This window comes from Vibrio sp. 10N.222.47.A9 (assembly GCF_963872585.1).
Classification (GTDB): Bacteria; Pseudomonadota; Gammaproteobacteria; order Enterobacterales; family Vibrionaceae; genus Vibrio; species Vibrio splendidus.
The window spans coordinates 113,965-171,635 of the sequence record NZ_CAWNBB010000047.1; the positions used below are offsets into that span (position 1 = coordinate 113,965).

General features: G+C 44.0%; 50 protein-coding genes (2 of these 50 only partly in view). 21 read left to right on the top strand and 29 right to left on the bottom strand.

Going from position 1 to position 57,671, the window contains the following annotated elements:
* The 8 genes from AACT19_RS15235 to AACT19_RS15270 form a co-directional block, all read right to left on the bottom strand.
* Window positions 1-24 carry the start of an Hpt domain-containing protein gene (locus AACT19_RS15235; protein ID WP_076647096.1) on the bottom strand. 387 nt of this gene lie to the left of the window's left edge, so the window shows 24 of its 411 coding nt (coding positions 1-24); its start codon is at window positions 22-24; its stop codon lies off the left edge, out of view.
* 670 nt (window positions 25-694) lie between these two features.
* Window positions 695-1,927 carry a quaternary amine ABC transporter ATP-binding protein gene (locus tag AACT19_RS15240; RefSeq protein WP_017080492.1) on the bottom strand — a complete coding sequence of 411 codons (1,233 nt, stop codon included), beginning with the start codon at window positions 1,925-1,927 and terminating at the stop codon, window positions 695-697.
* The gene (locus AACT19_RS15245; RefSeq protein ID WP_004733798.1) at window positions 1,920-2,819 is read right to left on the bottom strand and encodes an ABC transporter permease; all 900 of its coding nucleotides are present in this window, start codon (window positions 2,817-2,819) and stop codon (window positions 1,920-1,922) included. The genes AACT19_RS15240 and AACT19_RS15245 overlap by 8 nt, the downstream gene beginning before the upstream one ends.
* Window positions 2,820-3,007: 188 nt before the next feature.
* Complete coding sequence (locus AACT19_RS15250) at window positions 3,008-4,000, bottom strand: ABC transporter substrate-binding protein (RefSeq protein ID WP_076647098.1); 993 nt, start codon at window positions 3,998-4,000, stop codon at window positions 3,008-3,010.
* Window positions 4,001-4,593: 593 nt separating this feature from the next.
* Complete coding sequence (locus AACT19_RS15255) at window positions 4,594-5,283, bottom strand: tyrosine-protein kinase family protein (protein ID WP_061024153.1); 690 nt, start codon at window positions 5,281-5,283, stop codon at window positions 4,594-4,596.
* Complete coding sequence (locus AACT19_RS15260) at window positions 5,283-7,382, bottom strand: SLBB domain-containing protein (protein WP_076647100.1); 2,100 nt, start codon at window positions 7,380-7,382, stop codon at window positions 5,283-5,285. The genes AACT19_RS15255 and AACT19_RS15260 overlap by 1 nt, the downstream gene beginning before the upstream one ends.
* Window positions 7,379-8,215: an OmpA family protein gene (locus AACT19_RS15265; protein WP_017077265.1), complete on the bottom strand. Its 837-nt coding sequence runs from the start codon at window positions 8,213-8,215 to the stop codon at window positions 7,379-7,381. Before AACT19_RS15265 ends, AACT19_RS15260 begins: the two co-directional genes overlap by 4 nt.
* A gap of 62 nt (window positions 8,216-8,277) precedes the next feature.
* Window positions 8,278-8,607, bottom strand: coding sequence for an STAS domain-containing protein (locus AACT19_RS15270; protein ID WP_017094038.1), 330 nt, complete (start codon window positions 8,605-8,607; stop codon window positions 8,278-8,280).
* Between the two features lie 311 nt (window positions 8,608-8,918).
* Between AACT19_RS15270 and AACT19_RS15275 the strand changes: the two genes are divergently transcribed.
* Complete coding sequence (locus tag AACT19_RS15275) at window positions 8,919-9,761, top strand: DNA ligase (protein ID WP_076647102.1); 843 nt, start codon at window positions 8,919-8,921, stop codon at window positions 9,759-9,761.
* 118 nt (window positions 9,762-9,879) lie between these two features.
* On the opposite strand, the gene AACT19_RS15280 is transcribed toward AACT19_RS15275, so the two are convergent.
* A complete protein-coding gene (locus tag AACT19_RS15280) occupies window positions 9,880-11,250 on the bottom strand; it encodes an MATE family efflux transporter (RefSeq protein WP_017077263.1) in 1,371 nt (456 codons plus the stop codon).
* A 426-nt stretch (window positions 11,251-11,676) separates the two neighbouring features.
* Between AACT19_RS15280 and AACT19_RS15285 the strand changes: the two genes are divergently transcribed.
* The gene (locus tag AACT19_RS15285; protein ID WP_029224555.1) at window positions 11,677-12,288 is read left to right on the top strand and encodes a riboflavin synthase; all 612 of its coding nucleotides are present in this window, start codon (window positions 11,677-11,679) and stop codon (window positions 12,286-12,288) included.
* A gap of 180 nt (window positions 12,289-12,468) precedes the next feature.
* Here the strand turns inward: AACT19_RS15285 and AACT19_RS15290 are convergent, their stop codons facing one another.
* A complete protein-coding gene (locus tag AACT19_RS15290) occupies window positions 12,469-12,672 on the bottom strand; it encodes a CPXCG motif-containing cysteine-rich protein (protein WP_004733789.1) in 204 nt (67 codons plus the stop codon).
* A gap of 114 nt (window positions 12,673-12,786) precedes the next feature.
* On the bottom strand, window positions 12,787-13,653 hold the full coding sequence (locus AACT19_RS15295; RefSeq protein WP_076647104.1) for a fructosamine kinase family protein: 867 nt from the start codon (window positions 13,651-13,653) through the stop codon (window positions 12,787-12,789).
* A 616-nt stretch (window positions 13,654-14,269) separates the two neighbouring features.
* Here AACT19_RS15295 and AACT19_RS15300 point away from each other — a divergent pair.
* Window positions 14,270-14,614, top strand: coding sequence for a DUF3802 family protein (locus AACT19_RS15300; RefSeq protein WP_004733787.1), 345 nt, complete (start codon window positions 14,270-14,272; stop codon window positions 14,612-14,614).
* A 114-nt stretch (window positions 14,615-14,728) separates the two neighbouring features.
* On the opposite strand, the gene AACT19_RS15305 is transcribed toward AACT19_RS15300, so the two are convergent.
* Window positions 14,729-15,214, bottom strand: a complete 486-nt coding sequence (locus AACT19_RS15305; protein WP_017083653.1) for a C40 family peptidase — start codon at window positions 15,212-15,214, stop codon at window positions 14,729-14,731.
* 104 nt (window positions 15,215-15,318) lie between these two features.
* Between AACT19_RS15305 and AACT19_RS15310 the strand changes: the two genes are divergently transcribed.
* On the top strand, window positions 15,319-17,364 hold the full coding sequence (locus tag AACT19_RS15310; protein WP_076647106.1) for a methyl-accepting chemotaxis protein: 2,046 nt from the start codon (window positions 15,319-15,321) through the stop codon (window positions 17,362-17,364).
* Between the two features lie 240 nt (window positions 17,365-17,604).
* Here AACT19_RS15310 and AACT19_RS15315 read toward each other — a convergent pair whose 3' ends face one another.
* Window positions 17,605-18,408 carry a sterol desaturase family protein gene (locus tag AACT19_RS15315; RefSeq protein WP_076647108.1) on the bottom strand — a complete coding sequence of 268 codons (804 nt, stop codon included), beginning with the start codon at window positions 18,406-18,408 and terminating at the stop codon, window positions 17,605-17,607.
* Window positions 18,409-18,476: 68 nt separating this feature from the next.
* Between AACT19_RS15315 and AACT19_RS15320 the strand changes: the two genes are divergently transcribed.
* Together AACT19_RS15320 and nagK are read left to right on the top strand one after the other, a co-directional pair.
* A complete protein-coding gene (locus tag AACT19_RS15320; protein ID WP_076647110.1) occupies window positions 18,477-19,223 on the top strand; it encodes a tRNA-uridine aminocarboxypropyltransferase in 747 nt (248 codons plus the stop codon).
* Between the two features lie 162 nt (window positions 19,224-19,385).
* A complete protein-coding gene (gene nagK, locus AACT19_RS15325) occupies window positions 19,386-20,294 on the top strand; it encodes an N-acetylglucosamine kinase (protein ID WP_004733781.1) in 909 nt (302 codons plus the stop codon).
* Between the two features lie 201 nt (window positions 20,295-20,495).
* On the opposite strand, the gene AACT19_RS15330 is transcribed toward nagK, so the two are convergent.
* From AACT19_RS15330 to AACT19_RS15355, 6 genes are all read right to left on the bottom strand, one after another.
* Window positions 20,496-20,762: a DUF2960 family protein gene (locus AACT19_RS15330; RefSeq protein ID WP_004733780.1), complete on the bottom strand. Its 267-nt coding sequence runs from the start codon at window positions 20,760-20,762 to the stop codon at window positions 20,496-20,498.
* Between the two features lie 282 nt (window positions 20,763-21,044).
* The gene (locus AACT19_RS15335; protein ID WP_076647112.1) at window positions 21,045-22,862 is read right to left on the bottom strand and encodes a bifunctional molybdopterin-guanine dinucleotide biosynthesis adaptor protein MobB/molybdopterin molybdotransferase MoeA; all 1,818 of its coding nucleotides are present in this window, start codon (window positions 22,860-22,862) and stop codon (window positions 21,045-21,047) included.
* Window positions 22,862-23,446 carry a molybdenum cofactor guanylyltransferase MobA gene (gene mobA, locus AACT19_RS15340; RefSeq protein WP_004733776.1) on the bottom strand — a complete coding sequence of 195 codons (585 nt, stop codon included), beginning with the start codon at window positions 23,444-23,446 and terminating at the stop codon, window positions 22,862-22,864. The genes AACT19_RS15335 and mobA overlap by 1 nt, the downstream gene beginning before the upstream one ends.
* Entirely contained in the window at window positions 23,424-24,143 is a 720-nt protein-coding gene (locus AACT19_RS15345; protein ID WP_004733775.1) for an energy-coupling factor ABC transporter ATP-binding protein, read from the bottom strand. Before AACT19_RS15345 ends, mobA begins: the two co-directional genes overlap by 23 nt.
* 10 nt (window positions 24,144-24,153) lie before the next feature.
* Entirely contained in the window at window positions 24,154-24,852 is a 699-nt protein-coding gene (locus AACT19_RS15350) for an ABC transporter permease (protein ID WP_076647114.1), read from the bottom strand.
* Between the two features lie 231 nt (window positions 24,853-25,083).
* Window positions 25,084-25,890, bottom strand: coding sequence for a substrate-binding domain-containing protein (locus AACT19_RS15355; RefSeq protein WP_017077255.1), 807 nt, complete (start codon window positions 25,888-25,890; stop codon window positions 25,084-25,086).
* Window positions 25,891-26,192: 302 nt separating this feature from the next.
* On the opposite strand from AACT19_RS15355, the gene AACT19_RS15360 reads away from it, so the two are divergent.
* From AACT19_RS15360 to AACT19_RS15370, 3 genes are all read left to right on the top strand, one after another.
* Window positions 26,193-27,656, top strand: a complete 1,464-nt coding sequence (locus tag AACT19_RS15360) for a sigma-54-dependent transcriptional regulator (protein ID WP_076647116.1) — start codon at window positions 26,193-26,195, stop codon at window positions 27,654-27,656.
* Entirely contained in the window at window positions 27,646-29,673 is a 2,028-nt protein-coding gene (locus AACT19_RS15365; RefSeq protein WP_017083659.1) for a sensor histidine kinase, read from the top strand. The genes AACT19_RS15360 and AACT19_RS15365 overlap by 11 nt, the downstream gene beginning before the upstream one ends.
* Window positions 29,674-29,959: 286 nt before the next feature.
* A complete protein-coding gene (locus AACT19_RS15370; protein WP_076647118.1) occupies window positions 29,960-31,579 on the top strand; it encodes a methyl-accepting chemotaxis protein in 1,620 nt (539 codons plus the stop codon).
* A gap of 133 nt (window positions 31,580-31,712) precedes the next feature.
* Here AACT19_RS15370 and AACT19_RS15375 read toward each other — a convergent pair whose 3' ends face one another.
* Window positions 31,713-32,600, bottom strand: coding sequence for a mechanosensitive ion channel family protein (locus AACT19_RS15375; protein ID WP_004733762.1), 888 nt, complete (start codon window positions 32,598-32,600; stop codon window positions 31,713-31,715).
* Between the two features lies 1 nt (window position 32,601).
* Window positions 32,602-34,947: an ATP-binding protein gene (locus AACT19_RS15380; RefSeq protein WP_076647120.1), complete on the bottom strand. Its 2,346-nt coding sequence runs from the start codon at window positions 34,945-34,947 to the stop codon at window positions 32,602-32,604.
* A gap of 451 nt (window positions 34,948-35,398) precedes the next feature.
* Here AACT19_RS15380 and AACT19_RS15385 point away from each other — a divergent pair, with 451 nt between their 5' ends.
* Window positions 35,399-36,982 (top strand): ABC-F family ATPase, encoded by a 1,584-nt coding sequence (locus tag AACT19_RS15385; RefSeq protein WP_017077249.1) that lies wholly within the window; start codon window positions 35,399-35,401, stop codon window positions 36,980-36,982.
* 187 nt (window positions 36,983-37,169) lie between these two features.
* Here AACT19_RS15385 and AACT19_RS15390 read toward each other — a convergent pair whose 3' ends face one another.
* Both AACT19_RS15390 and fdhD read right to left on the bottom strand, forming a co-directional pair.
* Entirely contained in the window at window positions 37,170-39,059 is a 1,890-nt protein-coding gene (locus tag AACT19_RS15390; protein ID WP_076647122.1) for a methyl-accepting chemotaxis protein, read from the bottom strand.
* 336 nt (window positions 39,060-39,395) lie between these two features.
* Window positions 39,396-40,235: a formate dehydrogenase accessory sulfurtransferase FdhD gene (fdhD, locus tag AACT19_RS15395; protein WP_017094052.1), complete on the bottom strand. Its 840-nt coding sequence runs from the start codon at window positions 40,233-40,235 to the stop codon at window positions 39,396-39,398.
* A 370-nt stretch (window positions 40,236-40,605) separates the two neighbouring features.
* On the opposite strand from fdhD, the gene AACT19_RS15400 reads away from it, so the two are divergent.
* The 11 genes from AACT19_RS15400 to cobB all read left to right on the top strand — a co-directional run bounded on the left by AACT19_RS15400 (window position 40,606) and on the right by cobB (window position 52,245).
* Window positions 40,606-41,070 (top strand): DUF3305 domain-containing protein, encoded by a 465-nt coding sequence (locus AACT19_RS15400; protein ID WP_076647124.1) that lies wholly within the window; start codon window positions 40,606-40,608, stop codon window positions 41,068-41,070.
* Window positions 41,060-41,743, top strand: a complete 684-nt coding sequence (locus AACT19_RS15405) for a DUF3306 domain-containing protein (RefSeq protein ID WP_076647126.1) — start codon at window positions 41,060-41,062, stop codon at window positions 41,741-41,743. The genes AACT19_RS15400 and AACT19_RS15405 overlap by 11 nt, the downstream gene beginning before the upstream one ends.
* A gap of 299 nt (window positions 41,744-42,042) precedes the next feature.
* On the top strand, window positions 42,043-43,704 hold the full coding sequence (locus AACT19_RS15410) for a 4Fe-4S dicluster domain-containing protein (protein ID WP_076647128.1): 1,662 nt from the start codon (window positions 42,043-42,045) through the stop codon (window positions 43,702-43,704).
* Window positions 43,705-43,713: 9 nt separating this feature from the next.
* On the top strand, window positions 43,714-44,382 hold the full coding sequence (locus AACT19_RS15415; protein WP_004733730.1) for a TorD/DmsD family molecular chaperone: 669 nt from the start codon (window positions 43,714-43,716) through the stop codon (window positions 44,380-44,382).
* Between the two features lie 76 nt (window positions 44,383-44,458).
* Entirely contained in the window at window positions 44,459-44,659 is a 201-nt protein-coding gene (locus AACT19_RS15420) for a twin-arginine translocation signal domain-containing protein (protein ID WP_004733728.1), read from the top strand.
* 10 nt (window positions 44,660-44,669) lie between these two features.
* A complete protein-coding gene (locus AACT19_RS15425) occupies window positions 44,670-47,525 on the top strand; it encodes a formate dehydrogenase subunit alpha (protein ID WP_076647130.1) in 2,856 nt (951 codons plus the stop codon).
* Window positions 47,526-47,536: 11 nt separating this feature from the next.
* The gene (gene fdh3B, locus AACT19_RS15430) at window positions 47,537-48,145 is read left to right on the top strand and encodes a formate dehydrogenase FDH3 subunit beta (RefSeq protein ID WP_004733723.1); all 609 of its coding nucleotides are present in this window, start codon (window positions 47,537-47,539) and stop codon (window positions 48,143-48,145) included.
* Window positions 48,146-48,158: 13 nt separating this feature from the next.
* Complete coding sequence (locus tag AACT19_RS15435) at window positions 48,159-49,232, top strand: formate dehydrogenase subunit gamma (RefSeq protein ID WP_076647132.1); 1,074 nt, start codon at window positions 48,159-48,161, stop codon at window positions 49,230-49,232.
* Window positions 49,216-49,632, top strand: a complete 417-nt coding sequence (locus AACT19_RS15440) for a hypothetical protein (protein ID WP_017077240.1) — start codon at window positions 49,216-49,218, stop codon at window positions 49,630-49,632. The genes AACT19_RS15435 and AACT19_RS15440 overlap by 17 nt, the downstream gene beginning before the upstream one ends.
* Before the next feature lie 454 nt (window positions 49,633-50,086).
* Complete coding sequence (locus AACT19_RS15445) at window positions 50,087-51,307, top strand: ammonium transporter (RefSeq protein WP_004733716.1); 1,221 nt, start codon at window positions 50,087-50,089, stop codon at window positions 51,305-51,307.
* Between the two features lie 203 nt (window positions 51,308-51,510).
* A complete protein-coding gene (cobB, locus tag AACT19_RS15450) occupies window positions 51,511-52,245 on the top strand; it encodes a Sir2 family NAD+-dependent deacetylase (protein ID WP_017087790.1) in 735 nt (244 codons plus the stop codon).
* Between the two features lie 132 nt (window positions 52,246-52,377).
* Here cobB and AACT19_RS15455 read toward each other — a convergent pair whose 3' ends face one another.
* The 6 genes from AACT19_RS15455 to potA all read right to left on the bottom strand — a co-directional run.
* Window positions 52,378-53,175 (bottom strand): GGDEF domain-containing protein, encoded by a 798-nt coding sequence (locus AACT19_RS15455; RefSeq protein WP_076647133.1) that lies wholly within the window; start codon window positions 53,173-53,175, stop codon window positions 52,378-52,380.
* An 84-nt stretch (window positions 53,176-53,259) separates the two neighbouring features.
* Window positions 53,260-54,297, bottom strand: coding sequence for an extracellular solute-binding protein (locus AACT19_RS15460; RefSeq protein WP_004733709.1), 1,038 nt, complete (start codon window positions 54,295-54,297; stop codon window positions 53,260-53,262).
* A 227-nt stretch (window positions 54,298-54,524) separates the two neighbouring features.
* Window positions 54,525-55,559, bottom strand: coding sequence for an extracellular solute-binding protein (locus AACT19_RS15465; RefSeq protein ID WP_076647134.1), 1,035 nt, complete (start codon window positions 55,557-55,559; stop codon window positions 54,525-54,527).
* A gap of 148 nt (window positions 55,560-55,707) precedes the next feature.
* Window positions 55,708-56,478 carry a spermidine/putrescine ABC transporter permease PotC gene (gene potC / locus AACT19_RS15470; RefSeq protein WP_076647135.1) on the bottom strand — a complete coding sequence of 257 codons (771 nt, stop codon included), beginning with the start codon at window positions 56,476-56,478 and terminating at the stop codon, window positions 55,708-55,710.
* Window positions 56,478-57,335 carry a spermidine/putrescine ABC transporter permease PotB gene (potB, locus tag AACT19_RS15475; protein WP_004733704.1) on the bottom strand — a complete coding sequence of 286 codons (858 nt, stop codon included), beginning with the start codon at window positions 57,333-57,335 and terminating at the stop codon, window positions 56,478-56,480. Before potB ends, potC begins: the two co-directional genes overlap by 1 nt.
* Window positions 57,319-57,671, bottom strand: the 3' portion of a protein-coding gene (potA, locus tag AACT19_RS15480) for a spermidine/putrescine ABC transporter ATP-binding protein PotA (protein ID WP_017077234.1). Its footprint extends 763 nt past the window's final position; the window shows 353 of its 1,116 coding nt (coding positions 764-1,116); the start codon falls outside the window, past its right edge; the stop codon is at window positions 57,319-57,321. The genes potB and potA overlap by 17 nt, the downstream gene beginning before the upstream one ends.

A 57,671-nucleotide genomic window follows, 5' to 3' on the forward strand; every position in this document is an offset into this window, starting at 1 on the left:
GTCTGACGCTAAAGTGGAATTCATCAAACTAAGTCCTTCTATTGAGCGTAATATCCATGAGTAAAGGGGCTGTTGACCTTTCGTGGTTAAGTTTTGTTCGAATGGGGACGCCTAGTCAAAATCGTTTTAGGTGCGGCGAAGAGTATGTAGCCTAGTCATTCTAAGCAAATATTCTTCAACAAAGCATAAAACTATTTTTGTGGGGGCGCCTAGCTGAACCCTTCGGGCAGCCCTTGTGGTTCATTTCTACTGCGTTAGAGACTTTTCATGTAGGCCAGCTACACGTCAAAGCCTCTTCCTTGTATTGATTTTCCACAAGATGCTGCAAAACCCAGCTCGAAAGGTCAACAGCCCCTATTAAGTTCTAGTCATTTTCTAGAATAATTTCAACTGCTTGCCGTATAAACAGGGCAATTAATTACCATCTCACTCATATTGCTACAGGGTTTGTGACAAGCCTAACGAACTGATTTAATTTTGTTTTCTCTTATGAAATATAAACTTAGGTGCTTATAAAGCCTAAGGTAGGGGTCTAGCTCAGGAGAAAACGAGGCCGATACAAATAAAAAAGACCACTGCGGTCAATTAACAACAGTGGTCTTAGAGCGGGTTAAGTAGTTTAGGCTAATCTAAATAGCTGTAACTCAAATAGCAGTAATTTAAACAGCCGTGCTTTAAATAACGAAAAGTAGAACTACGAAGCTTTATCAATCTTTGGCTTTGGGTCGGCTTCTACTTCTTCCTCGCTACTTTCAGAGAAGATATCAGCAACGGCGCTTCTCTCTAATTCACCCTTCAGATTACCTTCTTCGTCGACAACTGGGAGGGAGTAGTCACAAGACATAGTGTCTGGAAGTACTTCTTCAATTACCGCATCAGGTAAAACAGCAGGTACCTCTTCGTAAATCTCATCACTGAAGTCATGAACAGAGGCATCTTCAACGGCGTCTTGTAGGCTCTCTTGTGTGACTAGGCCTTGATAGCCTTCATCCGTTACGTGATAAGCGTAATCGTTTTTCAGCATCTTCATTTGTGCCAGAGCACCTTCAATCGTTTCTGAAGTGATTCGATAGAGAGGAGGCTGCATAACCGTTTCAACCGTCAATGCACGAGCACGGTTTACGTCTTTAACGAATGCCTCTACATAGTCATCAGCAGGATTCAGTAGAATCTCATGTGGCGTACCTTGTTGTACCAACTCGCCATCTTTCAAAATTGCGATTCGATCGCCGAGACGGAGTGCTTCATCCAAATCGTGGGTGATGAAAACAATCGTCTTATGAAGCTTCTGTTGCAGTTCAATGAGCTGATCTTGCATTTCACTTCGAATCAAAGGGTCGAGTGCCGAAAAGGCTTCATCCATTAACAAGATTTCAGCGTTAGTACACAGAGCGCGAGAAAGGCCAACACGTTGTTGCTGACCACCTGAAAGTTGCGCAGGGTACTGCTTGCCGTAACCTTTCAAACCCACTGTTTCTAACCATTCATTGGCTTTCGTTAAACGGTCTTCTTTTTTGATGCCTTGCACTTCCAACCCGTATGCAACGTTTTCTACCACGGTGCGATGGGGCATTAAGCCAAAGCGTTGGAATACCATCGACATTTTATGACGGCGGAACTCTTCTAATTGCTTGGTATTGAGGCTCATTACATCAATGCCTTCGACCATAATTTTACCCTGCGTTGGGTCAATTAAACGGTTGAAGTGGCGAATTAGAGTCGATTTACCCGAGCCGGAAAGCCCCATGATAACGAAGATTTCACCGCGGTTAATCTCGAGATTAATCTCTTTTAAACCGACGGTATGACCTGTGTCCGCAAGAATCTGATCTTTGTGTTCACCGTTCTGAACTCGGTTCATAACAGACATCGGTTTCGGTCCAAACACTTTGTATAGACCACTAATTTCAATCAATGGTTTAGTCATGCTTGAGTCCTCCTAAATGCGCATTGGTTCTTCTTGCGTATGCCTGTGAAGCGCGGTCAAAAAGAATTGCGAGGGCAACAATGGCAAAACCGTTCATCAAGCCTAATGTGAAATATTGGTTGGTGATGGATTTAAGAACTGGTTGGCCTAGGCCTTTCACACCAATCATGGATGCGATAACAACCATAGACAGTGCCATCATGATGGTTTGGTTGATACCCGCCATGATCGTTGGCATTGCTAGAGGGAGTTGAACACCCCATAAGCGTTGTTTCTTGCTCGCACCAAAAGCGGTTGCTGCTTCAAGGACTTCTTTATCGACTAAGCGTATGCCTAGGTTAGTTAAACGAATCACAGGTGGGATAGCGTAGATAACCACAGCGATTAGACCTGGAATTTTACCGATGCCGAGTAACATCACCACTGGGATCAAGTAAACGAATGCCGGCATGGTTTGCATGATATCAAGCATCGGTGTAACGATAGATTGCGCTCGATTTGAACGAGCCATCGCAATACCAATCGGAATGCCTAAGAATATCGAAACCAAGGTACAAACAGTGATGATACTGAGCGTCCGCATGGTGTCTTCCCACATTCCAAAGTAACCAATAAGAAGCAGAGAAACGACACAACCTAAAGCCAGTTTCCAAGAACGACTCGCGGCGTAGACAAGGCTTGTACAAACGGCGAGGACTATAATCCAAGGGGTTGAGATAAGAAGTTTTTCAAACCAAACAAGGAATGAAAGAAGAGGGTCAAATAGAGATTCAATCATTTCACCGTATTCTCGAGAGAATTCACGGTATGCGCCATCTAGCGTCTTTTTTATGGTTCGTAAATCAGCGCGTTCCATCTCTGGAAAGGTTGATAACCAATTGGTGTCAGCCATTTTATATCCTTATAGTTCGGAGCCACTTGTTCATGCGATGAGGTAATCGTCTATGAAAAGGGCTCCGAATCATGAATAACATCAAGTATAGCGACGTTATTTCCGTATTATTGAAGCTTAGTGCTTAGTCTTAGTGCGTTTCGAAATATAGCTATCATTGAAATATAACGGCTATCGAAATGCTGCGATTAAAGCTCGGCTTCAACTTTCTTAGCGACTTCTTGAGAAACCCATGGGTGCCATACTTCTGGGAATTCACTCAAGAAATGCAAGCTCGCTTCTTCACCATCCGCTTGATTGTCTTCCATCCAAGCAAGCAGGGAGTTCATCTTGTCGTTTGTGAAGCCACGTTTAGTGAAGTAGTCATAAGCTTCAGGTGCACGTGACGCAAAACTCTCAGTGGTGATAGTGTGAACGGGTGAAGGCGGGTACATGGTCGCTTTAGGTGAATCACAGTCTTCTTTGGTGGTACAAGTTAAGAACTCTTGTTCATTAACACCACTACCAAAGTCAACTTTAACCATGTCGTATTTACCTAGAACGGCAGTTGGCGCCCAGTAGTAACCAAACCAAGCTTCTTCGCGCTCATAAGCTTTTGCGATAGAGCCAGATAAGCCGGCACTCGAGCCTGGATCAACAATCGTGAAACCGCTGTTTTCTAGCTCAAGAGCATTAAACAAGTTTCCGGCGCTGATCTGACAGTTCCAGCCTGCTGGGCAGCTGTAGAATGCAGATGTATCTGGGTCTTCAGGGTGTTTGAATAAGCTTGCGTTTTTGCGTACGCCTTCGATGGTTGCCATTTCAGGGTACTGTTTAACTAGGTAAGCTGGAACCCAAAAGCCTTCTTCGCCGCCGTTCACAAGTGCTTTACCTGCGTAGCGAAGACGTTTTTCTTCAACACCTTTATCTAATGCGTCTTTTAAGCTGTTGCTCCAAAGTTCAGGTGCAACATCAGGCTGGCCTTTTTCGATCATAGACGTGCCTGTTGGCATAGTATCGCCAGGGATAAGTTCAGCATCACACCCATAACCATGTTCAAGGATGAATTGGTCGATATTGGCGATCAATGTTGCAGAGTTCCAGTTCATATCTGCGATTGTTACGCTGCCACATTCTCCAGCGTTAGCATTACCGCTGGCTGCTGCTACTAACAAAAATACGGAGCTTAACTTGTATTTCATATTGAGTTTCCTTTCTCTTTAATAATACAACTAAGGTAACCAAGGTAAATTGATTATCTAAATTGCTCGATGGTGATCCTTTCCGTGTATTTGAACCATTTGAGCAGAAGGAGGGATGGGTGAAGTTTGAATAGATAAACGTGCAAAATCAGTGAAGTGTGATTTGCCAATTCATCCACTGTGTTTCAACAGCCATCGGATAACTTTGTCAAACTATTACAAATTCGTCAAAAACCACCTCTATTTATAATCTTAGGGAATAATCGTACGAATTCCATCTTTGATGCGATTTACATGGCACTTTAACCGTCTGTGTCACATTACCGCTAAAGTTAGGCTTAGGGCTGTTGATTTTTGAAGGGATTTAAAGGTGGTAAGACCATGGTTGACGTGTGTGAAATGCGTTGAATGGTTTTTAAAATCTTATTTTTAACAATAATTTCGCCAAAAACACCCAATTTGGTTTTGGGCTATGTAGAGATGTCGGGGCTTGAAATTTAATAGGGTAGGCGGCTGTCATGGTATCAATGACAGCCATACAGTTGTACAAGAAAGCTATAGTTGTACAAGAGAGTTACAGTGGCGCGAAAAAGTTACATCGGCAGGTTTAAAAACTCATTTTGATACAGCTTGTTTGCCAAGCTATCGCGAAGTGTAGTTGGAAGGAATTTCATTCGATTGATTTGTCTTACCAACTCTTGTGCAAAGCTAGGTGTTTGTTTCATGTTCATCACACTGCCCATTAGATTGATACTCTGAGCATCAAGCAGCTTTTTCGCTTGTTCTAGGTGGTGAGTTGACGTTTCACCATAGGCGACAACCATCAATGTGCTGTCACAGGCACTCGCAACAGACTGTGCAGGGATATTCCCTTTGTTAATGTTGAGAAGCGGTGAGGTGTCGATGATGACTCTGTCGTATTTCTCTAGCCATTTGTTGACCACTTTTTGTAACGTTGTCGGGTCTTTATAAGCAAGCTGTGTTGATGCCACTTGAGGTGCCGGGACACCAATGAACATCCGGTGAGACTCAACATGTTCTATTAACTGCCCCTGTTGACTGTCTTCTAACATGTTCAAATCTTTGAAAGCGGGGTTGTATAAGTTGAGGTCAACATAAAGCGTAGAATGACCAGCAAGGAGAAAACGTTCTGCTAATGCAGTTGCAACAGAAGTTACCCCGTCACCTGAATGACAGGCAGTCACACAAATCGATTTCTGTCCGTTAAGTTCAGAAGCTAAATACAGTTGCTCGACTTCGGCATGGGTCGCTGAAATTGTCATTATAAAGCTCCTATTAAGACGATCATTGTTGTTAGACGTAATATGTCTTCTAGACCTACACGAGCTTTTTCCATAAAGCTCTCTCGGCGATCTGGGATGTAGATAGTGTCACCAGCGCGCAGTACTGGTAGATTGTAAATATTGGCTGTTTTGCTGAATTCAACAAGGTCGAAGGTACGAGCTTGACCTTGGCAACAAGACATATTCACAATGGTAATTTTCTCTACGTAAGCATTGTCAGTAGGGCCTGCCGCTTCTGCCAATATATCTAGAATCGTCATGTTGTCGTTGAACACATAGCGACCTGGGTTGTTAATCGCACCAAGCACACGGACGGTTTCTTCTTTCGGTGTGTCTAACCAGTTTTTACCTTTCTCTGGAATGTAAATGGTGTCACCAGTGGTTACGTTTGGCAGCAAGGATTCGTCACCGGTTTCGAAGTACAGTGATAAATTGAGTTTGCTTACTTTAGAGTAGGTTTTATCACGATGCGTGACACGAACGTTGTGTATATCAGCATCCTTGGTAGGGCCGTCAGCCGCAGACAAAATGTCTAGAAAGTGCATGTCTTTGGTGAAGCGGTAACGACCCGGCGCATTCACTTGTCCAAAAATGTAGATCGAAGCATCAGAGCTTTGACGTACCCATTGAGATTTATTGTCTGAAGGATCTTGTGGTAGGTCGTGGACACGGACGATAGAGCCGGCACGAATTTGCGGCATCAGATCTCGTGGCGCGCCATTTCTGATGAAATCATCAAGATTAAACACAACCATCTTTCTACCCGTCACAACTTCAATTTTTGATGTGTCAGCTCGTAGCGTAGGGCCGCCAACATGAGCCAGTAATCCCATGAAGTTCATTTCATCTGACCATTCAATACGACCAGGTCGGTTGACTTCACCGATAACGTTAACCGCTCTGTCTGGCGCAATCTTCAACCAAGACTTCTCGTTCATGTCGGTTTTCTCTGGAACGAAAATAGCGTCACCGGCTTTAATGCTCGGTGGATTAGAGTTAGGTAGACCTTCTGTGTAAGCCGCTAAATCGAATTTAAGTACTCTGCCATCCGCTTTGATCACACGTATTTGGCGCGATTCTGCAAATCGAGTCGGACCGCCAGCATTCGCAAGGATATCCATGAAGGTGGCGTCTCTTTTTCCTTCAAAAGCGCCGGGAGCGGCAACTTCACCCATAACGTAAACCATGTTGGCGCCGGATTTGATCTCTTCTTCTTGCTTCGGCACAAAAATGGTTGCACCTGGGCGTAAGATCGGAAGTAGACTTTCGTCACCAGAATCTAAATAACGTTTAAGGTTGAACAGCGTAGGCGTGTTGTTTGAAATTACTCGGATTTGTTCAACACTGGCATAACGAGTCACACCGCCCGAGCGCATTAGTACATCGACAAGATCGGTGCTCTCTTTATAAGTGAATGAACCCGGTGCGTTTACCTCGCCAAATACTTTAATCGAATTACGAGAGTCGGCACTGTCACCAGAGTTAGCAAGCTTTGCTGCATCGAACTCTTGTTCAATATTGCCTACTAATGGCGATGCTGGAACAAAAAGCGAATCGAGTGATTGCAGAGTAGGTAGCGTTGATTCGTCACCTGAATCAAGGAAACGTTTGTAGTTAAACTCTTTGTTGTCCGCGCCTCGCTTAAGAATCAATTTGTCCAGTTGTGCTCCCGGACGTAATCCACCAGCTGCGTAAAGCGCCATTTGGATGCTAGAACCCAATGCCAGTGTGTATTCGCCAGGCTGTTCTACATAACCTTGAACGTAAATAATGATTTGTTGTTCTTTGACGTACACCGAAGCGTTCGAAAGATCTTTATAAGCGGTTGCCAGTGATTCTAGAACGACTTTGTTAAGCTGCTCACTGTCATAACCCGCAACAAATACGGCGCCAACTTCAGGAAGGGTTATGCGGCCACGTTTATCGACTTGGAACCCCGTATTTAACGTACTTTCACCGGGTACGTTAACTTGGATAAGGTCACCGACTTGAACCGCGTCTGAAAACTCTTCGCTCGCATTCACGACACTCGTAAAGCTTAACGATAGGGTGATGATAAAAGCGATCAATAATTTCATAATCCACCTCCCATTTTCTCGGCATTTTTAGGGGAGATAATTTCGATACTCACTCGGCGGTTAGTTAAACGCGTACCGTCTGATTCGCCTTCAAAAAGAGGGACAGTTTCACCCACAGACACGGCTTTAATTCGCTGAGCACCTAAGCCAAAAATAGTTAGGTAGCGTTCGACTTGTTTAGCTCGTCCAAGTGCCAAGTCATCGTTAAATTTTTCGGTACCCGTAGCATCGGCATGACCCGTAACAACAAGGTCTAGAGATTTATGTTCTTTCAGTAGTGTGGTCGCCTCGGCAAGTCGTCCCATGTACTTGGGATTGACTTCGGTAGAGTTTTCCGCGAATTGGTTGTCAACGTTAAGCAGGTCGTACAACTGTTCGATAACCGACAATTGCATTCTAAATTGGTTTTCATTTTTTGGTGGTTCACAGCGGGCTTGTGAGGTCACATAGTCCAGTTGGACTTCAAGTTCGTTTAAGCGTTTTCTTTGAATGACTAGGTCGTTGGCCGCATCTAGAAGCAGGCCACCTTGCAGTTCACGAGCGATTCGATTTTGCTTCTCTATCGCTTGCACAACAGCAGCGGGGAAGCACCAACGGGCGCCTTCTTGAATCAAAGCATCAAGATGTAATTTAGCCAGTTGCCAATCAAAACGTAATCCGTGTTCAGGACCAAGAGGTTCGTCTGGCATGACAGGAGAAAAGTCGGAATTTTGGTAATTAATAGAGTCATAACTTTCAGCCAAACCGCCGGTGCCTTGTTCAGGGTAGCTAGTACAGCCACCTAGAACCAAAGCAGACAGAGAAAGGGCTATGTAGTTTTTCAGTATTTTCATGCCAACGTCCTATGTTTTTACTTTTTATTATTATGTTTTGTTACTTCTAGCTTAGTGGATCTTCATGAATTTGTAGGATTTTTTGAATTTACTGGGATAGCGTGGCCAATACGTAGCAAGTTCATAATTTCAAGAGGCTGGCCAGTCACATTTTCAAGTCGCATGTTGCGCTCGCGCTCAGTTAGGCGTTTGAACATGTAAACAATTGCGCCAACACCAGATGAATCTAAAAACTCAACTTGGCTAAAATCAACTTCGATTTCAGGATGGCCATCATTTGAGATTACATCGTCAATATCGCTCTGAGCATCACGGCTACCTGCAGCATCTAAATCACCGAAGATAGAAAGAGTCAGTGTCGTTGTATTTAAATCAATCTTACGTAGTTCCATAGCGATATCTCCTTTTGAGTATGTATGGACAATTGCACTGAATGTGCCAACTTTTATGTGTATATTTTTCAATAGCTTAACTTGGTCGCTAATCTCTATCTCATATTGAGAAAATCGATTTCTCAATATGAGAACTAAAAATGGGTGAACATTTGAGACCCATAAGTCATTAATTATATGAATGAAATCGAAAGTTAAATAAGGTTGATGTGTGGATCGCATCTTCTAGCAAAGGTTGTCTACCTACGTGTCAGAACGCTTAGGATTAAAGGCGTTTGTTGAGCACTACAGATATCAATACGGAGCAGATGATGAGATTAACTAAATTGGCGATAGCAACTCTATGGGCGTGTTCGCTTTCTTCTCATTCATCCTATTTACCTCCTGACCATTTGGTACTGGCCAATACATACCAACAAGGCATTGATGTTTCTGAATACTGGAAGAGTGAAAAGCTTGACGGGATTCGGGCTCTTTGGGACGGACAACACCTTTATACTCGAAACGGAAATCGCATTTACTCACCGAAGTGGTTTACAAAAAACTTGCCTAAGGTACATCTCGAAGGGGAGTTGTGGGCAGGAAGAGGTCAGTTCCACTTAGTCCAATCTACCGTCCTCGATCATACGCCTAGTGACTTAGCGTGGCGCCAAATAGATTTCATGCTGTTTGATATGCCAGGGGCTGCTGGTGATTATCAAAAGCGCTATTACAACATCTTGCATTGGGTAAGCATGATTGGAGAACCTCATGTCAGTTACATCGAACATGTACCGGTTCACAATGAAGAAGCTCTGTTCCATCAACTTGATAATGTCGATGAGAGTAATGGTGAAGGTTTGATGCTTCGTAAGATCACCAGTCGCTATCAAGCAGGCCGAAGTAATGACCTTTTAAAGCTTAAAAGGCATCACGATGCGGAAGCCACGGTTATTGGTTACAAAGGCGGAACAGGGAAGTATAAAGGGATGATGGGTTCGATTTTGGTTCACACAGAAGAGGGTGTGGAATTTTATATTGGAAGTGGGTTCAGTGACCAGATGAGGCTCGCACCGCCCGAAATAGGCAGCCGTATTACTTTTCGATACAATGGCTTTACTCAAAACGGAAAGCCCAAGTTTGCGCGCTTTGTTAGAGAGAAGAGTGAATACTAATCTCCTGAGTATAAACTAATCGCCCCTAAATCATTTACAGCCGTAAGCGAAAAGAGCCCTGAAAATCAGAGCTCTTTTTGTATGCAATAACGGCGATACCGGTTTAGCGAGTACGAATCTAACGAGAGCTAAACTCTAACTGAACATCATCGTCTTGTTTATGCATCCAATGCAAACGCATACCGAGCATAATGGCAGCTGATGTTAGGCCGACAATGAAACCAATCCAGAAGCCATGTGCGCCCATAGGTTCAACAATCCAATCTTTCATTCCTAAGATGTAGCCGATAGGAAGACCAAGTAACCAATACGCTACGAAGGTAATGTTGAAGATCGAACGCATGTCTTTGTATCCACGCAAAGCACCTGCAGCGATAACTTGGATTGCATCGGTACATTGATAAACCGCAGCGAACAACAACAATTGCATTGCAACGGTAACTACCGCCGTGTTCTCTGTGTAAAGTAACGAAACCTGCTCTCTAAATAATACTGTTAATGCGGCTGTCATAAAGGCGGTTACCAAACCGACGATGATACCCACGTGTGTTGCGATCTTCGCACCTTCAGTGTTATTTTCACCAAGCTTATGGCCAACACGAATACTCACGGCGGCACCGATACTCATTGGAATCATAAACACGAGAGAAGAGAAATTAATCGCGACTTGGTGTGCTGCAACAACCAATGAACCTAATGGGGCAACTAATAGGGAAACCACAGCGAACAGCGTGACCTCGAAGAAGATAGCGGCAGCAACTGGAAAACCAAGTCTAAACAAACGAATTTGAGCTTTAAGTTGAGGCTTGTGGAACGTCCCGAAGATGTTGATTTTAGCCAAACGCTTTGATGTTAAAACGTAAGCGAACAGCAGAGCAAACATCACCCAATAGACGATAGCCGTTGCAACGCCACAGCCAACACCACCCAAAGCAGGGGCTCCAAGTTTTCCGTATACGAACATCCAGTTAAGCGGGATGTTTAATAGCAAACCGATAAAACCAATCACCATGGCAGGCTTAGTTAAAGACATGCCATCAGTAAAACTTCTCAATGTTTGGAACAGCAAAAACGCAGGCACAGCAAACATCACCGCATTCATATAACCGATGGTCTTTTCCGCCATGAGTTGCTCAATGTCCATCCATTCCAATATCAGCTGCGTTTGGAATAGCACGCCAATAATAGGTAAGGAGATGACGAGCGCTAAAAATGCACCTTGCTGAATCTCAAATGGAATTTTGACTTGGCGGCCTGAACCGTTCAGTTGTGCAACAACAGGAACCAACGCCATCAAAAGACCGACACCAAATAATATTGATGGTAGCCAGATACTTGCTGCAATCGAAACCGCCGCCATATCGATGGCACTTACGCCACCGGCCATCACGGTATCAACAAACCCCATTCCAGTTTGTGCAACAGATGCGATCAATACTGGGGTCGCAAGTTTGATTAGATTCGAGGATTCTTCTTTGTAACGATGCACAAACAACTCCAAATAAGAGGGAAAATTAGAATAATAGTGTAGGAAAGGACATTCTGAAGGAATCAGAGACAATGATCTTAAGCTTCCACTGGACGAATCATAAAGAAATGTCACAATAACTGCTATGAAAAACTGTTATTAGGGCGTGTTGATCTTTCGAGCTGATTTTTGCAGCGAGTTGCTGGGTATTTTTACAGGGCAGAGGCTTTGATGTGTAGCTAGCCTACATGAGAAGCCGATAACGTAGTAAAAATGACCAGCAAACGCTGCCCGAAGGGTTCGGCTAAAAACGTTTTACTCTTTGTTGAGGGAGATTTGCTTAGGATGCTAGGCTACTTCCCCCTCGCCGCGATTAAAACGCTTTTATCTCGAACAAAATTTAACCGCGAAAGGTCAACACGCCCTAGAATGCTAAATAGGAATCTTATGTTTACAGGTATCGTTCAAGGCATGGCAACACTGGTTGCTATAAACAAAAAAGAGTTGTTTCAAACTCATACCATTGAGTTAAGTGACGAAATGGTTGAGGGGTTAGCAATTGGCGCTTCAGTAGCTCATAACGGTTGTTGCTTAACGGTAACGGAAATTTCGGGCAATCAGATTGCTTTTGATTTAATGCAAGCCACATTGCGATTGACGAACTTGGGCCAACTGAATGTTGGTGACAAAGTGAATGTTGAGCGTGCAGCAAAGTTTGGTGACGAAATTGGCGGACATAGCATGTCTGGCCACATTACTCTTATGGGTAACCTCGTTGATGTGATTAAGACAGAAAATAACCGTACGCTTTGGTTTGAGCTGCCGCAAGAATCAATGAAGTATGTGCTGAGCAAGGGCTACATTGGCGTTGATGGTTGTTCATTGACAATCGGTGAAGTGGAAGAGAACCGTTTCTCTGTTCACCTGATCCCAGAAACGCTGAATCGTACTCTGTTTGGCGGCCGTGAAGTAGGCGATCAAGTAAATATTGAATTCGACCCTCAAACACAGGCGATTGTTGATACTGTTGAGCGCGTATTGGCAAACCAGAAATCGTAATGACGGTTTATCAATAGCATTTGCCCCCAAAACGACACTAAGTAAAAGTCGAAGATATTAAAAAGAGCACATTAGGTGCTCTTTTCTATTTTTGTGTATTTGTGTTTTTCTAGGCTAGCCTCAAAATCGAGGTGTAGCTCTAAATCCAGGTGTAGATCCAACTCGACAAGAGAGTAGGTGTTAGAAGACTTGTTCGTCGTCTGCATCAATCGAGAGGTTAATTCTGTCTCTGACTTCATCTACCTGCATATCGAGGTGAATGGCATTGCAACACGCCGGGCAATCGTCATAAAAATCTTGGCTCCCATTAGAAGCATCGAGCGTTATGCTGATTGCATGCCCACAGTGGGGGCACGAGACATGTTTCTCTGTGTATTTATGCATGGCTAATTCTCCTCACTGAAGCTTGTCCAAATCGTATTAGCTTTAAAGATCGCAGTAGCTTGTATAGATCTATGCAGTAGCTTTATAGAACGCAATAGCTAGCTGTGATTGGTATTAAACGGCTTGTATCTTCTGAATGCATGCTTCAGTTTGTGCTAAATATTCGCCGCCAAATTGATTGCAGTGGTTAAGAAGATGGTACAAGTTGTAAATGTCTTTCCGATCAGTATAGCCAACGTCGAGTGGATTGACGCTCTGATAACCTTCATAAAACTCTTTTGGAAACCCTTCAAACAATTCCGTTAACGCTAAGTCACATTCATGGTCGCCCCAATAACAAGCGGGGTCGTAACAGATTGGCCCAAAGGCTGAATTCGCTACGTTGCCATTCCATAGATCACCATGAAGCAACGAAGGGCAAGGGTTGTGCCCAGCAAGACGCATATTCACCACATCAACGATGTCATCAATATCGCCGAATTCAATGCCTTTCTCTTTTAGCAGTTGCAGTTGGAAGCCGATGCGTTGTTCAGAGAAAAAGCGACCCCATTTCTTATGCCAAGGGTTAGGCTGAAGCGTACTACCGATATAATTATCTTGGTCACAACCAAACTCTTTTTGCTCGCCCCATTTATGAAGCTGAGCAAGCTGCACCCCGAAATCAAAGCTGTTATTACCCGTATCAAGCGGCTTAGTTGGCAAGTAATTGAGAATAATGAATGAGCATTCTTTGGTTTTACCAATCAGTACCAACTCAGGCACATAAACGGTGGAGGTTTCTCTTAACAAGCGTAAGTTCTCAGCTTCGATTTCAAACTTAGGTAAAAATTCTCGCTGATTTACTTTTACAAAGTAGCGTTCATTACCATCGCTGATCATAAAGCAATCGTTAATGTCACCACCAGAAACCTTGGTACGTTCAGTAATCTGAAAGTTAAATAGAAGAGTATCTGAAAGTTGTTGAGAAATGGCCTGCCACATAGGAAATCCTCAAAGACTGAAAGTTAAAAAATTGAAGGTTAGAAATACTGTTTGTTAGCCATAGTTTAGGATAAATTTGAGCAATTTATAGACGTACTCGTCAATGTTCTTATCTGTTCTTCACCTTATGTAGAATCAATTGGCTGATTTGTGAACTCGAACTGATTCAAGCTCTTTGAAATACAAACAGAAATTGGCAAGGCGAAGTTATAGAATTGTTTGGAACTGGCCTCACAATCGAAACGGTTTTGGTCGAAACAAACTGGAAAAGTAGTTGGAGCTTGTTATTGTCTGCGCATCAACTTAAATGTGCTATTAGAGTAGGTTGAAACGACTATAGTTAACGATAGGGCACGTGACCATCTGAGCTTGCTAGCTCTTTACTAACTCTTTAATAGCCGAGTAATGATGACGTGCTGAGTCTGCAAGTATCTTGACCAACAGACATCTAGCGACACGTATATATTCAGCTATTGGTTTAATATTTAAGCTGAAACACTAACTAGGATCATTTTAATACGGTTTTTGGTAATAAAGTGATGACAAATCGCTTCATTTACATAGTATTAAGCAAGTACGTATTAATCTGCTCTTGAGCTTAAAACGGAGATTTATTGTGGTTGTAGAAACCGATGGCTATTTGGCTCTGATCGAGCACTTATCGTTTAATCTGGATGTCTTTACAAATAGTAATGGCGATACAGGCAATGAGAGTGTTGAAGACATCATCACAGACATGATTTCAACAAACATCATGGCTATTTTTGAGCAAAATCCAGAGTTGCATTCGAGTGTTCGTTTTCAACTTTTGAAAGAAGCCGATGCTGTGGTAGCGGATTTAGGCGAAGTATTAGCGGGTGTATGGGCTAAGAAAGCGACCAACGAGCAAATTGTATTTCTAGATGAATACATCGCGCTAGTGAAGAATCTATTTGATTCTGCTGTTGCTAAATACGACTAACTATTTGTCCATTTCCTCGTTAGTCATTTTTTCACGATGATTATGTTCACGATGATAGGCGTTTACGTCGTAGCTTTAAAAGTGACTTCGTTTAGCGGTTAAGACTTTAAACCGCTATAAACGCCTAAAGTGCCAAAACTTAGAAGCCCAATAAGGGTTATCCAACCTCGATATGATGACACCTTTCGATGTCGAAGCATGTAGGAATTGATTATTTCCTAAATACACACCTACGTGTCTTACCGTCATCGACGTTTTGAAAAATACCAAATCTCCGCTTGTTGCTTGTCCATACGCTATTTCTTTTCCCTTTTTGCTCTGATCTTTTGTGGTTCTCGGTAGGGCTTGTTGTGTCGCATTTTGCACGGCAATTTGAACAAAAGCGGAGCAATCTACGCCTCGAAATGATGTCCCTCCGAAATGGTATGGCACACCTTTCCACTGTTCATACACGCTCATATAAGCGTTTGTAGTCAATTGTTCTGACTTTGATAAGGGTTTCTGTGCGGTTTGACTAAGCTGAGAAGGCGATGGTGACGAGCTACACGCAGCCAATGTTGCTAAAGTTATTGTAACTACAGCCATTTTTCTGAATTTCATATGTAACTCTTCTGACAAAAAACTGAAATAAAAACGTCATCAAGGACTTCTAGTATACGAACTAACTTAAGGATATCTCTTTTCGTAGTCAAACTGGATTTCACATGCCCGACACAAATTTATCAATAAAACCCTCACGTTATACATTCTCGCTCATTCAAACCGTCACTGCTGTATTTATTTCCATTCTTTTACTCGTTAGTTTTTTATCAATGGTTAGCATTCGGGGAGTTGAACGAGTCGGAGGACATTTTGACGCACTTTCAGAACAAGCTTTACCCCTTGCTTTACACAACGCCGAATTAACGCAAAGCGTATTAGAGCAAGTGAAACTTCTCACCTATAGCACCCAGTCAACCGACTTAGATGCGCTGAATTCGACAAGGGTTTCAATTGACCAACTCGCAACAGAGAGTAATACCACGCTTGAGGAACTCCTTTTTATCTCCCAATCTTTTCCTGATGCGATCTCTTTAGAGCAACAACAAAACCTTATTGATGATATGGCGCAACTGCAAACCATGACTAATACGGTATTGCTGGCACAGATTGATATTCAAAGTAAGCAAAATCTGATCGACAGTAAAATGGGCGAGTTCCGTTATGGCGTTGGATCTATCGGACCTGAAATGAACCGAATCAGCTCATTCTTGGTTGAAGACAACCCAGAAGCGAGCGATGCAGCGAACCGATTTACATCCAGTGCGTCTGCTATGGCGAACACCTTCCTGATGTTGATGATGCAATCTGACATTGATAAAGCACAAGACGAATACCGTCAATTGAGAAACCGAATCGCAGGCCTTAACTTGGCTTACAGCGATTTTGCCGATTGGCACCCAGACATTGCTGAGTTCGCAAGCTTGACGGCTCCGTACGAAATGGTGAAAGAAGGCTTTACCGAAGAAGGTGTAATCAAACAAATCCTCTTGAAACTCGAACTGGTTCAGCAGCAAGAGCAGAACCTAACGCAAGTCATCACTTTAGCTAACACCGTCATCAGCACACTGAATCAGTTGTCTTTTACAGCCTCCCAACTGATTGATGAAAGTGAACTCGTTGTAAATCAAACCATCACAAACATTGATCGTGTGTTGTTTATCAGCGGGCTAGTGATTGCCATAATCATCGTGCTCTCATGGTTTGTATTACGTCGCTGGATGAATAAAGGGCTTAAAAACATTACTCAACAATTGAGTTCACTCGCAGAGCATGACTTCTCTAAACAGAGTGAACTGATGGGGCCGCTAGAGTTGCAAGTTATTACTTCAAAACTCAATACGGTCGTTGATTCCACCGCGGATTCGGTTCGTTTAGTAACGCGTAACTGTGAAACGCTTTATCAAACGGCTGAAGTAAGCCATGACGCTGCCGAGCAAACCAATTCAAGCTTGAACGAGCAGAACGAATCGCTACAGAATATGATCGCCACAATTACAGAGCTCGAAGCATCCATTGGTGAGATTGCTCGTATCTCGAACGCATCGAATGACGACGCGCAGATAGCAGAAAACGAATCAGTCAATGGTAGCCAAGTGATCGGCCTTAATCAGAAGCGATTACAAGCACTCGAGCAATCTCTTAGCCTGAATCAAGAATCGATGACGGACTTGGATATTCGCGTTAAACAGATTCGTGAAATGGTCGACGTGATCAGTGGTATTGCTGAAAACACCAACTTACTCGCATTGAATGCCGCAATAGAAGCAGCGCGAGCAGGGGAGCAAGGTCGCGGGTTTGCCGTGGTTGCCGATGAAGTACGAAAACTGGCGAGTGGTACCTCTCAGCAAACCACTAATATTCGTAATATGATGAACGAATTGGTGGCTGCGGCTGATCGCTCACGTGCTTCTGTAACAGAATCGAGAAGCGAAATGGCGAATGCACTGGAAACCAGTGGCGATGTAAAACAAGCCTTCGAGAAAATCGAATTCGCGGTTAGCCAGATCAAAGGACGTGTTGAGCAAATCATGGTGGCAACCGAACAACAAGCCCGTGCGACTGTCGATGTAACGCATTCTATCACTCGCGTGTCTGAGCAGGGTGAGAATACTAAACTTCAACTTGAATCTATGATCGAGAGTTCAGAGCAAGTTGGTGAGATAGCAGGGCACCAACAAGCTATGCTTCACAAGTACGTGCTGAAATAAACAAACGTACTGAAATAAACGAGCGTGAGAGGTAAGCTAGATAACGCAAGAGTTTAAGCACTAGCAGCACTTAATCAATAACTACGCTTATAACAACTATCGACACAGAAACGCCCTTAAATTCTCGGAAGAATCTAAGGGCGTTTGCTTTCGGATTCAGATAAGTTTGTTATTAAGATAAGTTTGGCTTTAAGGTAATTTTGGCCTCAAGATAAGCTTGAGCCTCAAACGACTTCAAACCTAGTTTTTCGTCGTCGGGAATTGAGTAAATGGCTGACGTAGCATCAGATCTAACCGTTGTTCTTTACCATCTTGAATCTCTGGAACGCCAATCTGAACGTTATCGTGGCCAAGCTTAGGCTGATCGCGGTAAGTCTTAAACCAGATGTCCCACACAGATAAAAAGAAGCCAAAGTTTGAGTGGGTTTCTTTTACGATAACCGAGTGATGAACGCGGTGCATGTCTGGGGTCACAATCACTTTTCTCAATCGCTTATCCATCCATAGCGGAAGGCGTGCATTACTGTGGTTAAACATCGCACTCGCATTAAGAACAATTTCAAATATCACGATTGCGATAACAGGGACACCAAGTGCGATCACCAAACTTACTTTGATGAGCATTGAAAGAATCATCTCAATAGGGTGAAAGCGCGTTCCGGTTGTGACATCAATATCTAGGTCCGCATGGTGAACTCGATGTAGCTTCCACAACCAAGGAACACGGTGAAACACCAAGTGCTGCAGGTAAATGGCGCAATCTAACAGTAAAACGCAGATCAGAATGGTGAGTTCTTTAGGAAGTGACAGGGTATTGAACAGACCCCATTGGTTTTCTTGTGCAATGACCGCCGCTTGGAATGCTGCGATAGGAATCAGAGTGGCTAATAGAAAGCTGTTCAAAGCAACCAACGCAAAGTTATTCCCCCAACGAAACCATTTGCTTTGAGTCAGTGTTTTACGCGGAAAACGGTATTCCCAAAGCGCACACAATCCAAAAACGACAATAAAACAAACAAGGCGAAGCAGTGATGGGTCTTGCATGGGAATTCCTTCTATCATTCTAAGGACACTGTAAGTACAATCGTGCCACTTTTCTAGAGTTATCGTTATTGTCCATGAGAATCCACGCTTTTCACCGTTTATATCAACATCGTTTGTCCATTGCTACCAAACCGTTTAATGCGCGCGGGTGTAAAGTCGTGCGATGTGAATTCTGTAAAATCAAACAAGACAGCTGTATCTGTGAACATCAACCTAACGTTGATACGAACGTCGCGACTATGTTGATCTTGTCAGACAACGAAATCTTAAAGCCAAGTAACACTGGCCGTTTGATTGTTGATACGGTTAAAGACAGTTACGCCTACCTTTGGCATCGTACTGAGCCAAATCAAGAGATGTTGGATGTCATCAAAGATGACAAATACCAACCTGTGATCGTATTCCCTGAAGACTATACCGACGACAAAACGCGCGTAGTTCAAGATCTGCCACAAATGCGTGACCCAAACAAAACACTGTTGCTGATTTTCATTGATGGCAGTTGGCGCGAAGCACGACGTATCTTCCGTCGCTCAGAGTATCTGCAAGATTTACCGGTGTTGTCGATTGAACCGGAATCGGTTTCTCAATACATGATGCGTAAGTCAGACAACGAACAACATCTATCAACGGCCGAAGTAGCGAGCTTAGTTTTGAAACAAGCCGGTGAAGAGCAGGGCGCTAAGACTTTACAGCTATGGTTTGAAGCATTTCGTGAAAGCTACATGTTGAGTAAGACACGTTATAAATCGGATCCAACCAAGCCAAGCCTGAATGCTTTCATAGAGCATACTAAAAGTGAGACGTCACTCTAACCTTTAACCGCTTTGTGCTGACTTGTTGTTCAAACAGATTCGAACACGAGATAAGTTTGTTATCTATCACGGTTTGTAGGGGGAGTGTTATGGATAATGCTTCCTAGTTGTTTAATTTAAAATTTTATTTGCCCGAATTTAGGGAAAAATTGGAGAGATTTCATGTATTACGGCTTTGATGTTGGCGGCACAAAAATTGAGTTTGGTGCGTTCAATGAAAAACTTGAGCGAGTAGCAACCGAACGCGTACCAACGCCTACTGAAGATTATCAACTGCTACTTGATACGATTGCCGGTTTGGTAAAAAAATACGATAGCGAATTCTCTTGCGAAGGCAAAATTGGCCTTGGTCTTCCTGGTATGGAAGATGCGGACGACGGTACTATGCTTGTTGTTAACGTACCGGCTTCAACAGGTAAGCCATTACGCAAAGACTTAGAAGCACTGATTGGTCGTAGTGTTAAAATCGAGAACGATGCTAACTGTTTTGCGCTGTCTGAAGCGTGGGATGATGAATTGAAAGATGAACCATCAGTAGCGGGCCTAATTTTAGGTACTGGTTTTGGTGGTGGTTTGGTTTTTGATGGCAAAGTATTCTCAGGACGCAACCACGTTGCTGGCGAGCTCGGTCATATGCGTCTTCCTATTGATGCATGGTTCCACCTTGGCGACAACGCACCGTTACTAGGCTGTGGTTGTGGCAAGAAAGGTTGTTTAGACAGCTACCTATCTGGTCGCGGCTTTGAACTGATTTATGAGCACTACTTCGGTGAGAAAAAGAAAGCGATTGAAATCATCCAAGCGTACAACGAAGGCGAAGCAAAAGCAGCTGAGCACGTTGACCGTTTCATGGAGCTATTGGCTATCTGTTTCGCAAACCTATTTACTGCACTTGACCCGCATGTTGTAGCACTGGGTGGTGGACTTTCAAACTTTGAACTTATCTACGAAGAGATGCCAAAGCGTGTTCCTAAATACCTATTGTCTGTAGCGAAATGTCCAAAAATCATCAAAGCGAAGCACGGTGATTCAGGTGGCGTTCGCGGAGCTGCATTCCTTAACATTAAGTAATCGTTACTTACCGTTAAGCTAATTAAGGTTAGATAGTTAAAAGCACAAATAAAAATGCCGCAATCTCGAAAGAGGTTGCGGCATTTTTTATTGTTCGGTGTTTTCGTTTCTTTAGATCTTAATTCTTAGCTCTTAGCTCTTAGCTCTCAAGTATAAACGAAAAGCTAGAAGCTACAGATCGAGAAAAAGAAGCCAGAGGGCCTACTTCTTCTTTTTACCAACACCAAGGTTGTCTTTTTGCTTCAACGTAAGCTTAGTAAAGCCTAGCTTACGGAAATAGTTGTCTTGGTAGTTACGAACCGCTTTAGTATCAGAAATAAACTCAAGCTGTTGCTCAGTTTTTAGGTACTCAGTGATGTCGATACCTTCGGCTGCAGCTACAGCTTCTTGGATCGTGCGGTGTTCTTGTTTCGAAAACAGTAACTCTTTGTCTTCATCTTTGTAAGTGTACAGAATGGTACGAGCCATGATGCTCTCCAATAGAATTATTACTTTGCGCGCACTCTACATAAAAACAGTACGTGGCTCAAGGTTATGATAAAAAATCTTAAGATTATCGTTCTTCAGGCTTATCGCTATTTAAGCTTTTCGTCTTTTAAGGAACGAACAGGTTGTCTTTTATAAAACGAACAGAAAAGAAAGCCCCATAACATCGAAAGCTCGATAGAAGGGGCTTCATCTATGTTTTGGCAAAGAGCTTCTAAGTCAATTAAAAAGCGGCCAAGTCAATTTAGGTGTTTGAGCTTTGAATCAAACGCGACCTTGTAGCGGAATGATCGTCACTGTTTCGCCAACCTTCACGGTATCAACCGCCGGCGAGATTTCGATTAAGCAGTTCGCTTCGCTCATTGAACGCAGAATACCTGAACCTTGCTTACCCGTCGTTTTCACTTCAAGCACACCCGATTCATTCATCGAGAACACACCACGGCTGAACTCGGTACGACCTTGGCGTGAACGCAATTGTTCAGTCGCTACGGCATTTGCTTTCACTGGCGTCCAGTTGGTTTGACCTTGAAGCTTGCGGATCGCGGGTTCTACAAAGTTAATAAACGACACCATCACAGCAACTGGGTTACCCGGTAAACCGAAGAAAGGTTTGTTTTCAATTTTGCCGTAAGCCAGTGGGCGACCCGGACGCATATTGATACGCCAGAAGTTGATTTCACCTAGCTTATCTAACGCAAGCTTGATGTAATCCGCATCACCGACAGACACGCCACCAGAAGTCAGAACCATGTCGGTCTCTAACGACGCAGAGTGCAGCACGTCCATCATTTTCTGCTCATCATCTTCAATGATGCCGTAATCTACGATGTCACAGCCAAGCTTTTGAAGCATGCCGATAATAGTAAAACGATTTGAGTCATAGATAGAGTTTGGTTTTTGCTCGCTGCCCGGTGCTTGAACTTCATCACCCGTGGAGAACACACCCACTTTAACTTTACGCAGGACAGGGCAGGTACCAAAACCTAACGACGCCATCATGCCCATTTCAGGTGCTTCGATGCGTGTACCACGAGTAAAGACAGGTTGGCCGATTTCTAAATCTTCACCCGCCATACGGACATTTTGTCCAACCGAGATTTTAGCATCAGGGAAGCTAACCTTATCGCCATCTTGAACGGCTTGTTCGCGCATCACAACAACATCAACGCCTTCAGGTATTGGTGCACCCGTCATGATCTTAACGGCTTCACCTTGTTGAACAGTTTGCTCGTAGCTGTGACCAGCCATAACTTCAGCAACCAGTTGGTAACTATCCAGTTCTAAATCATCACTACGAATTGCGTAGCCGTCCATTGCTGAGTTGGTGTTTTGAGGCACATTGATTGGCGAGATTACATCTTCAGCCAAAACACGACCGTAGCCCTGCAGTAGTTCAACACTCTCTGTGAGATCGAGCGCGTCAATGCTATCAACAATCTTTTGTTGGCCTTGAGTAACGGTTAAACCTGCAGGAGAGAACGAATCACAACACACTGCGGGCGCAGCGTCTTTTGAAGATGAGCATGACACGGCTTTGCCTGCTGTTGAGGAAAGGTCAAAGGACTGTGCGTAATTGATGATGAAATCACGAATCGCTTCTAAGTCGCTGATCGCCATTTGTGGCAGCTCTGATTCAACTTGGATGTCTGCCGCGATAGCAATAATGTTGTTATCGTTCGGGTACAACCAAGGTTTACCGACTTCATCTCTGTGCAATTCAATTTTAGGGAAGGCGATGTTTTTACAGCCTTCAACCAGAATCAAGTCCAGCGTGTTGGTATCGAAACGTGTCAGAAGGTAATCAAAATTAGCTTCGGCTTCTGGCGTTTCTGTCATCATCACGTGACGATTACGCGATGCAATCAGCATTTGGTTTGCGCCCGCTTTACGTAAACGGTAGCTGTCTTTACCCGGCTTATCGACATCAAAATCGTGGTGAGCATGTTTTAACACACCCACTTTTAAACCCGCATTAGTCAGCAGAGGCAGTAACGCTTCAAGTACCGTTGTTTTACCTGTCCCGCTATAAGCAGCAAAGCCCAATAGAGGAAGGTTAGGGCGTTGTTTTGAATCTTTCATTATTGAAGCGTTCCGAATTGGGTGAGTTCTTCTGGCGTGTTCAGATTAACAAAGCAGTTAGGAGAATCGCTGAAATCAACGTATTCGGTAACACATTCTTTGTATAGCAAGATGATTTTACGATCACCACGTTCCAAAAACGCTTCTAGCTTTGGCAGAACACGTTTGTGGAATAGGGTGAATACAGGTTGCTTAAATTCGCCATCATGCGCGACAAGAATGTCACTGTCTTCTTTAACTGCAGAACAAAAACGCTCAACAAGGTCGTCACTGATTTGTGGGCTGTCGCAAGGGACAAAGCCGACCCAGTCTGTACTCGCGTTTTTAAGGCCAGCATGAATGCCGCCCAATGGACCTGGATAGTCAGGGAAGGAATCGGAAACAACCGGAGCAAATGCTTGGTAACTGTCTAAGTTACGGTTGGCATTGATGGTGATGCTGACATCTTGTTGTGACAGCTTGTTTATAACGTATTGAATAAGCGGAGAACCGTTGAGCTCAACAAGTCCTTTATCTTTTCCGCCCATGCGGCTGGCCTGTCCGCCAGCCAAAATAACCCAACTAGTTTGCGTTGGAAGCAGCATAAATATTCTCTTGTGCTTTATCTTTCTGAATAACTTGCAGAAGCGGCGATTCGGTCAAAGTATTGTCTTTGATCCACCATTGCTTCTTACATAAGTCGGTTAACGCGTTAGTTTGGTGACTAGTGATGACTAAACTCGCGCCTCTTTGAAGAAGATCTTCGGCCATTATCACCAATCTTTCAATAGATTCTTTGTCTAAAGAGGCACTTGGTTCATCCATAAGCAAGATTGACGGCTTAAGAATCCAGGCTCGTGCCATTGCAACGCGTTGACGCTCACCACCAGACAACACAGAAATGTGTTCATCTGCCAAGGTTTCTAAACCTACCATTCTCAGCGCATTAATTATTTGAGCTCGCTTATCTTTTTGGCTCTCTTTGTTAAAGCGAATGCCATAAGCGACATTTTGGTACACCGAACCATCAAAAAGATAGGGGGTTTGATGCAGGTAGATAATGTCTTTGAACTTGAGCCTAGGGAATAAGATCTGCTGCCAGCTTTGTGTCGGAGATTGAATGCGGCCAGAGCTTGGCTGAATCAATCCAGACAATATTTTAAGTAGGGTCGTTTTACCCACACCATTATCTCCTTTGAGATAAATGGCATCGTTGGGGCCGATCGACAATTCGGGAATATGGAACAAAACACGCTCTTTGTAGCGCATTGAAATTTGCTGCGTTGTTATTTTTATACTCATGACAGCGTTCCTAAGTTCTTAGATAGCCTTTTCCTCTCACACTGGAAAGGAAAAAGTTAAGGGCTAATGCCAATGCTAATAACACCATACCGAGGGCGACGCCTTGAGCGAATGCGCCTTTGTGGCTTTCCATAGCGATAGCTGTTGGGATGTTTCTTGTCATCCCCATAATGTTGCCACCGACCATCATTGAACAACCAACCTCAGTGACGATACGAGAAAAGGCAGCGATAGTTGCAGCTAAAAGAGGGAAGCGCGTTTCCCAAATTAACGTACACGCCACACGAGTCGTTGATACGCCAAGCGTGCGCGCCGTTTCAACCGCTCGGCGGTCACTGGCTTGGAGAGCGCCGTGCATCATCGCGACTAGGATTGGGAAACAGATCAGCATCTGACCTAGAACCATCGCCTTTTGGGTGAACAGTAATTCCCAATCACCGAGTGGGCCAGAACGAGAGAGCATCATGTACATCAACAAACCGATAACCACGGTTGGGATAGCTTGCAGGGTGTTGATCACCGATAACAATGCCCACTTCCCGGGGAACTCGGTATAAGCCAATAAGAAAGCCATAAGGATTGCAGGAACAATCACTAATGAGATGGCGGACAAAGATACGCTGAAAGATACCGCGACGATTTTCCACAATTCGTGGTCAAAACTCACTAGTAGGTTCATTGCATCAATCGTTGTTTGCCATAGGGTCATGAAGTATCTCGTGTGAATCGATAATAGGTCTTTATCGGTAATGACTGATGTTAATCATAGCTGACACAAACTATTTGAGCTTGAATTGGCCAGCTATTGTTTTTAAGAGTGCTTCGTTAACTGTTTAGCTAAGTGTAGTGCTTGTTGGTTTTGACTACACCTTCAACGCTACGCTTTACTTACAAGCAACGACTCATTTCTTACAACCAACTACTCTGCGCTTACAACCAACTATTCTGCGCTCGCAACAAACAGCTGTTTGCCGTGCAGTTTAAAGTCGTTAATCAGTTTCTGACCTTTAGGGTTAACCAGCCAATCACTGAATACTTTCGCAGCTTGATAGTTGATGCTCGGGTAGCGTTCTGGGTTAACAAGAATCACTTGGTAAGGGTTAAACAGGTTCTTGTCACCTTGGAAAAGGATTTTAAGATCCAATTTGTTTTGGTAAGCCAACCAAGTACCACGGTCTGTCATGGTGTAGCCTTGCATCTCTGACGCCATGTTCAGAGTAGGGCCCATGCCTTGACCAACACTGCGATAACCACCGAAGTTTGGTTCCATTTTAGTTTGTGCCCAAATACCCATCTCTTTCTTATGAGTACCAGAGTCGTCACCACGAGAAACGAAGGTCACGTTATTGTTCGCGATTGCTTTGAACACATCAGTTACTGCTTTTTGAGATTCGATCTTCGCTGGATCGCTTTGTGGCCCAACAATGACGAAGTCGTTGTACATCAGCTTACGAGGTAGAACCCCGTAACCTTGTTCAACGAAATTCGCTTCAGCCTTTGGTGCGTGAGTCATCACTAGGTCTACATCGCCATTCTCACCCATGCGAAGTGATTTACCTGTACCCGCCGCTAAAACATCAACTTTGATACCAGAATCTTTTTCGAACTCAGGTAATAAGTAGTCAAGTAGACCTGAGTGGTAGGTACTTGTGGTTGTCGCCAATTTGATATGGGTGGTGTCTTCCGCGCTGCTAGCCGTGTAACTGACGATAGATAGAGCTGCAATAGTTAGGGGAATTGCTTTCATTATTATTATGTCCATTCTGTTATAAATGAATGACATGCCTTCAGTTTTAAAGGGCTCAAAAAGTGCATGTGCATAAGACGCTAATTGTTGTAATTAGAAATCTACACCTTATAAGCAATCTTAATGCCAATAAATCATGCATCAGATCTCATTAAATTGCTGTTATTTCGGACAAAACTGCGTCATTTAGCCCTCTAAAATGAATCAAAACATGAGCTAGGACAAAATGTCGCACATTGTCCCTGTTGCACAAAAGGTTAATTGGTACACTCTGTCCCAACTTTCCCCACCGGCTAATCATTATGTCTTTACCTAGTTCATCTGCACCGAACCTCAACCCGAACACATTGACTCAATATCAAGCGTTTTCCGTCTTGGTTGTGGATGATGAAATGGGTATGCAGGCTATTTTAAAGAAAGCACTGGGTAAGTTCTTTGGCAAGGTATCGAGTGCGGGGTCGGTTGAAGAAGCCGAAATACTGCGTTCGAGCGAGCATTTTGATCTCATTGTTCTTGATATCAACCTGCCAGGTCGGTCTGGTATTGAGTGGGAAGAGGCGTTTAACGACAACGACAAACGTGCCGATGTGATTTTCATGACAGGTTATGCTGATTTAGAGATGACGATATCTGCGCTTAAGCTTGGTGCTTCAGATTTTATTCTTAAGCCATTCAACCTCGAACAAATGATACAAGCGGTTCTGCGTTGTATGGACAAGCGCCTTGACCAAAGAATGCAGTATGCGTTGAAGCGTGATGTTAGCCGTCATATCAAGACCGAATTGATCGGCAATTCAGACAAGACTAAACAGCTTAAATTACTGATCAGTCAATTTGCACCGTCAAGAGCATCAGTTCTTATAGAAGGTGAGTCGGGTACGGGTAAAGAGTTAGTTGCTCGTGGTGTACATGAAGCTAGCAAACGAACAGGGCCATTCGTGCCAATTAACTGTGGTGCAATTGCGCCTGAGCTTTTAGAAAGCGAATTGTTTGGCCACACGTCTGGTGCCTTTACTGGTGCGAAGAAAAACCGTGAAGGTCTATTCAGAGTCGCAAGTGGTGGCACCTTGTTCCTTGATGAGATCGGTGAAATGCCACTGCCAATGCAAGCTGCGCTGTTACGTGTGTTAGAGCAACGTACTATTCGTCCAGTTGGCAGTGAGAAAGAGATCGCTGTCGATGTACGTGTCGTCGCAGCAACAAACCGAAACCTTCAAGAAGAGGTCGATAAAGGCCACTTCCGTCGCGATCTGTTCTACCGACTCAATGTACTTAAGATTGATGTTGTGCCATTGAGAGAACGACCGTCTGATCTGATAGAGCTTGTTCCATACTTCACTCGTCTTTTATCTAGTGAACTGGGTATGCCGGTTCCAAACTGGGCACATGAAGATATCTTGGCTATGAATGAATACGAATGGCCGGGCAATATCCGCGAACTTAAGAACTTAGTCGAAAGATGCATTCTTTTAGACAAGCCACCAGCACACTATTGGCGAGAAGTGAATGGTGATCCAGCCCCAACCAGCATTTCAGTGACGGTGTCACATGGGGCGGAAATACCAAACTTGAATAATGTAGACGCAGCTGAGGGTTACCCGAACACTTGGACACTCAAAGAAGTCGAGAAATCTCACATAGAACAACTGGTGAGTTTTCATGATGGCAATAAATCTGCAGCAGCGAGAGATCTCGGTGTGGCGCGTAAAACACTAGAGCGTAAGTACAAAGAATGGAACACAGAAGGCTCTGAATATGCCGATTAGACGTCATTGGTGGACAAAGTGGGCGTTCCGGTTCAAAACCATGGTGCGTTATCGCCTGCTATTTCTAACATCCGCTCCCATCATTCTTACTTTGTGTGCGCTTGTCGCTATAACACTGTATTGGTCAGTACATTACACGTGGCAGGGTGCTCTGATTGATGTCGATGAGCGTTTGGATGTTGCCGACAACAGTATCCATCTAATTCAGAACCAACAGGCCTATAACGTTCAAGCATTTGCTGAGTCTTACAACTTCCGAATCAAACTCACGAGCGATATTTCGAAAGAAGAGCTCACACGTTGGGTTTCTGAAAACAAATCTCGCTATGAACTCGATTTTCTACGCTGGCGCAGCGTCGAGAGTATGGAGAAAAAACTTGAATACCTAAACCTGACACACAAAGAATCGTTCTTTAGTGTATTGAGCCAAAACGAACTCAACGATTTAGACCAAAACCTTGCCAGGCAAGCCGAAGTCCCAATGCTCAATAGTCAAAATGTTGAAACTCGAGGTTTAGTTAGCCGCACCGTTGTGTCGATTCGTGACAAGAATGATCACGTGATTGGTTTTCTTGATGGCGGGATCCTCCTTAATAACAGCACACAGTTGGTTGATCAGATCAGCAATCTCATTTATCCGCAACGCGAGGGGTTCAATCGTCGTATTGGCACCGTTACTGTGTTTCTTGATGACCTACGTGTCAGCACTAATGTACCGTTGAGCAGCGAAGAAAGTGCAGGGCGCGCAATTGGTACTCGTGTTTCTCACGAGGTTCATTCTAAAGTATTGAATGAAGGTAAAGAGTGGCTAGATAGGGCGTATGTTTACGACGCTTGGTACATCACTGCGTATCAACCGATTCATGACCAATTCGATAACGTCATCGGCATGCTCTATACCGGTTATCTGATTTGGCCATTGGTGGAAACGTACTTAACCAACCTTGGTGAAATCAGTATTACGATTGTGTTGTTGTTACTGGCTTCTGGTTTGATCGTTCACCGTGGTGCTCGTGATCTTTTCAATCCCATTGAACGCATTCATAAAGTGGTGAAGCTAGTGCAGATGGGGCAAGACAAGCGAATTGGTACTCTTGGTTTGAACGATCAACACGAACTCACCTTACTCGCTAAGCAATTCGACAAGATGTTAGATTTGCTGCACGAACGTAATCAAGAGATCCAACAAGCCGCTTCAGAACTCGAATGTAAGGTTCATTCACGTACTGCTAGCTTGAAAGAGAAAACCGAAGAACTCGAACTGCATATCAAACTATTAAACCAAGCTCGAGACAAGCTGGTGGTCAATGAAAAGTTAGCCGCGCTAGGCGAATTAACCGCGGGCATCGCCCATGAGATTAACAACCCGACAGCGGTGATTCTTGGCAACGTCGAATTGATGAAGTTTGAACTCGGTGACGAAGTCGCTCGTGTAGACGAAGAAGTCCACGCCATCATGGAACAGATTGACCGAATCCGAAACATCACACGAAGCTTGCTTCAATATAGCCGTCATGGCGGTGTACAAGACGAAATTACGTGGCAACATATCAATCCAATAGTGGATGAAAGTATTACGCTCGTAAAAACAGGCGCGAAAAAGAAAGGCATTGTCTACGTATCGCAACTGCATGCGAAAACGTCTGTGGAAGTTAACCGAAACCAACTTTTGCAGATTTTGGTTAACCTACAGATGAACGCGATTCATGCCATGGACGGACAGGGCACATTAACTATCTCAAGTGAAGACTGGGTGGAGAATGGCGTGTCTCATGGTGCAATCGTTCATGTCGAAGACGAAGGCTGCGGTATAAAAGAAGAACAATTGAAACGCATCTTTTCGCCTTTCTACACCACCAAACGTGATGGTACAGGCTTAGGCTTGTCAGTATCTCAAAGTATCTTGAGCCAAACGGGCGGCGAGATCCGTGTCGAATCAGAAGTAGGCAAGGGAAGCCGCTTTAGTATCTACCTTCAGCAAAAAGCGACACCACAGTTATTGGTCTCAAACCTATAATTTTTTTAGCTTTAAGCTCGAATCGAATCCAACCATATTATCACCCGATAATATCTCTACTGCGCTTGGGCTGTTACATGAACGTTTCAGCCCAAGCACGAAAATCCTGCACTACTAAACTATCGCCAACTAAATCTCAACCTCTGACTGTTTGACGAGCACCTCTTTTTGAATATGTAACACAGTGTATATCTTTTGATCTTGATGCATATCATCTGAACTGTACGGATTTTTGATACATTGACCCCAAATTCATAATCAAAAAATATAATAAAGTCAGTCAGCTATGAAATTAAGTAATCTATCTATTAAATCAAAACTTATCTCCATCGTCATTTTATCGGTTGTTCTATTGGTAATGGCGTCATCTTTCAACCTAATGCAACAACGTGAAAGCTCAATGCAAGAGCGCCAAGATAAACTCAGTGCTCAAGTCGAAACCGCGGTCAGCTTAGCGAGTTACTATTACAGCCAACGTAACGTGCTCGGTGAAGAGGTAGCAAAGAAACAAGCACTGCAAGCGATTGAAACGCTTCGTTACGACACCACCAATTATTTCTGGATCTTAAACCAACAACTCAACGTTGTTATCCATCCATTAAAACCTGAACTCAATGGCAAGAACGCAGGTAACTTTAAAGATGGTGCAGGTAAACACCACTGGCGTGAGATGGTCAACATTTCACGTACCCCAGAGGAGAAAGGGTTTCTTGATTATCAATGGATGAGCCCGCAAGGTGAACTCAAAGACAAGATCTCATATGTACAGCTATTCCCTGAGTGGAATTGGATTGTTGGCTCGGGAATCTTAGTTGCGGATATTCAAGACGCTTTCTATGCATTAGCGCTCAAAGAAGGACTGGTCGCGGTTGTATTATCAGGCCTGTTGTTTGCTATGGGCTACGCGATTTCTAACAATATCCTTGTGCCACTTAACAAGCTTATCGACAACACCCATAAGATTGCCGATGGGGATCTTCGTGTACGCATGAACATGACACGCAAAGATGAACTGGGCGATATGAGTAATCAAATTGATACCATGCTCAACAAGTTACAAAGTACGCTTCGTACAGCGAATGAATCAGCAGGTTTATCCAGCAACATGGCGAGTCACATTGCACAAGCCAGTGAAGAGGCTGCGACCAGTGTTAACTCACAGCATGCACAGCTTGAGTTGCTATCGACAGCGATGACAGAAATGAGTGCCACCATTTCTGATGTCGCTGTTAATGCTGAAAATACTGCCGCAAGCACCAATAAGGTTGTCGAGCACGCAAATCAGAACGACCAGAACATGCAAGTAACGTCTAAAACCATATCTCAAGTTTCAGAAAACATTTCGACCGCGAATGATCTCGTCAGAGACTTACAATCTGGTGTCACAGAGATAAGCCAAGTGGTGAGCGTGATACGTGATGTATCTGAGCAAACGAACTTGTTAGCGCTTAATGCGGCAATAGAAGCAGCCCGAGCAGGTGAGCAAGGAAGAGGGTTCGCGGTAGTCGCAGATGAAGTACGTAACCTCGCAAGCCGCACTCAAAACTCAACCAATGAAGTTCAATCGACGATTGAAAAACTGACTCAGCAAGCTGAGCGTACCTTTAAAGCAATGCAAAGCAGCAATGAGAAAGTCGATCACAGTGTTGTCGCGTCTAACGAAACTCGCCAACAACTCGATGTGATTGTGAATGAACTGCACAACGCCAACGACATGGTCGCGCAGATCGCCGCCGCCTCGGAGCAACAAAGCACGGTAGCAACCGAAATGAGTGAAAGTGTCACTGGGATTCATCTGGCGGCTAACGAAGTATTGCAAGCTTCACAGTCGTTAGCTGAGGATAGCCAGAAAATGGCCAACACTACAGAACACCTTACTGATCAGTTAAAGTACTTTAAGGTCTAAGCGAAAACCTCATAAAAAACACCTCCGTACTTGAGATAAGTTCGGAGGTGTTTTCGTTTGTAGATAACTGGATTGTTAGCTCGCTCAACAAAAGGAGAGCGTTAAGAAAAAGAAGCGCGTTAAGCCAATCTTGTTAATGTGCAGTCACTGAAATCTTCGGAGGGTTGATATTGTGCTTTCTAAACTCTTTCATCACACGCAAGGTAATATCGGTTTCAAACAGCTTCTCATACGCTGTGTCGACCACATAGGCCTTACAAGTTAACTGTATCGCTAAGTAATTATCCGTGATCGTCTGTTTGACCAGAACCGTAACAGGCTTCGGCAAGTGGATGTAACGACTTGAAGACGCAGCTTCTTGAATCAAGTCACGGGCTAGGGTGATGTCTTCATTCATACCGACATAAAATGGAATCACCACCTGCATATCCAGCGCGCCATAGTTACCACTGGTCGTTACTTCGTTTAAGAACTTGTTGTTCGGGATCGTGATAATGTCGTCGTTCAGGGTTCTCATTCGAACAGAACGCAAACCAATGGTAATGATGTCGCCATAGTTACCTTCGAACGTGACACGGTCACCAACTTGAAAAGGTCTATCAATCATCACCGTAATACCAGCAATGAATGACGCAGCCAAGTCTTTAAGCGCAAAGCCGACCGACACGGCGAGGGTACCACCAATCAAAGCCAGTATTTGATCGTTGATTCGAAAACTCATCATGAACACAATAAGGCCGGTGCTCACGTAAATAAAGAACTGAGTAAATGACTGCAGTTTCTGTAGCAGCATTCGATATTGCACGAACTGACTACCAAAACTGGTCACCAACGAATTGATGAACTTAAGTAACAACCACATTGCGGCAATAACGATCATGGAGAAGAACACACCGCTCCAACGCACCAAACTCGCAATCTTTGAGATGTTTTCTACGTTAGCTAACTCTTCCGTCGCAAAGGTCGGGAAACTGACAGCACTTGCCAAGCCAACAAATAGTAGGATAAATAACTTCTTCATTTTACTTCACCAGTAGATGTTGACGGTCGAGAACGTTTGTAATGTGGCGGAACCAGTGCTCAGAAATTCGAGCCTTTTCTTCATGCCAACCAATATAACCACGGCTTTCAAAATAACGTAGAATCCCGGTTATCTCTGCAATGCTCAGTTGAGTACATTCAGACAACACCTCCGGAGAAGCTATTTCCAGTTGCACGATAGAGCGAAGTACAGCCAGCATAGGTTTTGGCATATTCTCGAGTTCCTGCGCTTCAGGAACATGGAACAAACGTACCACTGCTTGATCTGTCTCTTTATTGCGGTTCAAAGAGAGCCTAAAGAATCGCAGCGCAACGGTAGGGTTGCCATCAGAGTAGTGCCACAAGATTCGATAGAAACCTTGGCGTGCACGTTCTTCTTCACTCATGTCATCTTGGTCCCACTGCTTAGGGACAACCAAACCATCAAACGATAACGGCTTTTCAAGCTCGGTATTGATACGGCTATTTAGAAGATCACCGACTTGTTTTTCTGTCCAACGTGGTAGGAAACACACCAAATCAAACAGCAGACGCTCACCACGCGCTCTATCAACAAATCGCCAGCTCGACTTAGCAATCGATATCACGACACGGTGATTCTTTTTAGAACGACGGAGAAGGTTGGTTAAACGAATCAAATCAGACAGGCCACCGACCATTGGCTTAACCAATCGTTGGGCATTATCAATCGCAATTAAGTACGTGGTGTTACTTTTACGTAGGTGCGCCAATATCTGAATCTCAGTCGCTTCTTCTTCCAAGCCGATGCTCACGGCTAGATGCGCTAAGAGCTCTTGGTAACCCGCGTAAGGGCAACTCACGTAAACAGGCTCTGCGTTGGATACTTTATGCAGCAGGGTGTAAAGCAGCGTTGTAGCGCCCACACCACGTTCGCCTGAAACAATACAAATAGCAGGGCTGTCCGACATCAAATAACGAGAGAGTTGCTTAACCTCATCGCCCGCGTAATCAATTAAGGTGCTATCGATATTACCCGGCAGAATGTACTCATAGGTTTTGTCTCCTTTGATTCGAACCAAGTTTTGTTGGTTTTTATCAAGATCCGACTGTTTAGCCACTTCGATTCGAAAGAGATAGGCTAAGGCCTGACTAAACAACGTGTAACTAGAAAGCAATGCCATGATTCGATGTTGGAAGTTGTAAACACTCAACCACACGATTCCAATTGCCGTCCCCAGTATATTAAGTAAGAAGGTTTCCTTACGGTTTACCGCCCAGTTAACCCACACCGGACGATCGGAGATGTGTTGCAGCGTATCGAAGACTTTCGCTCTCCATAATCTCAGTACCGATATCGTGACCAGCACGAACCAGAAAAACAGCGCACTGTAGATCCAGCTGTAAATGGTGCCTTTACCCAGTGTGATGCTCGATATCTGCAAAGTCAGACCCGCAACAATAATACTCCAAACATAGCGACGAATAGTCGATAGTCTCAGCGCGATGACTTCTTGGTTTGGTGCGCGACCCAAGCGATACGCAAATTCAAGAATAAAGCTGATAGCAATCGAACCACCTAGAATCCACCACGTGAATATTTCTAGGAAAATCAGGTGCTGCAGGCTAGGGATGCTAGAAAGCACTCTCAAAGAAAGTGTGATAGCGATTAACCAAGCAATCGCACGCTCAGCGCGGCTGATATACCAAATCACACGAACCAAAAAAGGAGGGTTCGTTTTCGCTTCGAGAAAGTTAACTCTAAACAACTCAATCAAGCGAGTGCTGTTGGCAAGCCACCATACTAAACCGAAGTAAATGAACAGCACCTTTAGAGAAGCCCAAATGACAGGCACTGGAGAAATAAAAATGTCTTTAACTAATGCTTTAAAGCTACGAATTTGGAAGTAAACAAGATACTCAATATTGAGCTTGGTTAATTCCCACTCTTGTTTAAATTGAGTCACGCCGTATGGGCCAAAACCGGTTAAGCGCTCTTTATTCGCGGAGTTTGTCTGCTCTAAAAGATGCTGTTTACTTACGTTCAAGCTATTCAATGTGACGTAGCTCGTTTGCACGGAAAACCATTGATCGGCGTCGTTGTTATCTCTATAGGCTTTTATCTGTTGCTCGAAGGTTTTGATTTCCAGCTTTTGAACTCGCAGAACTTCGGCAAGTAAAATGTTGACTTGGCGTCTGTCCGACGGCTCCATAAAGAGGGGATCCGGTAGGGAATCAATACGCTTATCCAGATCTACAGCACTATTAGAGACCTGAGGCTGAGATTGTAAGTCATATTCCAAGTTGGCATGACTCGGCCAAGAGATAATGGCCAAAGTGAAGATTAAGAAGCGCGAAAGTGAACGCATAAAAGTCTCTTAGAATTATGAGGTTAGGATTACTATAGTTAGTTAATCTTACTTTGTGAAATCCAACCCCGTATCGGGGGCGAGTACTTTATTCCCGTTTTGGCTGATTTTGTCATGAAATTGTCAGAGATTAGGCTAGTCTTGCCTATGCCTGTTGTTGCTTTGATCGGGTTAGTTTTACTGTGACCAATCAGCATACGATATATTCAATGGTTGGCATGATTTGGGACGTTATATACCGCCCATTATGGGGTGCTGTTCGATATTTTGTTTTTCCTGAAAGTAGATGGTTTTTTAACGACAAATAGAAAATCAAAAATGTGAGTCAGCTCAAACTATGATTTGGCTAGGTTATCACTCACTTAATGGCGAGTAATTGCAATCAAGACTTGCAGTTAAAGCCCCGAAGAAGTAACGTTGCGGCGTTTTTCACATTAAAAAGGTAACGGCATTGATCTCCACAGCAAATATCACCCAACAATTCGGCGCTAAGCCACTTTTCGAAAATATTTCAGTTAAGTTCGGCGAAGGCAACCGCTACGGTTTAATCGGCGCGAATGGCTGTGGTAAATCGACGTTCATGAAGATCCTTTCTGGTGAACTTGAGCCAAGTGCAGGTAACGTAAGCTACGATCCAAATGAGCGCGTTGCTAAGCTAAACCAAGACCAGTTTGCTTATGAAGAATTCACGGTAATCGACACGGTTATCATGGGTCACAAAGAGCTTTGGGCGATTAAGCAAGAGCGTGACCGTATTTACTCTTTGCCTGAAATGAGCGAAGAAGACGGCATGAAAGTGGCTGATCTTGAAGTTCAGTTCGCTGAAATGGACGGTTACATGGCAGAAGCGAAAGCAGGTGAGCTTCTTCTTGCGGTAGGTATTGAAGAATCACTGCACTTCGGTCTAATGAGCGAAGTGGCACCGGGTTGGAAACTTCGTGTTCTGTTGTCTCAAGTACTGTTTGCAGACCCGCATATCATGCTTCTTGACGAACCAACGAACAACCTGGACATGGACACCATCAAGTGGTTGGAAGATACGCTAAACCAACGTAACTGCACAATGATCATCATTTCGCATGACCGTCACTTCCTAAACTCAGTTTGTACACACATGGCTGACCTTGATTACGGCGCACTTCGTCTGTTCCCTGGCAACTACGATGAGTACATGACAGCAGCGACACAAGCTCGTGAACGTCTACTTTCTGATAACGCGAAGAAGAAAGCACAAATTGCTGAACTTCAAACGTTCGTTTCTCGTTTCTCTGCTAACGCATCTAAAGCGAAACAAGCGACATCTCGTGCTAAACAGATCGACAAGATTCAACTAGATGAAGTAAAAGCGTCTAGCCGTCAAAACCCATTCATCCGTTTCGAACAGTCTAAAGAGCTATTCCGTAACGCGCTTGTGGTTGAAAACCTATCTCAAGGTTTTGAAGAAGACCTATACAACAAGTTCGATGCGATTTTCGAAGTAGGTGAGCGTGTTGCTATCATCGGCGAGAACGGTGTGGGTAAAACAACACTACTTAACACACTAGCGGGTGCCCTAGAAGCGCGTACTGGTGAATATAAGTGGTCTGAAAACTCAAACATCGGTTACTACGCTCAAGATCACGCACATGATTTTGAAGAAGATCTAAACCTGTTTGATTGGATGAGCCAATGGCGTCAAGAAGGCGAAGACGAGCAAGTTGTTCGTAGCTTCCTAGGTCGTATGCTGTTTGGCCAAGACGACATCAAAAAGTCGGTAAAGGTTATCTCTGGTGGTGAGCAAGGTCGTATGCTTCTTGGCAAGATCATGATGCACAAGCCAAACATCCTGCTAATGGATGAACCAACAAACCACATGGATATGGAATCTATCGAAGCGCTTAACTTGGCTCTTGAGAACTACAAAGGCACATTGTTCTTCGTATCTCACGACCGTGTATTCGTAGACTCTCTAGCGACTCGTGTTCTTGAAATCAAAGACGGCAAGATCAACGACTTCCGCGGTACTTACGCTGAGTTCTTGAAAGCACGCGCTTAGCACGCATTAAACATGAATACGTAATACAACGTTAGTACGTATCCCTGATTAAAAAGGCCTCTATCTTTATGAATAAGATAGAGGCCTTTTGTTTTTCATATCAGTTTTTTATATCAGTCTCTTTGTATTAAAAAACGTCGAGTGGTTGGTCGCAAATACCTTTACTCATCAATACTTACACTGCTCATTAATACTTAAACTGCGCCACAATCTTCTCAAGCTTCACACTCACGTTCGATACTTGTTCACTACAACGAACTGACCCTGAAACCACGGTATGAGTATCACTGGCTAAATGAGCGATATCGGTAATGTTCCGATCGATGTCCGCTGAAACCATGGATTGCTCTTCAGACGCCGTGGCAATCTGGCTGTTTAAGTCGAACATCTCGCCAACCTGAAAGTGTATCCCTTCAATCGCATTTACCACATCTTTGGTTTGGTGTTTAACTAAGCCCGTTTGTTCTAGGCTTACCGACATCTTAGCGACCGTTTTTGCTATTCCAGACGTTAGGCCATGAATGGTCGATTCAATTTGATGGGTTGAATCGTTAGTCATTAGCGAAAGTTCTCTCACTTCAGAGGCCACGACTGCAAACCCGCGACCATGGTCACCAGCACGCGCAGCTTCTATCGCTGCATTTAGCGCGAGTAGGTTAGTTTGTTCCGCTATACCTTGAATCGTAGTAACGACTTGATTGATTTCGCGACTCTGATCTTCGAGCTGAACAATTAGGCTTTGAGACTCTGCAATATTCTCGGCCAACACATTAATGCTGTCATTGGTTGCGTGGGTTTCTTGCAGCGCCTGATGTGCATTGTCTTTAATCTTCTCAGCGTTCATCGCTGCGTTTTCTATGTTCGCCGTCACTTCATTACTGGTCATCACCAGCTCATTAACTGCCGTCGCTACTGATTCAGATTGTTGCTTCTGCTTTTCAGCATTACTCATACTTTTGATTGCCGCTTCTTCAGAGCTACACGAACTATCGGTCAACACCGTCATCACGCCGGATAGCTCTTTGATGTTACCGTGCAGTTTATTGATGAAGGTATCGAACGAGTGAGCAAGTTGTGCGAGTTCGTCATTGCCTTTGGCATTCATGCGAATGGTTAAGTCACCATCTCCACTGGCGATTGATTCCATCATCACGTTTATCGCTTTGATTCGCGCAAGTATGTTGCGACCAATGAACACCAACAATAAAGAGAGCAGAGCGACGATGGCGGCACCAAATAGATGCAATGTATTTTTGGTATGTGTACTCGCCGCTGTGATGGCTTGGCTTATCTCGGTTTGTACCGTTTCAATAGCTTGTTCTGTTTTGTGGACGTTGCTACGTAAGGCGCCTCTAAGACCGAGTTCTGCCGACAAGCCTAAATTGGTGTTAGCCAGAAGAAGCGTTTCAACCGCAGCTTTGTAATCCGAATAGGCTTGCTCTGTCGCAACCGAAGTTTGAGAGTAGGGTTCAAACTCTTTAAGAGCACTCGCTAACGCCATATGTGTTTGGTCATTAATATGAGCGAGATAGTGGAAGTCTTTTTCAATCAACTCTAACAGCGCAAGCTCTAAAGCCAAACTCGATTCAGATTCGATCGCTGATTTTAACGCGGTTCTTTTGCCATCTAACACAGCGACAAAACCTAAAGGTGCGGTCGTACGTTCAATGTTATTTACTTGTTCGACGATTTGGTGAAACTGTTTTTGATATTGATGAAGAGTGTCCGAAATCCTTGTCATTTGGTCAGACAGGTGCAGCTCGTGCGAGGTGAGAGTCTGGTTCAACGTCACCAATCTTTGATTCAATGTGTCGGCGGTTATATCGAAACGTTCTGCGTATTTTTGATCGTGGCGAGACAAGAAATCTTTCTCGTGTCGCCTGAGCGTTAGCAAGTCAACTGAACTCCTGAGGTTTTCAGTCGCAGCACGTTCCAAGGATTCAAGCTTGTCTAAGCTAAACTGTTCGTAAATGGCGTATATGAAGACTGAAACAAACAGGGTGAGGTTGATTAGAATAAATTTACTGCGTATTGAAAGAGACAGCGAACGACGCTGAGGTTCCGACGGATTACTCATGGTTAATTCCCTTTAAGCCAGTGACGTTGATATTCATATTTATTTTGTAATTAACAGAAATATTTAAATGATTAATATGTAACTAATAGCCTATCAGGTTGTTAAAGCAAGATTCGTTTACGACTAAGGTCGAGGGAGCCGTTATTTATCTACAAGCGAAAATCAGTGGGCACCGTTGATAGAAACCTCCAAGCTATATAGCTTACTAGGCATATCTTGAAATAAACTTTGAACAAATAAAAAATGCCGCTCATCAAGGTTATGAGCGGCATTGTTGTTTAGCTATATCGTTCGCCTAAAATCAGCTTTAATTAGGCATGAACAGGGCTTTTGAATCTAGCTTTCAGACGAAGCTTGTTCGCCTTTTACATCGAATTCAATCTTCTCTGCGCCAGTGAACACTTGGAATCGCAGGCCTTTAGCGCGAGCAATGGTCGTGATACCAAATTGCTGAGCCAAGTCTAAGCCCATTTGCGTTACGCCAGAGCGTGATAGCAGAACAGGAATACCCATCTGCGCTACTTTGATGACCATTTCCGAGGTAAGGCGACCTGTGGTGTAGAAAATCTTGTCTGTGCCGTCTTCTTTGTTAAGCCACATCTCACCGGCCAAAGTATCAACCGCGTTATGTCGGCCAACATCTTCAACAAACGATAGAACCTTGTCGTCTTTGCAAACAGCGCAACCATGTACAGCGCCAGCTTTCTTGTACGTGTCGTTGTAATGAGTCAGTGCTTCTAAAGCCGTGTAAATTTCAGATTGCTTAATTTTGGTCTGAGGCACTTGGTAACCTTCCAACTGCTTCATCACGTTACCAAACATGGTGCCCTGACCACAGCCAGAGGTCACCGTCTTCTTCTTAAGCGCTTGCTCAAGTTGGCTCGTATCTTCATTGGTAATGACCGCAGCAGAGCTGGTTTCCCAATCGATGATGATAGATTCAACCGCTTCAGGGTCAGAAAGGAAGCTTTGGTTCTTCAAATACCCCAAGACTAAAGATTCAGGGCGCGAGCCGAGCGTCATCAGGGTTACGATCTCTTTCCAGTTCAACATAACGGTAAGAGGGCGTTCACAAGCGATCTGTTTGGTTAGCTTCTCACCATATTCATCAAACACTTCAACTTCGATTGTTTGAAGTGGGTTTTCGCTAGTTTTTATTATGTTTGGTTTTACCACAGTCACGTCCTACTTAATGAGATAGCGATTTTAAGAGATAAGAAGTTAACAAGAGGGTCTAACGCCGATCTTGTTCATCGATTCTTTAACTCATGCTTAAAGCAAATCTTATTCCAAAATAACGGGTATTAAGGAAAACATGAAGCATTCGATTAAAATAGCGCAAAATATGAGAGTTCACCGAGTGGAGTTGTCTGAAATAACCAGTATCGACTAACGTTATAGTGACAACTTGATAACGAACGCTATAGATACGCTCTTGCAGTTAATCCGTATTGGCGTGTTTATTGCTTTATAGGATGTATATGATTGCGCACAGTACAAAATGTCCTAAGTGCATTCAGACCAAAGAAAATCAATTGGGTGAAGTATGTCTGAGATAAAAGAATTCAAAGAACAATATGAAAAAACAGAAGCAGCTTGGCCAATCGGTGTCCAAAGAATAGAAAAAGAGATCAAAACAGGTATCTGGGTAACGACTCAATGGGAATTGAGGGGGTTTGAACTGTCGCCAGAAGACGATGCCCAAGACGTTTGTTTACTCCAATTACATAAAGACGAGCGTACAGACTATCGTTTCAACCTAAGCTCTCAGCAACCTAAGCTTTTCTTAGTGATGGATAATGTCGATTCTGGTGTTAAGCCCGTCATTCAGTTACTTACAGCATCACAAACCGTTGCAGGGCAATACATGGACGGTGACAACCAAGTCCTTTCATACGACATTCCTTTGCCCGTACAGGCTTGGATGGAAGCATTCATCGGCCGTCATGGTGAGTTGCTAGAAGCAAGACGTAAGAAACGTAAAGGTGCGGGTCGATCAAATGGCAACTAACTTTTTCAGCCGCTGGTCTCAGAGAAAGCTTGATGAATCCACTGACGAACCTTTGGAAGCACAACAAACGCTTGAGGAAACTGAGCTTACTTCCTCAGAGGCTTCGATTGCTGCTTCATCTATAGACGTAGAAGCATCGGAGTCATTAGACCGTGAGGCTTTAGAAAATGAGTCTCCAGAAACCAATGAAGAAGTTCATGCTTCTGACGTTCAAGATCCCGCACCAGAAGCCACTGAAGACTTGTCTGTTGCTCAATTATTGGTATCAGAAGCTTCAGAAAGCGTAAAAAAAGCCGCATTGCGTAAACTATTCCTCTCAGAAGAATTCAATGTTCGTGATGGTTTAGATGATTACGACGACGATTACAGTAATTTGAAGTCTCTTTCTGAAGGGGTTGCGGAAACCCTGCGTGATTGGGTTAAAGATAAAACGGAAGAAGAAACCACACCAGAAGAAGAGCAAGTCATTGATAATAAGACTGAAGATGAAGTTTTAGAACATTCTGAAAGCGATCTTGAGGTATCTGATAATGAACTTGAAACTTCAGAAAGTGCCGAAATAACCGAACAAAAAAAACAACTGTATAAAAACACAGTACCAGATAAAAGCGCTACAACATCAGACGAAGATGACCTGAAAGAGATGGGACAAAATATACCACACAAAGAATAGGTACATTTTGACTAAATACTCAATGAACCGCTTGAGACAAAATGTCCCAAGCGGTTTTTTTATACGCACAATAAACGCTATAAAATATTAAATTACTGATATATAAGGTTTATTAAATTGGCATGGCATTTGCTAAATAACGTTTATTATCAACTTTTTTGTAGATAGACGAATTCATAGTCTGACGAGCGGGACACTGGCTAAAGGGTTAGTTGTTAACGGATTACTCAGCAAGTTCTCTATCGCTTACTACAATGAAGGTTGAACAGATTATCCATGTCCAAAGATGGAACTGAGCAATGCTTAAACAATTATTAGAACAAGCAACTTCAAATAACGCTAAAGCAAGACTGTATGCATTTGAAAATACAGTTGAGTTAACAAATCTGATTCCACCTACTGTTAGCTACGAAAGCGGCGGTAATACTCTTATTATTGGTCCAACTGCGATCATTGAAAGTGCTGCGGCTCAATTACCTCAATTGACGAGCTTAACCTTATTGTCGACAGACGGCGAAAAGGGCAAAAACCCAGAACTGTACTTCGCGAATTCGGTTCAAGTATCCGGTTTCCTTGGCACGTTTGAAGTTGTGATTGAGAGTAAAGGCACATCAAGCAACTTGGCGAAAATCGCGATTAATCACGATTGTTTCGATGTTGTTCTAGACCTATGTCTGAATAGCTGCATGACAGAAGAAGTGCCTGTACCGGGTTATTACCCAGTGGGCCGAGGCTATCCAAAACTGGCCGAAGCACTGGAAGAGATTCCAACGCTAATGGGTACATTTGATAAGCCTAAATTCTTCCGTTTAGACACTGACCTTTGTGCACACAGTTCTCGTGGCGTAAAAGGCTGCGAACGTTGTGTTGATGCTTGTCCTGCTGGCGCACTATCAAGTGAAGGCTCAGACAAAACAGGTCACAAGATCGAGATTAACCCTTATCTATGTCAAGGCGTTGGAACTTGTGCAACAAGCTGTCCTACAGAAGCGATTACCTATGCGCTTCCAAACCCTGACGATACTCAAAAGTTCATTGAACGTACGCTAGCTAACTATGAACATGCGGGCGGTCTGGATCCAATCGTACTTATCTGTAGCTCTCGTCATGAAACTTACAATGTGATGGCGCTAAAAGCACTGCCAGATAACGTGATTCCAATAGTGGTTGAAGAACTGCCTTCTATTGGTATTGATACTTGGTTTGCAGCGCTAGTGAATGGGGCGACTCAGGTTCTGTTTGCTGCTTCTCGTTTTATGCCAGAGACGATCATTCGTGTTCTGAATAACGAAGTAGGGATTGCTCAAGAGCTACTAGACCAAATCGGTGTTCCAAAAGAAACCATCGATATCCTGTATTTAGAGTCTCTACGTGAAGGGCCTCCAACACTGTGCGTTGATTCTTTCGACCTTGCACTTGGCGATCTTCAAGGCAACAAACGTCAACGTCTATTCACTGCACTCGATGCTATGTCTTCATCTCGCATTCCTGTCGAGAATATCGTTGAACTTCCTTCGAATGCACCATACGGCACGGTTTCGTGTGAAAGCAAAGATTGTACGTTATGCATGAGTTGTGTGGCGGTTTGTCCTACACGTGCTCTTCATACCGACGGTGCTTCTCCATCACTTAAGTTTGTAGAACAAGACTGTATTCAATGTGGTCTGTGTGAAAAGGCATGTCCTGAGAATGTTCTCACTCTGACACCTCGTATTAATTGGGTGAAAGAAGAACGTCAACAAGCGGTTGTGATTCATGAAGAGAAAGCGGCGGAATGTTTACGTTGCCATAAGCCATTCGCTCCACAGTCTATGATTGACATGTTACAGAACAAGTTACGCGGTCACTCTCATTTTTCAGATGAAACTGCGATTAATCGTATTGCGATGTGTGAAGACTGTCGTGTAGTGGACATGTTCGACTCAATGGCTCAAGACCCATTGAATCAATTGAAATACTAGGAGTTGGCCTTGGATACTAATTTGGATCAGGCACAAGAGCCTGAGCTCGCAAAAGAATTAAAGCAAGAACAGACACTAAGAACTGAAATCTATTTGGTTCTTTCTGCATTGTTCCGTAGCGCACCTTCTGAAGAGGTCATTGATTTCCTAAAGACGTTAGACATTGAAGCGTCTGAGAGTGCAATGCAAAAAGCTTGGATTGCCATTCAACAAGCGGCAACGGAATCAAATCGCGAAGCGTTAGAAGACGAATACCAAGATCTGTTCATTGGCATTGGCCGTGGAGAGATAGTTCCATTTGGTTCTTGGCATAGAACTGGCGCCATGATGGAAAAACCATTAGCAGAGATTCGTCATGACCTAGAGCTTTTAGGCATTGAGCGTGATGATCAAGTGAAAGAGCCAGAAGATCATATTGCTGCATTGTGTGAAGTAATGGCAATGCTAACCGGTGAAGAAGAAGCGCTTCAACAAGCCGTTTTCAATAAGCATCTTGGCCCTTGGTTTAACTCTTTTACGCGTCAGCTTGAAAGTGCAGAAAGTGCGAACTTCTACAAATCGGCAGCTCAGCTGTGTGAAGCATTCCTAACGTTAGAGCAAGTGCGTTTTAGCGTTAATACAAAAAGCAGTAAACATAAATTAAAGATTGATGTGAAAAACGTCACTGATTACGAGTAATCGAGCAGTACGCGATTATATCGATAGAGGGGCATTAAGCCTCCAAAAAGATCTACCGCAAGGTAAGGAAGCAATGATGAAAGATAATAAAGAAATAAACACAAGCCGTAGGGACTTACTCAAAGGCTTAACAACTGCAGCCGTAGCGGGTGCCGTTGTCGCTGGAACAACGAAGGTGGCAACTGCTTCAGAAACGGTTGAAATGCCGAAAGAAGACATGAAGAAGACGGGCTATCGTGAAACGCAACACATTCGCGATTACTACGACACGCTTTAGGAGATAACGGATGAAACTTGTCAAACGCTCCGATAGTGTGAGCAAAGAAACCAATCAACTGGGTGTGTCTCGACGTGCCTTCATGAAAAACACCTCTCTAGCGGCTGGTGGTGCGGTAGTAGGCGCTGGTCTATTCGCTCCGGGTATGATGAAAAAGGCGCAAGCTAAGTCAGTCGACCCTGAAGCGAAAACAGAAGTGAAACGTACTATCTGTTCTCACTGTTCTGTAGGTTGTGGTATTTACGCTGAAGTTCAAAACGGTGTTTGGACAGGTCAAGAGCCTGCATTCGATCACCCATTCAACGCTGGTGGACACTGTGCGAAAGGCGCAGCTCTGCGTGAGCACGGCCACGGTGAGCGTCGCCTTAAGTACCCAATGAAATTGGAAGGCGGTAAGTGGAAGAAGCTTTCTTGGGAACAAGCGATTGAAGAGATCGGTAATAAAGCGCTAGAACTTCGTAAAGAGTCTGGTCCTGATTCCGTTTACTTCCTAGGTAGTGCGAAACACAGTAACGAGCAAGCTTACGCATTCCGTAAGATGGCGTCGCTTTGGGGTACCAACAACGTTGACCACCAAGCGCGTATTTGTCACTCAACCACAGTAGCCGGTGTTGCAAACACTTGGGGTTACGGCGCGATGACAAACTCGTTCAATGACATGCATAACTGTAAGTCGATGCTGTTCATTGGTTCGAACCCTGCAGAAGCTCACCCGGTTGCGATGCAACACATCCTAATCGCGAAAGAGAAGAACAACTGTAAGATCGTTGTTGCGGATCCTCGTCGTACGCGTACTGCTGCGAAATCTGATCACTATGTTTCTCTACGCCCGGGGTCAGACGTTGCGTTTATCTGGGGTCTGCTATGGCATGTCTTTGCTAACAAGTGGGAAGACCAAGAATTCATCCGCCAACGTGTATTCGGCATGGACGAGATCCGTGAAGAAGTTGCGAAGTGGAACCCAGCAGAAGTTGAGCGTGTAACAGGCGTTAGCGAAGACGACGTTTACCACACAGCAAAACTGCTTTCAGAGAACCGTCCGGGTTGTATCGTTTGGTGTATGGGTGGTACTCAACATACTACGGGTAACAACAACACACGTGCTTACTGTGTCCTTGAGCTTGCGCTCGGTAACATCGGTAAATCAGGTGGCGGTGCAAACATTTTCCGTGGTCACGATAACGTACAAGGCGCAACTGACCTTGGCGTACTATCAGACACGTTACCGGGTTACTACGGCTTGTCTGAAGGTTCGTGGCGCCATTGGTCTAAAGTTTGGGATATCGACTTTGACTGGGTTAAAGGACGTTTCGACGACAACGCATACGGTGGTCAAAAACCAATGAACAGTGCAGGTATTCCTGTCTCTCGTTGGGTTGATGGCGTGCTTGAAGACAAAGACAAGATTCGTCAACGCGAAAACATCCGCGCCATGTTCTACTGGGGTCACGCGGTGAACTCTCAGACTCGTGGTCCAGAGATGAAGAAGGCGATGCAGAAGCTGGATATGATGGTTATCGTTGACCCGTACCCAACAGTCGCGGCAGTAATGAACGATCGTACTGATGGCGTTTACTTGCTTCCAGCAACCACTCAATTTGAAACCTACGGCAGTGTAACGGCATCAAACCGTTCTCTACAGTGGCGTGACAAGGTTGTTGATCCTCTGTTCGAATCAAAGCCTGACCACGAAATTATGTACCTTCTTTCTAAGAAGCTTGGTTTCTCTGATCAGCTGTTCAAAAACATCCGTGTTGAGAACAACCAACCATTGATTGAAGACATCACTCGTGAATTCAACAAAGGTATGTGGACGATCGGCTATACCGGTCAAAGCCCAGAGCGTTTGAAAGAACACCAACAAAACTGGCACACGTTCCACAAAACAACGCTTGCTGCAGAAGGCGGCCCAGCGAATGGCGAGACTTACGGTCTGCCTTGGCCATGTTGGGGCAACCCAGAAATGAAACACCCAGGTACACATATCCTTTACGATACGTCTAAACCAGTTGCTGAGGGCGGCGGTAACTTCCGTACTCGTTTCGGTGTCGAATTTGAAGGTCAAAGCCTATTGGCTGAAGACAGCTACTCAAAAGGCAGCGAAATCAAAGATGGTTACCCAGAGTTCAGTGACAAACTGCTGAAACAACTGGGTTGGTGGGACGACCTAACAGCAGAAGAAAAAGCCTCTGCTGAAGGTAAAAACTGGAAAACCGACGTTTCTGGTGGCATCCAACGTGTTGCTATCAAGCATGGTTGTATTCCGTTTGGTAATGCGAAAGCGCGTGCGATTGTTTGGACATTCCCAGACAGAGTGCCACTGCACCGTGAGCCACTTTACACACCACGTCGTGACCTAGTAGCTGATTACCCAACGTGGGATGACAAAGAAGCGATTTTCCGTGTTCCTACGTTGTACAAGTCAATTCAAGACCAAGATAAGTCTGGTGAATACCCGATTATTCTTACGTCTGGTCGTCTGGTTGAGTACGAGGGTGGTGGTGAAGAAACACGTTCTAATCCTTGGCTAGCAGAACTACAACAAGAGATGTTTGTTGAAGTGAACCCTAAAGATGCAAACGACATTGGCTTTAAAGATGGTGATGATGTTTGGGTTGAGGGTGCAGAGAAAGGCCGTATCAAGGTGAAAGCGATGGTTACTCGTCGTGTTAAACCGGGTTTGGCGTTCTTGCCGTTCCACTTCGGTGGTAAGTTTGAAGGCGAAGATTTGCGTTCTAAATACCCTGAAGGCACTGATCCTTACGTTATTGGCGAAGCAGCCAATACAGCAACCACATATGGTTACGACCCTGTCACGTTGATGCAGGAAACGAAAGTAACCCTTTGTAATATTCGTAAAGCGTAAGGAGTCTTAAAATGGCTAGAATGAAATTTCTTTGTGACACCAAACGTTGTATCGAATGTAACGGTTGTGTCACTGCATGTAAGAATGAAAATGATGATGCTCTGGAATGGGGTATTCAACGTCGCCGCGTTGTCACACTGAACGATGGTGAACCGGGTGAAAACTCTATCTCTGTAGCATGTATGCACTGTACTGATGCGCCATGTATGGCAGTTTGTCCTGCAGACTGTTTTGAACATACAGAAGACGGCATCGTACTTCACAATAAAGATCTATGTATCGGTTGTGGTTACTGCTTGTTTGCTTGTCCGTTTGGCGCACCTCAATTCCCTAAACAGGAAGCCTTTGGTGAGCGCGGTAAGATGGACAAATGTACCTTCTGTGCTGGCGGCCCTGAAACAGAGCCAGGTTCTGTGGAAGAACGTCAGAAGTACGGTGCGAACCGTATTGCTGAAGGCAAGCTACCAATGTGTGCTTCTTTATGTTCGACCAAAGCACTACTAGCGGGTGATGCAGAGAAAGTCTCTGATGTATTCCGTCAGCGTGTTGTTGAACGTGGTGCGAAGGGTGCAGGCTGGACAGACGGCAATGACCTTTCTTACGATGCGATGAAGAGCTAGTTAGGAGAGACATATGCTTACAATGTTTAAGCGTCTCTTCCTTGTTGTGCTGCCAATGTTGGCAGCACTAACAATGCTGTCTCCTTTGAGTCATGCATCTGAGACGAACTCATCACAAACTCAATCGAGCTCTGCTGAAAGAGAAATCACACAACTTGCCGGCGCTGATTTTTGGCGACAAGTAAGAAACGGTGAAGAAGGTTACACCACATCTCAATCGGCTGAGCACGGTGTGTTGATCAGTACCCCAGGTCAAACGTGGTACATATTGAAAGAGAAGTGGATGTCACCAGCCGGTGCTGTCGCTATCTTTGGCAGTATTGCTTTCGTTACTCTAATGTACGTTGTGATTGGCCCATTAATGCTGAGTGCACCAAGAACGGGCCGTAAGATCAAACGTTGGTCGCGACTGGACCGCGCACTGCACTGGAGCATGGCGTTTACCTTCTTAACACTGGCGTTCAGTGGTTTGATGTTGGTTTACGGTAAACACTTCTTGAAACCTTATATCCCAACCGATTTATGGGGCTTCATCGTTCTATTGGCGAAGCAATACCACAACTACATCGGCCCGATTTTCTATGTGCTGTTGATGGCTGTACTTATCAAGTGGTGGCGCAAGTCGATCTTTAAAATGGTTGATCTCCAGTGGTTCATCAAACTAGGTGGTATGGTCGGGAAACATAAAGGTTCTCATCCATCTGCAGAGTTTTCTAACGCGGGTGAGAAAGCGCTATTCTGGCTATTGATTGTTATGGGTAGTGTCGCTGCGATCAGTGGCTTGGTTTTAGACTTCCCAATCTTCGGCCAAACCCGTCGTGATATGGAGCTTTCAAACCTAGTCCATATGTTGGCTGCTCTGATCCTTATCTGTGGCTTTGTGTTCCACATCTACATCGGCTTGTTCGGTATGGAAGGTGCACTTGAGGGTATGGTAACAGGCGAAGTTGATGAAACTTGGGCTAAAGAGCACCATGACCTTTGGTACAAAGAAGTGATGGAACAAGAGAAAAACGGCGCTGAACAAAGCGCAAACTCAGCAACAGAGAAAACAGAAGGGGTGAATAAGAATGAACAAACCTCATAAAGGTATTTGGGTCGCTTACATCCTAAGCTGCTTTACACCCTTTACTTGTCTTCTCTCTGGTGTGGTCGCGATTATCTACGCAGGCTATCGTTTAGATAAAGGGGAAGACGGCGAAGTAGTGGATACGCATTATTACGGCTTGATTCGCTCTTTCTTCTTGAACCTGACGTTCTTTGTTGTGCTTATCGTCACGGTAGCGACCTCTAATGGCGTGTTGATCGGTGTGAACGATTACTGGTATCAAAACCATATTATCGATGACATCGCTTACTACATCCCATACGTAGGCATGTTGTTTGGTGGTGTCGCGATTGTGGTTTGGTTTATTCGTATGTATCAAGGCATGCAGCGCTTAAGTCAAAACCTACCGCAAAGCCCGACAACAGGACCAAACCTGTAGTGAGTATCAGACGAACTAGATAACAAATTATCTAGAGCGATTTACTCAAAACAACCATCGTATAGAAAGCCCAGTGATTCGAGTCGCTGGGCTTTTTTTATCCACCTAGAACAAGTGTCTAGTCAACTTAGAAGAAGGTTTTTAGTGAATTCTTCAAAATATTTGGGGTAGATCTAAAACAGAACTAAGCCTGATATTGACCGCGCCAATATGGTGCAACTCCCTTAATTGGTGCAATTAATTTTAAGCATCCCTCCATCCCAAATATCCAAAAAAGTGCAGTGGTAATTTTAACCCTTTAAAATCAAAAGCTTAAAGAAAAAAAATTGTTGCACGAAAATTACGTGAGCGTGTTGGAACGCATCTTGCGTTTACTGTTGAGTCTTTAATTAATTACGACATCAATTCGCACGGTTCTAGTGCAATTGAGACAAAGCTAAGGGAGAGAGCTTTAATGAGTCAAACGGTTACCCAAGTTCATAGCGCAGTAGAGAGCTTGACGCAGAGTTCAGACACTCTATTTCTATTATTAGGCGCCATCATGGTTTTCTTAATGCACGCAGGCTTTGCATTTTTGGAAGTCGGTACAGTAAGAAAGAAAAACCAAGTGAATGCGCTGGTTAAGATCCTCTCGGATTTCGGCGTTTCTGCCATTGCCTATTTCTTTATCGGTTACTGGGTGGCTTACGGTGCGCATTTCTTTGCAGATGCAGAAACCTTATCGCAAGGTAATGGTTACGAGCTGGTGAAGTTTTTCTTCTTGATGACGTTTGCTGCGGCGATTCCAGCGATCGTTTCTGGTGGTATCGCTGAGCGTGCACGTTTCTATCCAATACTCATCGCAACACTGTTCACCGTAGGCTTTGTTTACCCATTTTTTGAAGGGATCATCTGGAATGGTAATTTTGGTTTCCAAGATTGGCTTGAAGCGCAATTCGGTTATGGATTCCATGACTTCGCAGGCTCTGTAGTAGTTCACGGCGTTGGCGGTTGGATTGCTTTGGTCGCGGTTTACTTCTTAGGTATGCGTAAAGGTCGTATTCGTGCAGGTAAACACACTAACTTCGCACCATCTAACATCCCATTCTTAGCACTAGGTTCTTGGATCTTATGTGTGGGTTGGTTTGGCTTCAACGTGATGTCAGCTCAAGCTATCAATGGCATCAGCGGCCTAGTAGCCATGAACTCACTTATGGCGATGGTCGGCGGCATTTTAGCGGCTTTAGTCGCAGGTAAAAATGACCCAGGCTTCATCCACAATGGTCCTTTAGCTGGCCTCGTGGCGATTTGTGCAGGTTCAGACTTAATGCACCCACTTGGCGCTCTCGTTACAGGTGGTGTAGCGGGCGCACTGTTTGTTTACTTGTTCACGTACATGCAAAACAAAACACAGATTGATGATGTACTCGGTGTGTGGCCTCTACACGGCGTGTGTGGCGCTTGGGGTGGCATTGCAGCTGGCATCTTCGGCCAGCAAGCACTCTGGGGACTAGGTGGCGTGAGCTTTGGTGCGCAAGTAATGGGAACACTTGCAGGTATTATCGTCGCTCTAGCCGGTGCATTGGTTGTATACGGTGTTCTAAGTAAAGTGACTGGCCTACGTTTAAGTGAAGAAGACGAGTTCAACGGTGCGGATCTTGCCATCCACAAGATCTCATCAATAAACGAAGACTGATCACAGTTCAATAGATAAACAATAAGCGGCTTCGGTCGCTTTTTTTGTGTCTGTTCATTCTTAATCCGCTGATATCGAGCGAGTTATGTCACAAATAATCAATGAATTCAGTTGGCTAAGACTATGGTCTAATCCCTAAAACTATTGTTGGAATTTGAACAGTGCTAAGCTGTTACAAAGTGACATATTGAAAAGGACGTTATATGCATTTCCCATATCGAAATATCGTAATTCTTACTGGCGCCGGCATCTCTGCGGAGTCGGGGATTCAAACATTCCGAGCACAAGACGGATTATGGGAAAACCATAAAATCGAAGATGTCGCGACACCTGAGGGCTTTGCAAAAGATCCAGACTTGGTGCAAGAGTTCTACAATAAGCGTCGCCATGGCTTACAGAACGAAAGTATTCTGCCAAACTCTGCCCATAAGGCGCTAGGTGAGCTCGAAGAGAAGCTAGACGGCAAAGTAACGATCATCACTCAAAACATCGACAACCTGCACGAGAGAGGCGGTAGCAACAATATTATTCACATGCATGGTGAACTTCTTAAGGCACGTTGCAGCGAATCAAACCAAGTTCTAGAGCACAAAGACGACATCCATACCGGCGAATTGTGCCATTGTTGCCAGATACCAGCTCAAATGCGTCCTCATATTGTTTGGTTTGGCGAAATGCCATTAAGAATGGGCGACATCTATTCAGCGTTAGAAGAAGCGGATCTGTTCATCTCGATCGGCACGTCAGGTGTGGTTTATCCAGCCGCAGGTTTTGTACATGACGCTAGAATGCATGGTGCGCATACCATAGAGATAAATCTCGAACCTAGTGCGGTTGAAAGTGAGTTTGAAGAGAAACGCTACGGTAAAGCCAGTATTGAAGTGCCGAAATTAGTGGGTGAGCTGTTGTGTTCAGAGAAGGGCTCTTTAACGGCTTAACTAATCTTTATCCACCATATATGGCAAATGTACATTGACCTAAAGAGAATTAGAGTCGTATGTATGTTTGCCTTTTTTGTCTCTATTTTTTACCTGTCTTACGGCCAAATCAGCCACTAAATAATGGAGTAATTAAGCTCGTTGATCTGTTCGCTGCGCTTTTTTCATTTCGTACATCGCTTTATCTGACTCATCAAGCGCCTGTTTAAAGTTCTCTCGACTCGTTACTTCAATACCGTAAGAGAAGCCGATGTTCTCTCCATGTAATAGGTTCGTCACTTGGGTTACAAACTCGCCACCACGGCCAAGTTGTGCAGTCGCGACAAACTCATCACCGCCAACACGAAATACCATTTCATCTTCTAGGGCGGCTTGGCTGAGCGCTTGAGAGAAGCGAACGATCATTAGATCGCCAACTTTATGGCCTTTACGGTCATTGACTCGCTTTAACCCGTCCAAATCGAAATATATGAGTTCGAATTCTTTCAGCGTGATTGCGTCAAACTTCTTACGATTATACAAGCCTGTCAGCTCATCTTGCTTGCTTTGATCTTTCAATTTGGTTGTAAGTTCAGTAATACCGTAAGCAATAAGTAAGAAGGCTATTTGCAACAATCCATCTTCAAGAAATGTGTCGAGTAACTCGTTTCTGTCTGCCCATTCATCGAGGTGTTTGAGCTCTGTGATCACATCATAAAGCAAGTTAAAAATAAGTAGTAGAGCACCATAGCGAAGGGCTTTATGAGGGCGAATAGCATGACGAGCAACGTAGTAGATGTACATTATAATCACGAGCGTGTTCGTTTCAAAAAACAGATCGTAATTGGAATCTATGTGAATAAAAGAACTCAGCCCAAGCATCAAGAATGACGCAAGCAGCATCAGAGTCACAACCAATAATATAGGGTTCGCGGGCATATTAAATCGCACTTCATTTTGTTTAATGTCATCCTATATAAAGTGTAGATAAAAATAAAGCGGCTTACGCCGCTTTATTAACCTGTCAGTAACAATCTAGTTGTTTACTTTAAGTTTTTGGAAGTACTCGTCATAAATAACGCTCGCTTCGCCAACTTCATCCTGCCAAACGCCGTTATCCATCACTGATTGCGGTGGGAAAACGTTCTTATCTTCAGAAAATTCTTTAGGTAGAAGAGGGTAAGCCGTTTTAACTGGCGTCGGGTAACCGATCTCTAAAGCAATCTTAGCGGCATTTTCAGGACGAAGAAGGAAGTCGATCATCTTATGTGCCGCTTCAACATTTTTAGCACCTGATGGGATCGCTAGGCTATCCATCCAGAAGATCGCGCCTTTCTCTGGCCAGATGATGTCAATTGTCGCGCCTTCTTGGCGTGCCATGTAAGCAGAGCCATTCCAAAGCATACCAAGAGACACTTCGCCCGCTAGATAAGGGTTTGCTGGGAAATCTGAGTTAAATACCAATACGTTTGGCATCAGCTTACGAAGTTCTTCGTACGCTTCTTTGATTTCTTCAGGGTTCGTTGTGTTTGGAGAGTAACCCAGTTTAGACAGTGCGATATGGAAAACCTCACGAGAGTCATCCATCATCATCAGTTGGCCTTCCCACTGTGTATCCCACAGATCGCCCCAGTTTTTAACTGAAGACTTGTCTAGCATATCTGAGTTGATACCAATACCCGTTGCGCCCCAGATGTATGGGATCGAGTAGTTGTTGTTTGGGTCAAATGGCTTATCTAAGTAATTTGGATCCAAATCTGCAAAGTGGCTTAGCTTAGTTTTATCAAGCTCTTGAAGCATGCCTTCTTTACGCATCTTTGAAACGAAGTAAGTAGAAGGAACCACTAAGTCGTAACCCGTACCTTGAGTTTTTAACTTAGCGTACATGCTTTCGTTAGACTCATAAGTTGAGTAATAGACTTTAATGCCAGTTTCTTCTGTGAAGTCTTCTAGTACTTCATTTGGAATATATTCAGACCAGTTGTAAAAATACAGTTCTTGGTCAGCTGCGAAAGAGGGTGTAGAAAGTAAAGTAGCAGCACACAATGCGCCGGTATACAGTGTTTTTTTCATTACTGTTCCGTTCATTTGTTTGATTTGGAGCTGGGTAGTGAACCCAAAGTAAATGGATTTCTAAAAATCGCGCTAGATTATAGCAGTGATATAACAAAATAGGCAGCCTAAGCTGCCTATTCATTGATATTCTTATTTTTAACGTGTTGATTACCTAACTCAGGTTGTTAAGTAAACCAGTTACTTATCAGCGTCTGTTGACCGGAGCAATGAGATAACGAACTCGCTTACTGACCCGCTTTAAGCTTCATGAAGTAATCTTCGTATTTTACCGTCTTATCGCCCACCGCGGCTTGCCATTCAACACGGTCAAGATCTTCTTGCGACGGGAACAGAGCAGGGCTGTCTTTGAACTTCTCATTAGACGCTTTAACTGCCGTTAGGTAACCGGTGTCACGAGAGATTTGCTCTGCGATTTCTGGGCGAAGTAGAAAGTCGATCATCTTATGAGCCGCTTCTACGTTGATTGCGCCAGAACTGATAGCAAAGTTATCAACCCAACCAATGCCGCCTTCTTTAGGGAAAACCAGTTTAATCGGTAGCCCTTCATTTTGCGCTGCTGCGGCAGAACCGTTCCAAAGCATACCAAGGCCGACTTCGCCAGACATGTATGGCGCGCCTGGGTTATCTGAGTTAAACACAAGAACGTTTGGCATCAACTTACGCAGTTCAGCGTAGGCTTCGTCGATTTCTTTCTCGTTAGTCGTGTTACCTGAGTAACCTAACTTACGCAGTGCGATGTGGAACACTTCACGCGTGTCGTCCATCATCATCAGCTGACCTTCAAGCTCAGGGTTCCATAGGTCAGCCCAGCTTTGGAAATCTTCTGGATCGTACATGTCTGTGTTAACAGCTAGACCCGTAATAGCAACAACATGTGGAATCGAGTAGTCGTTGCTCGGATCATATGGCTTATCTAGGTAGTTCGTATCTAGATTCGCAAAATTGTTTAGCTTGGTTTTGTCGATCTTTTGAAGCATGCCTTCGTCGCGCATTTTAGACACGAAGTAGGTCGAAGGAACCACAAGGTCGTAACCTTTATTGTGCGTTTTCAATTTTGCGTACAAAGTTTCATTCGATTCGTAAGTCGAGTAAATCACTTTGATGCCAGTTTCATCAGTGAACTGTTCTAAGATCTCACTATTGATGTAAGGTCCCCAGTTCATGAATACCAATTCTTTGTTATCTTTTGCAAATGATGGTGCAGATAACATTGAAAGCGCACATGCACTACCAGCTAATAGAGTAGCCCATTTTTTCATTGACGTTAGCTCCAAACTAAACGTTGCCCGAAGGCAGTAGATAGAAAAACAGAATGGCAATTTACCATTCTGTTTATGAATAACACTTTTGTTAAACTTGAAGTATCTTAACTTCTTATCAAGTCAGCCTCAGTACAGAGTAGGAGACTTACTTGATTCTCTCTCTCGCTAATAACTGAGAAATAATCACCAATATTAACGACACCACTAACATCACTGTTGCTAGGGCGTTGACCTCTGGAGATATACCGACTTTAACCATCGAGTAAATCTTCAGTGGCAATATTTCATACGTTGGGCCCGTTACGAAAGAGCTGATGATCACATCGTCCAAAGACAGAGTGAAGCTCAATAACCAACCCGCAGCAACAGCTGGCTTAGCAAGAGGCAAGATGATCTGTTTTAGAATCGTCCATTCACTTGCCCCTAAATCTTTTGCAGCTTCTAGCATCTTCACATCAAAGCCATTCAAGCGACTGTAAACCGTAACAACAACGAACGGCAGACAGAAAGTAATGTGCGCCGCAAGTAGGGTAAAGAATCCAAGTTGTACACCCATAACTAAGAATAGCGCAAGAAGCGAAATCGCCATTACGATATCTGGAGACATCATCACGATGAACAACATGCCATTGACTATGCCTTTACCTTTAAATTGGTAACGGAATAGGGCTACTGCTGTCAGGCTGCCAACAATCGTTGCCGCAGTTGCTGAGAACACCGCGACGTTGATCGAGTGCCACGCAGCCTGCATTAGGCTATCGTTGTTAATCAGCGCGTCATACCACTTGGTGGTAAAGCCACCCCATTTCATACCAAACTTATTGGCATTAAAAGAGTTGGCAATTAATACGATAATAGGTAGGTATAGAAAAGCGTATACCAGCGCCATAAAGCTGAACTTAACTGTGCGACCCATTAGTCTAGCTCCACTTTCTTATTCAATAACTTGCCTGCACGGTAGTAGGCATAAAGCATCACGGCCATAGCGGTAGTCAGTGCAATACTGGTTGCGGCGCCAAACGGCCAATCACGGGCATTAAGCACTTGGCTCTTAATGACGTTACCGATCAACAGGTTCTTAGCACCGCCCAACAAGTCTGAAATGTAGAACATTCCAAGCGCAGGGAGCAATACAAGTAAACAACCGCCGATAATGCCTGGCATCGTTAGGGGTAAAACAACCTTCAATAGCGTTTGAAGTTTGTTCGCACCTAAGTCTTTAGCCGCTTCTAAATAAGTATCGTCTAGCTTTTCAATCGCTGAGTACAACGGCAAAATCATGAAAGGCAATAGGATATACACTAACCCGATCATTACTGCCGTTTCTGAATACATGATACGAAGTGGCTTATCGATAATGTCTAACGCCAACAAACCTTTGTTCAACACACCTTGAGTACCCAGAACTACTTTTAATCCGTAAGTACGAATCAAAGAGTTGGTCCAGAATGGCACAATCACTAAGAACAACATGATTGGGCGCCATTTCGTAGGCATTTTTGCCACGATATAGGCAAATGGGTAACCAATAATTAAACAAAGTAGGGTTGCGACAATCGCCATATAGAAAGAGTGCATCAGCACTTTAAAATACAGCGGATCAGCCAAACGCAGGTAGTTATCGAGAGTGAAGGTCATCTCGATCAAGTTCGCTTCATCACGAGTTAGAAAGCTAGTGCCGATGATCATGATGTTTGGAATCATCACGAACAGCACTAACCAACCTGTGATTAAAGCAACAATCGCGTTTTGTAAATTAAACTTCTTGCTCATCTTCTAACACCACTTCCCAGCTCTCAACCCAAGTTACTGCAACTTTTTGGCCCAGTGAGTGATCAACATCAGGGTCATCTTCGTTGAAGAATTCGCTAACCATGACACGCATACCTGATTCAAGTTCTACGACTGAATCTAATGTCATGCCTTTGTAGGTTCGCTCGACAATGTGGCCGACAATACCACTTTGATCCGACTCTTTAATTTCTTCGATACGAAGATCTTCAGGGCGAAGTAGTACTTGCAGTTTTTGGCCCGGTGCTACATCTTTATCATGATAGATAATTGACTCTTCACCTTCGATTGTCGCAACAATGCGCTTTTCATCTTGAC

Bases quoted from the DNA above. Each gene is read 5' to 3' on its own strand.
- AACT19_RS15460 (WP_004733709.1), bottom strand. From the start codon at position 54,297: ATGAAAAAAACACTGTATACCGGCGCATTGTGTGCTGCTACTTTACTT.
- AACT19_RS15390 (WP_076647122.1), bottom strand. From the start codon at position 39,059: ATGAGTAATCCGTCGGAACCTCAGCGTCGTTCGCTGTCTCTTTCAATA.
- AACT19_RS15310 (WP_076647106.1), top strand. From the start codon at position 15,319: ATGCCCGACACAAATTTATCAATAAAACCCTCACGTTATACATTCTCG.
- AACT19_RS15275 (WP_076647102.1), top strand. From the start codon at position 8,919: ATGAGATTAACTAAATTGGCGATAGCAACTCTATGGGCGTGTTCGCTT.
- AACT19_RS15370 (WP_076647118.1), top strand. From the start codon at position 29,960: ATGAAATTAAGTAATCTATCTATTAAATCAAAACTTATCTCCATCGTC.
- AACT19_RS15240 (WP_017080492.1), bottom strand. From the start codon at position 1,927: ATGACTAAACCATTGATTGAAATTAGTGGTCTATACAAAGTGTTTGGA.
- AACT19_RS15410 (WP_076647128.1), top strand. From the start codon at position 42,043: ATGCTTAAACAATTATTAGAACAAGCAACTTCAAATAACGCTAAAGCA.
- mobA (WP_004733776.1), bottom strand. From the start codon at position 23,446: ATGCTGCTTCCAACGCAAACTAGTTGGGTTATTTTGGCTGGCGGACAG.
- AACT19_RS15380 (WP_076647120.1), bottom strand. From the start codon at position 34,947: ATGCGTTCACTTTCGCGCTTCTTAATCTTCACTTTGGCCATTATCTCT.
- AACT19_RS15360 (WP_076647116.1), top strand. From the start codon at position 26,193: ATGTCTTTACCTAGTTCATCTGCACCGAACCTCAACCCGAACACATTG.
- AACT19_RS15250 (WP_076647098.1), bottom strand. From the start codon at position 4,000: ATGAAATACAAGTTAAGCTCCGTATTTTTGTTAGTAGCAGCAGCCAGC.
- AACT19_RS15435 (WP_076647132.1), top strand. From the start codon at position 48,159: ATGCTTACAATGTTTAAGCGTCTCTTCCTTGTTGTGCTGCCAATGTTG.
- AACT19_RS15365 (WP_017083659.1), top strand. From the start codon at position 27,646: ATGCCGATTAGACGTCATTGGTGGACAAAGTGGGCGTTCCGGTTCAAA.
- potB (WP_004733704.1), bottom strand. From the start codon at position 57,335: ATGAGCAAGAAGTTTAATTTACAAAACGCGATTGTTGCTTTAATCACA.
- AACT19_RS15400 (WP_076647124.1), top strand. From the start codon at position 40,606: ATGTCTGAGATAAAAGAATTCAAAGAACAATATGAAAAAACAGAAGCA.
- AACT19_RS15245 (WP_004733798.1), bottom strand. From the start codon at position 2,819: ATGGCTGACACCAATTGGTTATCAACCTTTCCAGAGATGGAACGCGCT.
- AACT19_RS15405 (WP_076647126.1), top strand. From the start codon at position 41,060: ATGGCAACTAACTTTTTCAGCCGCTGGTCTCAGAGAAAGCTTGATGAA.
- AACT19_RS15345 (WP_004733775.1), bottom strand. From the start codon at position 24,143: ATGAGTATAAAAATAACAACGCAGCAAATTTCAATGCGCTACAAAGAG.
- AACT19_RS15355 (WP_017077255.1), bottom strand. From the start codon at position 25,890: ATGAAAGCAATTCCCCTAACTATTGCAGCTCTATCTATCGTCAGTTAC.
- fdh3B (WP_004733723.1), top strand. From the start codon at position 47,537: ATGGCTAGAATGAAATTTCTTTGTGACACCAAACGTTGTATCGAATGT.
- cobB (WP_017087790.1), top strand. From the start codon at position 51,511: ATGCATTTCCCATATCGAAATATCGTAATTCTTACTGGCGCCGGCATC.
- AACT19_RS15465 (WP_076647134.1), bottom strand. From the start codon at position 55,559: ATGAAAAAATGGGCTACTCTATTAGCTGGTAGTGCATGTGCGCTTTCA.
- AACT19_RS15270 (WP_017094038.1), bottom strand. From the start codon at position 8,607: ATGGAACTACGTAAGATTGATTTAAATACAACGACACTGACTCTTTCT.
- AACT19_RS15335 (WP_076647112.1), bottom strand. From the start codon at position 22,862: ATGAAAGATTCAAAACAACGCCCTAACCTTCCTCTATTGGGCTTTGCT.
- AACT19_RS15425 (WP_076647130.1), top strand. From the start codon at position 44,670: ATGAAACTTGTCAAACGCTCCGATAGTGTGAGCAAAGAAACCAATCAA.
- AACT19_RS15375 (WP_004733762.1), bottom strand. From the start codon at position 32,600: ATGAAGAAGTTATTTATCCTACTATTTGTTGGCTTGGCAAGTGCTGTC.
- AACT19_RS15295 (WP_076647104.1), bottom strand. From the start codon at position 13,653: ATGTGGCAGGCCATTTCTCAACAACTTTCAGATACTCTTCTATTTAAC.
- AACT19_RS15440 (WP_017077240.1), top strand. From the start codon at position 49,216: ATGAACAAACCTCATAAAGGTATTTGGGTCGCTTACATCCTAAGCTGC.
- nagK (WP_004733781.1), top strand. From the start codon at position 19,386: ATGTATTACGGCTTTGATGTTGGCGGCACAAAAATTGAGTTTGGTGCG.
- potC (WP_076647135.1), bottom strand. From the start codon at position 56,478: ATGGGTCGCACAGTTAAGTTCAGCTTTATGGCGCTGGTATACGCTTTT.
- AACT19_RS15305 (WP_017083653.1), bottom strand. From the start codon at position 15,214: ATGAAATTCAGAAAAATGGCTGTAGTTACAATAACTTTAGCAACATTG.
- AACT19_RS15315 (WP_076647108.1), bottom strand. From the start codon at position 18,408: ATGCAAGACCCATCACTGCTTCGCCTTGTTTGTTTTATTGTCGTTTTT.
- AACT19_RS15260 (WP_076647100.1), bottom strand. From the start codon at position 7,382: ATGAAATTATTGATCGCTTTTATCATCACCCTATCGTTAAGCTTTACG.
- AACT19_RS15255 (WP_061024153.1), bottom strand. From the start codon at position 5,283: ATGACAATTTCAGCGACCCATGCCGAAGTCGAGCAACTGTATTTAGCT.
- AACT19_RS15420 (WP_004733728.1), top strand. From the start codon at position 44,459: ATGAAAGATAATAAAGAAATAAACACAAGCCGTAGGGACTTACTCAAA.
- AACT19_RS15330 (WP_004733780.1), bottom strand. From the start codon at position 20,762: ATGGCTCGTACCATTCTGTACACTTACAAAGATGAAGACAAAGAGTTA.
- AACT19_RS15285 (WP_029224555.1), top strand. From the start codon at position 11,677: ATGTTTACAGGTATCGTTCAAGGCATGGCAACACTGGTTGCTATAAAC.
- AACT19_RS15265 (WP_017077265.1), bottom strand. From the start codon at position 8,215: ATGAAAATACTGAAAAACTACATAGCCCTTTCTCTGTCTGCTTTGGTT.
- AACT19_RS15445 (WP_004733716.1), top strand. From the start codon at position 50,087: ATGAGTCAAACGGTTACCCAAGTTCATAGCGCAGTAGAGAGCTTGACG.
- AACT19_RS15350 (WP_076647114.1), bottom strand. From the start codon at position 24,852: ATGACCCTATGGCAAACAACGATTGATGCAATGAACCTACTAGTGAGT.
- AACT19_RS15290 (WP_004733789.1), bottom strand. From the start codon at position 12,672: ATGCATAAATACACAGAGAAACATGTCTCGTGCCCCCACTGTGGGCAT.